We start from the raw sequence: 57671 nt of genomic DNA, 5'->3' as shown, positions 1-57671 counted from the left end.
GAAGGCCACATGCAGAAACCAGAGAGAAAACAGGAGATTGCCAGTTTAGAAGAAATCTGTGGTGCAAGTTTGTCTTCAGGGCAGAAATTGGACTTGGTTCTCTGGGCTCATATCAGTCAACAACGTCTTCGGGTTAATGCCTGTCAGTTCCAAGTGATAGAAGAAAAAATGCGAGGGTATTTTGACAATATTTTCTACCTTCGTTTGCTGAGAAAGGCTCCGTCCTTTTTTGCTGGGCAACACCTTCCTCTAGGAACTGAGGATGGGGAGATGATGATATTCTTCTCTTTCCTCCTATCTCATCGTATTCTTCCTCTTCATACTATGGAGTATATCCTTGGTTTTGGAGGGCAGTTGGCAGATTTGCTAACGCAATTGATTCAAGAAATGAAGAAGGAGGAGTTGCTGGGCGATTATACAGAGGATCATGTTACCTATGAACTCAGCCAGCTTTGTGCTCAAGTCTATCTCTATAAGGGCTATATTTTACAGGATCGCTACAAGTACCAGTTAGAGAATCGTCATCCATATTTACTGATGGAACATGATTTTAGGGGAACGGCAGAGGAGATTTTTCATGCCTTGCCCGCCTTTCAGCAGGGGACGGATTTGGATAAGAAAATTCTCTGGGAATGGCTCCAGTTGATAGAATATATGGCTGAAAATGGTGGTCAGCATATGCGTATTGGTCTGGATTTGACATCTGGTTTTCTTGTCTTTTCAAGGATGGCAGCCATTTTGAAACGGTATTTGGAATACAATCGCTTTATTACCATTGAAGCCTATGATTGTACTCGGCATTATGATTTGCTGGTTACCAATAACCCTATTTATAAGAAGGAGCAGACACCAGTTTATTATTTAAAAAACGACTTGGATATGGAAGATTTGGCAGGGATTCGTCAGTTATTATTCACTTAAAAGGCTTGGTTGTTCCAGGTCCTTTTTTTGTGAAATTCACACAATCTCCTCACATTTTTTTAAAAATTAAAAAAAGTTGATGAACAAGAAAGCGCTTTATTTTGTATACTAGTTAGTGTAAAGAGGAAACATCCTCAAGATCTTTATCAGGAGGACAGCACATGTCACAAGAAAAATTCATTATGGCCATTGACCAGGGAACTACAAGTTCTCGTGCCATTATTTTCAACAAAAAAGGAGAAAAAGTTAGCTCGAGTCAAAAAGAGTTCACTCAGATTTTCCCTCAGGCAGGTTGGGTTGAGCACAATGCCAATGAAATTTGGAATTCCGTCCAGTCTGTTATTGCGGGAGCTTTCATCGAAAGTGGTGTCAAGCCAAATCAAATCGAGGCAATCGGGATTACCAACCAACGTGAAACAACGGTTGTCTGGGATAAGAAAACAGGGCTCCCTATCTACAACGCTATCGTTTGGCAATCACGTCAGACAGCTCCTCTGGCTGAGCAACTAAAAAGCCAAGGTTATGTGGAAAAATTCCATGAAAAGACTGGTTTGATCATCGATGCTTACTTCTCTGCTACCAAGGTTCGTTGGATTTTGGACCATGTAGAAGGCGCTCAAGAGCGAGCAGAAAAAGGAGAATTGCTCTTTGGTACCATCGATACTTGGTTGGTTTGGAAATTGACAGACGGTGCGGCTCACGTGACCGACTACTCAAATGCAGCTCGTACCATGCTTTATAACATTAAAGAACTCAAATGGGATGATGAGATTTTGGAAATTCTCAACATTCCGAAGGCTATGCTGCCAGAAGTTCGTTCTAACTCTGAAATTTACGGTAAGACAGCGCCATTCCATTTCTATGGTGGACAAGTGCCAATCTCAGGTATGGCTGGGGACCAACAAGCAGCCCTCTTTGGACAGTTGGCCTTTGAACCTGGTATGGTCAAGAATACTTATGGAACAGGCTCTTTCATCATCATGAATACTGGTGAAGAAATGCAGTTGTCTGAAAATAACCTCTTGACAACCATTGGTTATGGTATTAACGGCAAGGTTTACTATGCCTTGGAAGGTTCTATCTTCATCGCAGGAAGTGCTATTCAGTGGCTTCGTGACGGTCTTCGAATGGTTGAAAATTCACCAGAATCTGAAAAATACGCTCGTGATTCTCACAACAACGATGAAGTTTATGTTGTTCCAGCCTTTACAGGTCTAGGTGCTCCATACTGGAACCAAAATGCTCGCGGTTCTGTCTTTGGTTTGACTCGTGGAACAAGTAAAGAAGACTTTATTAAGGCAACTTTGCAATCTATCGCTTATCAAGTGCGTGACATCATCGACACCATGCAAGTGGATGCGCAGACAGCTATCCAAGTCTTGAAAGTAGACGGTGGTGCAGCTATGAACAATTTCCTCATGCAGTTCCAAGCTGATATTTTGGGAATCGATATCGCACGCGCCAAAAACTTGGAAACAACAGCTTTGGGGGCAGCTTTCCTAGCAGGTTTGTCAGTAGGCTACTGGAAGGATTTGGATGAGTTGAAACTCTTGAACGAGACAGGAGAACTCTTTGAGCCATCTATGAACGAATCGCGCAAGGAACAACTCTACAAGGGCTGGAAGAAGGCCGTAAAAGCAACCCAAGTCTTTGCGGAAGTAGACGACTAATACTGGCAGAATAAAGCGACTCAGTTAGAAAGTGTGTAAATATGGAATTTTCAAAGAAAACACGTGAATTGTCAATTAAAAAAATGCAGGAACGTACCCTGGACCTCTTGATTATCGGTGGAGGAATCACTGGTGCTGGTGTAGCCTTGCAGGCGGCAGCTAGCGGTCTTGAGACTGGATTGATTGAAATGCAAGACTTTGCAGAAGGAACATCTAGCCGTTCAACAAAATTAGTTCACGGAGGTCTTCGTTACCTTAAGCAATTTGATGTAGAAGTGGTATCAGATACGGTTTCAGAACGTGCAGTAGTTCAACAAATCGCTCCACACATTCCGAAACCAGATCCAATGCTCTTGCCAGTTTACGACGAAGATGGAGCTACTTTTAGCCTTTTCCGTCTTAAAGTAGCTATGGACTTGTATGACCTTTTGGCAGGAGTTAACAACACCCCAGCTGCTAACAAGGTCTTGAGCAAGGAAGAAGTCTTGGAACGCCAGCCAAACTTGAAGAAAGAAGGTTTGGTAGGAGGTGGGGTTTACCTTGACTTCCGTAACAATGATGCGCGTCTCGTGATTGAAAATATCAAACGTGCCAACCAAGACGGTGCCCTCATTGCTAACCACGTGAAGGCAGAAGGCTTCCTCTTTGACGAAAGTGGCAAGATTACAGGTGTTGTAGCTCGTGATCTCTTGACAGATCAAGTCTTTGAAATCAAGGCCCGTCTGGTTATCAATACAACAGGTCCTTGGAGTGATAAGGTACGCAATTTGTCTAATAAGGGAACGCAATTCTCACAAATGCGTCCAACTAAGGGAGTTCACTTGGTAGTGGACTCAAGTAAGATCAAGGTTTCACAGCCAGTTTACTTTGACACAGGTTTGGGTGATGGCCGTATGGTCTTTGTTCTCCCACGTGAAAATAAGACCTACTTTGGTACAACGGATACAGACTACACAGGGGATTTGGAACATCCAAAAGTGACGCAGGAAGATGTAGATCACCTACTTGGTATTGTCAACAACCGCTTCCCAGAAGCAAACATTACCATTGATGATATCGAAAGTAGCTGGGCAGGCCTTCGTCCATTGATCGCAGGCAATAGCGCTTCTGACTACAATGGAGGAAATAACGGAACCATCAGTGATGAAAGCTTTAACAACTTGATTGCGACTGTTGAATCTTATCTCTCTAAAGAAAAAACGCGTGAAGATGTTGAGTCTGCTGTTAGCAAGCTTGAAAGCAGCACATCGGAGAAGCATTTGGATCCATCTGCAGTTTCTCGTGGTTCTAGCTTGGACCGTGATGATAATGGTCTCTTGACTCTTGCTGGTGGTAAAATAACAGACTACCGTAAGATGGCTGAAGGGGCTATGGAGCGCGTGGTTGACATCCTCAAAGCAGAATTTGACCGTAGCTTTAAACTCATCAACTCTAAGACATACCCTGTTTCAGGTGGGGAATTGAACCCAGCAAATGTGGACTCAGAAATCGAAGCCTTTGCGCAACTTGGAGTGTCACGTGGTTTGGATAGCAAGGAAGCTCATTACCTAGCAAATCTTTACGGTTCAAATGTACCGAAGGTCTTTGCCCTTGCTCACAGCTTGGAACAAGCACCAGGACTCAGCTTGGCAGATACCTTGTCCCTTCACTATGCAATGCGCAATGAGTTGGCTCTTAGCCCGGTTGACTTCCTCCTTCGCCGTACCAACCACATGCTCTTTATGCGTGATAGTTTGGATAGCATCGTTGAGCCAGTTTTGGATGAAATGGGACGATTCTATGACTGGACAGAAGAGGAAAAAGCAGCTTACCGTGCAGATGTCGAAGCAGCTCTCGCTAACAACGATTTAGCAGAATTAAAAAATTAAGAAAAAATAAAAGAGGTGGAGGGCAGGACTCCTAGTCTACCCTCTCCTCCTTTTTAATGGAGACAGAAAGATGATGAATGAATTATTTGGAGAATTTTTGGGGACTTTAATCCTGATTCTTCTAGGAAATGGTGTTGTTGCAGGTGTGGTTCTTCCAAAAACCAAGAGCAACAGTTCAGGTTGGATTGTGATTACCATGGGCTGGGGGATTGCAGTTGCGGTTGCAGTATTTGTATCTGGCAAGCTCAGTCCAGCTCATTTAAACCCAGCTGTGACCATTGGTGTGGCCTTGAAAGGTGGTTTGCCTTGGGCTTCCGTTTTCCCTTATATCCTAGCTCAGTTCGCAGGGGCTATGCTGGGTCAGATTTTGGTTTGGTTGCAATTCAAACCGCATTATGAGGCAGAAGAAAATGCAGGAAATATTTTGGCTACTTTCAGCACAGGACCAGCTATCAAAGATACTGTATCAAACTTGATTAGTGAAATCCTTGGAACCTTTGTATTGGTATTGACAATCTTTGCTTTGGGACTTTACGATTTTCAGGCAGGTATCGGAACCTTTGCAGTGGGGACTTTGATTGTCGGTATCGGTCTATCACTAGGTGGGACAACAGGTTATGCCTTGAACCCTGCGCGTGACCTCGGTCCTCGTATCATGCACAGTATCCTTCCAATTTCAAACAAGGGAGACGGAGACTGGTCTTATGCCTGGATTCCTGTTGTGGGACCTGTTATCGGAGCAGCCTTGGCAGTGCTTGTATTTTCACTTTTCTAGTTTAGAAAATAACTATTATTGCTAGAGCTTGGGCGAAAACTCAATTTCAGGAAAAAATGAAGTAAATCTTCTCACAATAAAACGCATAGTATCAAGTTTTCAATACCTGATATTATGCGTTTTTCTGATTTTTAAGACTTTTTCTCCAGTCTCTTTTTTCGATTGAAGATGTAAGTATTTTAGTAACTAATTTCTTAGTACTAGCCAACAACGATAATCATAATTCCTTCAAAAAGTAGGAAGAATAAAGACAATAGTTTTTGCTTTTTCATGTGAAATACCTCACTTTTATTTTCTTCTATTTTATGCTAAAATATTAAAAATCAAAAACTGTTCCCATATATGCTTGTTGGAGAGATATTATGAAAAAATTTGGAGAAATTTTTAAAAAGTTTCGAGAATCTAGAGGGTTTCGCTTAAAAGATGTCGAAAAAGCTGGTATATCAACATCACAGCTCTCACGTTTTGAAAAGGGAGAGACTGATTTAACCATTTCAAAATTTATGGCTATTTTGGATGAAATTAACATGCCTATTGATGAATTTATGTATGCTGTTCATGATTTTCATCGTGATGAACTGAACGAACTCTTATCAAAGGTTAGGCATTTTGTATCAAATTATGATGTTGATGGGTTGAAAAAACTACTTTATTCTCAGATGGAGTCAGATTCTAAACAGGAGAAATTTCATAAGCTTAACATTATTTTATTAAAAATTCGTTTACAAGATTTATCTGGAGAAGCTTATTATTCTGGTGATGATTTATCTTATCTAACTGACTATCTCTTTAGTGTTGAATACTGGGGATACTATGAATTATTGATTTTAGATGTCCTAAAACACGATGTCTTTATGGTTTTGGCTAGAGAGATGTCTAGACGTTCTGATTTTTATAAAGAAATTCCTAATAATAGACGATTGATTTCATCTATGCTATTGAACGGATATATCACATGTATTGAAAGAGGAAAATTTCTTGATGCTTTGTATTTTGAAAAACGACTAAACCAATGCTTTTTCACTGAAACTGAAATTTATGAACGGTTGGTATTCCAGTATGCCCAATATCTATATCGCTATAAAAAAGAGACGGATTGTAAAGCAATTATTGAAATGAGGAAGTGTATTGGAGCAATGAAATTAGCGGGAAGTAGCCATTTGGCAAAGAATTATGAGGGACATTTAGAAAAAATTTTAGCAGATAAAGGGTAGTGTGCAGATATGGGAAAGGAAGTATCTCGAAATAATATTTTGGTAGAATTGTCTTTAGAAATTTCAATTACGGTTGTTTTATCAGTTCATTGTATTTGAGCGATAGGATTTTTCGAAGTTGTCACCATAATTATGAATTTTGAGGTATTTAATATGCAAGTTCTATCTCCATATATTTTAAAAAAGAAAAGTGAAACAGGAGAATTATTTTTCAATAGTAAAAATAATCATTCTTTTTTCATTACAAATGATTTACAAGATGTTGATGAAGATGGAAATGAGTTTTAGATTGATTTTTAAAATATAAATCGAAATTTAGTTAGTCTAGTTCAGGAGGTAACCACTCTTAATAAACAGCATCATATATAGGTTAATTAAATTATTGTATAGTCTCAGTTGGAGTTAATTTGTTTATAACTTTTAGACTGAGGCTTTTATATCTATTCGCTTTCTTTTAGATAGGCTTATTTATGAAATTTCTAAAATACATTAAAACTAATATTTTTATCTATTTTTTAATAGGAGTGCTTTTGAATAGCGGAATGGCTCTAATAAAGCCATTGTTATTGGATAAGCTATTGAATATTCGTGAAGAGCAACTTACAATTGGTACAATTTCATACTTTGTTTTATACGGTCTGTGTTTACACCTGTTTTTTTATAGCACGATGTTGCTAGCAAATTTTGTTAGTAATAATCTGCAACGTCATCTTCAAATTCGTTTAAAAGATCAGCTTATTAAGAAATTATTTTTGAAAGAAAACTTTGTATATGATGAAAAAGTTTCAATTGTTACACAAGATATGGAACTGCTCTATAATCGCTTCTTTTTACCCTTGGATATGATAGTTGGAAGAGTTTTTATACTTTGTACAACGATTGTTTTTATTTTGGTGCAAAATTTTTGGCTTGGTATTGTTTTTATCGTGTTCTCTTTTCTTCGACCATTACCTCAATGGGTAATGAATAATCGTTTAATGAAAAGTGGTGCAAATTTTTCGGAAATGCAAAAAGCTTTTCATCTATCTGTAGGAGATTTTTTCAAGGGAGCAGATACGATATATTTTTATGGCGCTAGTAAAGAAAACTTTGCTAAGATGAGAAAAAACAACGAGTGTTACGAGAATGCTCGTTGGAAAAATGAATGGACTAGCAATGTCGTTTATTTTTTCAATGGTCCTTTAGAATTCCTTAGTCAGGTACTACCTCTTGCACTTGGTCTTTTATTACAAAAGAGTGGTATAGAGTTAACAACAGCTAGTTTGGTCTCTATGTATATAGCTACAATGAATCTTAGCGGACCTATTCAAAGAATTATGTATAGCATATCTGATATACAGCGATCGCAAACAGTGAAAGAAAAAATATTTTCATTATTGGAAGAATCTTGTTTAGAAACATCATATCCGACAGTCGAATCTTTAGCTGAGCTAGTTTTGGAGGGTGTTTCAAAACAGGTTGGAGAGCAAGTGCTCTTTTATGATTTGTCACTTAGATTAACTAAGCCGAGTAAAGTTTTAATAAAGGGAGCTAGTGGTACCGGAAAGTCAACTCTCCTACAGTTGGTAGCAGGAAAGATAAGTCCGAATAGTGGTAGAATTATCGTACGTGATAAATCAGGTCGAGAATTTACTCATTATCAAGGGAATGTCGCTTATATCTCTCAGAATCCATTTTTCAGACATGGGACAATCCGAGAAAATTTAACATTAGGACAGGAGATTTCAGATAAAGAATTACTCTGTTGCCTAGAACAAGTTGGATTAACGAATGAAATCACCAATATCTTGGATTATCAACTGATAAATAATGGAGAAAACATTTCAGGCGGACAACGTTTACGACTTGAATTAGTTCGCTGTCTGCTTCGACAAAAAGACATTGTGTTGGCGGATGAGGTTACATCATCCTTAGACAAGGACAATGCATATCAAGTGCGCCAGTTACTTTTGCAGTTGCCTATCATTTTGATTGAAGTTGCTCATCATATTGATTCAGAAACAGTTTATAATCAAGTAATTGATTTGGGAAAATATAGAATAAAATAAATAGACTTGTTCAGCATCTTGCTAGCAATAATATATATGCCGTATTGTGGGTTATTTTAGCTGATTTAAAGATATGAAAACTAAAAACGATGACTAAGTTGGAATGCTAAAAATTCAATTTCTGACCACCTAATCTTGTGTCAAATAGTTATCAAACAAAGTCTACTATACCATTTATCAGTTAAATATTTTTATGTTATAGGAGCGCTACATGTCTAATTCATTTGTCAAGTTGTTAGTCTCTCAATTGTTTGCAAATTTAGCAGATATTTTCTTTAGAGTAACAATCATTGCTAACATATACATTATTTCAAAATCAGTAATTGCCACATCACTAGTTCCCATTTTAATAGGGATATCCTCTTTTGTTGCGAGTCTTTTAGTTCCTTTAGTTACTAAAAGGATAGCGCTAAATAGAGTTTTATTTTTATCCCAATTTGGAAAGACTATATTATTGGCGATACTGGTAGGAATGTTTACCGTAATGCAATCCGTAGCGCCTTTGGTAACCTATCTATTTGTTGTTGCAATTTCAATATTAGATGGTTTTGCAGCACCTGTTTCCTATGCTATTGTGCCACGCTATGCGACCGATTTGGGCAAGGCTAATTCAGCCTTATCAATGAGTGGTGAAGCTGTTCAATTGGTGGGTTGGGGATTAGGTGGACTCTTGTTTGCAACAATTGGTCTCTTACCTACCACGTTTATCATTTTAATCTTGTATATCATTTCTAGCTTTCTGATGTTATTTCTTCCTAAGGCTGAAGTGGAGGTGCTAGAGTCAGAGACAAATCTTGAAATTTTGCTCAAAGGTTGGAAGTTAGTTGCTAGAGATCCGAGATTAAGACTTTTTGTATCAGCAAATTTATTGGAAATTTTTTCAAATACGATTTGGGTTTCTTCCATTATACTTGTTTTTGTAACTGAGTTATTAAATAAAACGGAAAGTTACTGGGGATATTCTAATACAGCATACTCTATTGGTATTATAATTAGTGGCTTAATTGCTTTTAGGCTTTCTGAAAAGTTCCTTGCTGCTAAATGGGAAAGTATTCTTTTTCCTCTTGTAGCTATGGCAATAGTGACACTGACTATTCTATATTTTCCAAACGCACAGATGTTTTTATTATTTTCAGCTTTAGTTGGTATGTTATCGCAGCTAAAAGAAGTTCCTGAAAGTGTATTTCTTCAGGAAACAGTAGAGGAAAATCATTTGGTTAATGTCTATTCCGTTCTTGAAGTGATTTCGATACTATCATTTTCAGTATTTGTTTTGCTAATGAGCTATATTACTGAGACTTTTGGTATTAGTATCAGTTTTTGGCTATCAGCCATTTGTCTGATGATAGAAGCTATTTTAATTTATATCAGACGAGATTATTTTAAATGAGAGACTGGTTAAAAAGTCTTGAAAAATTAGAAAAGCGCATAGTATCAGGTGTTGAAAAAACTTGATATTGTGCGTTTTATTATGGAAAGATTTACTTCATTTTCTCTTAAAATTGAGTTTTTGCCCAGGATCACTCTATTTGAAATATTCATAGAAAAACCGTATAATTCTTAAAATAAGCTGAAATCTATTGAAAACATACGGTAAACAATTGAAAAAATACTATATAAAGTGGTACAATGGTAGAAAAATAAGCTAGTAAGAATCACTCTTATTTTAGCGAAAAATTACAGAAATGAATGGTTTTTCTTGATGAAACAGAGAAAAGAATTGTACCTCTTTCTTGGTCGGACAGCCTTGTATTTTCTTATCTTTCTAGGGCTGCTTTACTTCTTTAGCTATCTTGGTCAAGGTCAAGGAAGCTTTATCTATAATGAATTTTAACTTGAAGGAGAATTCCTATTGTGTCAAATAAACCAATAGTAGATATGATTGAAACCATTGAGCATTTTGCTCAGACCCAGCCTAGCTATCCTGTTTATAATGTTTTGGGTCAGGAACACACTTATGGAGATTTAAAGGCTAATTCGGATAGTTTAGCTACAGCCATTGACCAACTAGGCTTGCCTGAGAAGTCTCCTGTGGTTGTTTTTGGTGGCCAAGAATATGACATGTTGGCAACTTTTGTAGCGCTGACTAAGTCAGGTCACGCCTACATTCCAATTGATAGCCATTCGGCCTTGGAGCGAGTTTCAGCTATTTTAGAAGTGGCAGAGCCAAGCTTGATTATTGCCATCTCAGACTTTCCATTGGAGCAGGTTTCTACACCGATGATGACTCTAGCTCAGGTTCAAGAAGCCTTTGCTCAGGGGAATAACTATGAGATCACGCATCCAGTCAAGGGAGATGATAATTACTACATCATCTTTACTTCTGGTACGACTGGTAAGCCAAAGGGAGTGCAGATTTCACATGATAATCTCCTCAGCTTTACCAACTGGATGATTACGGACAAGGAATTTGCGACGCCAAGTCGTCCGCAAATGCTGGCTCAGCCACCTTATTCTTTTGACCTGTCTGTCATGTACTGGGCTCCGACCTTGGCACTAGGTGGTACGCTCTTCGCTCTTCCTTCAGCTATTACTCAGGACTTTAAGCAACTCTTTGCGACCATCTTTTCATTGCCAATCGCTATCTGGACATCAACGCCTTCTTTTGCGGATATGGCCATGTTGTCAGAAGACTTTAATAGTGAGAAAATGCCTGGAATCACGCATTTCTACTTTGATGGCGAAGAATTGACGGTCAAAACGGCTCAAAAACTACGTGAGCGTTTCCCGAATGCCCATATTATCAATGCCTACGGCCCAACAGAAGCGACAGTAGCCCTGTCAGCAGTTGCTGTGACAGGCGAGATGCTAGCGACTCTCAAACGCCTACCAATCGGCTATACCAAGGCTGATTCTCCAACCTTTATCATTGACGAGGAAGGCAATAAATTGCCAAATGGCGAACAGGGAGAAATCATTGTGTCAGGACCAGCTGTTTCAAAAGGTTATATGAACAATCCTGAAAAAACAGCAGAAGCCTTCTTTGAGTTTGAAGGTCTGCCAGCCTATCACACAGGAGATGTGGGAACTATGACAGATGAAGGCTTACTTCTCTACGGCGGACGCATGGACTTCCAGATTAAGTTCAACGGTTACCGAATTGAGCTAGAAGATGTCTCTCAAAACCTCAATAAGTCTCGCTTTATCGAGTCTGCTGTAGCTGTGCCACGTTATAATAAAGACCACAAGGTGCAAAATCTATTGGCTTATGTCATCTTGAAAGACGGTGTTCGTGAGCAGTTTGAGCGAGATATTGATATTACCAAGGCTATCAAGGAAGATTTAACAGATATCATGATGTCCTACATGATGCCGTCTAAATTCCTTTATCGAGACAGTTTGCCACTGACTCCAAATGGAAAAATTGACATCAAAGGATTGATTAACGAGGTGAATAAGAGATGATGGAGTTCTTTCAACAGCTTCCTCATTTAGAGCCATACGGCAATCCTCAGTATTTTGTTTATGTGATTGCTGCAACCTTGCCCATCTTTATCGGTCTCTTTTTCAAGAAACGCTTTGCCTGGTATGAAGTGCTGGTTAGTCTTTTCTTTATCGTCACCATGTTGGTAGGTGGGAAGACTAATCAATTGGCTGCTTTAGGTATTTATCTTTGCTGGGAAATATTGCTCGTACTCTTCTACAAGCATTATCGAAAAAGTAAGGATAGTAAGTGGGTCTTCTACCTAGTTAGCTTTCTGTCCCTCCTTCCCATTATCTTTGTCAAGGTGCAGCCAGCTATCAATGGAACACAGTCTTTGCTTGGATTCTTGGGAATTTCTTACCTGACCTTTCGTTCGGTTGGGATCATCATCGAGCTGAGAGATGGAGTGATTAAGGATTTTACCCTCTGGGAATTCCTACGTTTCCTTCTCTTCATGCCGACTTTTTCAAGTGGTCCAATCGATCGCTTTAAGCGTTTTAATGAAAATTATCAGACCATTCCTGAGCGGGATGAGTTGATGGATATGCTGGATGAATCTGTTCGCTATATCATGTGGGGATTTTTGTATAAGTTTATCCTAGCTCATGTTTTAGGAGAGACCTTACTCCCTCCTCTGAAGAATCTAGCCCTGCAGTCAGGTGGCTTCTTTAACCTCTATGCCTTGGCAGTTATGTATACCTTTGGTCTGGAGCTTTTCTTTGACTTTGCAGGTTACTCTATGTTTGCCTTAGCCATTTCAAATTTGATGGGAATTCGTAGCCCTATCAACTTTAATAAGCCCTTTTTATCAAGGGATTTGAAGGAATTTTGGAATCGTTGGCATATGAGTCTGTCCTTCTGGTTCCGTGACTTTGTCTTTATGCGAATGGTCATGGTATTGACCAGAAAGAAGGTCTTTAAAAATCGCAATGTAACCTCAAGCGTAGCTTATATTGTCAATATGCTGATTATGGGATTTTGGCATGGAGTGACTTGGTACTATATCGCCTATGGACTCTTTCATGGACTGGGCTTGGTCATCAATGACGCTTGGATTCGCAAGAAAAAAACGCTCAATAAGGAACGGAAAAAAGCAGGGAAAGCTGCTCTACCTGAGAATCGCTGGATGCAGTTGCTTGGCATGGTTGTCACCTTCCATGTCGTCATGCTGTCATTCTTGATCTTTTCTGGATTTTTGAATGATTTATGGTTTAAAAAATAAAAGGAAGTAAAATATGGATATCAAATCAGAAGTTATCGAAATTATTGATGAGTTATTTATGGAAGATGTTTCTGACATGATGGATGAAGATCTTTTTGATGCAGGTGTCTTGGATAGTATGGGAACGGTTGAGTTGATTGTGGAGATTGAGAACCGTTTTGACATTCGTGTCCCTGTGACAGAGTTTGGTCGCGATGACTGGAATACAGCTAATAAAATCATAGCTGGTATTGTGGAGCTACAAAATGCTTAAACGCTTATGGATGATCTTCGGACCGGTCTTGATAGCTGGTTTGTTGGTTTTTCTGCTCATCTTCTTTTATCCTACTGAGATGCGTCATAATCTAGGAGCTGAAAAGCGTTCAGCAGTGGCTACTACTATCGATAGTTTTAAGGAGCGAAGTCAAAAGGTCAGAGCACTATCTGATCCAAATATGCGTTTTGTTCCCTTCTTTGGTTCTAGTGAATGGCTTCGTTTTGACGGTGCTCATCCTGCGGTATTAGCTGAGAAATACAATCGCTCCTACCGTCCTTATCTTTTAGGACAGAGGGGAGCTGCATCGCTCAATCAGTATTTTGGAATGCAACAGATGTTGCCACAGCTAGAGAATAAACAAGTTGTGTATGTTATCTCGCCCCAGTGGTTCAGTAAAAATGGCTATGAGCCAGCAGCCTTTCAGCAGTATTTTAATGGAGACCAGTTGACCAGTTTTCTGGAACATCAATCTGGAGATCAGGCTAGTCAATATGCAGCGACTCGCTTACTGCAGCAGTTCCCAAACGTAGCTATGAAGGATTTGGTTCAGAAGTTGGCAAGTAAAGAAGAATTGTCGACGGCAGACAATGAAATGATTGAATTATTGGCTCGGTTTAATGAACGCCAAGCTTCCTTTTTTGGTCAGTTTTCGGTTAGAGGCTATATCAACTACGAGAAGCATGTAGCTAAGTATTTAAAGACCTTGCCAGATCAGTTTTCTTATCAAGCCATAGAAGATATTGTTAAAGCAGATGCTGAAAAAAATACTTCCAATAATGATCTGGGAATGGAGAATGATTTCTATAGTAAGCAGATCAAGAAGGATTTGAAGAAATTAAAGGATTCTCAGAAAAACTTCACCTACCTCAAATCGCCAGAATATAATGACCTGCAGTTGGTTTTAACACAGTTTTCTAAATCTAAGGTAAACCCAATTTTTATCATTCCACCTGTTAACAAAAAATGGATGGATTATGCTGGTTTACGAGAGGACATGTACCAACAGACGGTGCAGAAGATTCGCTATCAGTTAGAAAGTCAAGGGTTTAACAATATCGCAGATTTTTCTAAGGACGGCGGGGAGCCATTCTTTATGAAGGACACCATTCACCTTGGTTGGTTGGGTTGGTTGGCTTTTGACAAGGCAGTTGATCCTTTCCTATCCAATCCCACACCAGCTCCGACTTACCATCTGAATGAGCGCTTTTTCAGCAAAGATTGGGCGACATACGATGGAGATATCAAGGACTTTCAATAGATCATAATATAGAAGAGTTCAAGAATGAAGCCGATTTTTACGTTTTTTCTTGACTCTTTTTTTGCTTGTGATATAATTAACTGGTAAATAAAATTCTACAGAATAGTATTTTTCTCTTAAAAAAGAGAAGTTCAAAAGGAAAGGAGTCAGATATGAGACAGCTAGCGAAGGATATCGATGCTTTTTTGAATGAGGTAATTTTGCAGGCGGAAAATCAGCATGAAATTCTAATAGGTCATTGCACTAGCGAGGTGGCTCTTACCAATACCCAGGAGCATATCCTCATGCTCTTGTCAGAGGAATCTTTAACCAATTCAGAATTGGCTCGTCGCCTCAATGTCAGTCAGGCGGCAGTTACCAAAGCTATTAAGTCTTTGGTCAAGGAAGGGATGTTGGAAACATCCAAGGATCCTAAGGATGCGCGTGTGATTTTTTATCAGTTGACTGATTTGGCTCGTCCAATTGCTGAGGAGCACCACCATCACCATGAGCATACACTTTTAACCTATGAACAAGTGGCGACTCAGTTTACTCCAAATGAACAAAAAGTGATTCAGCGGTTTTTGACTGCTTTAGTAGGAGAAATCAAATAATGAGATATATTACGGTAGAGGATTTATCCTTCTATTATGATAAGGAGCCAGTTCTTGAACATATCAATTATAGTGTTGATAGTGGGGAATTTGTTACCTTAACGGGGGAAAATGGGGCAGCTAAGACGACACTCATCAAGGCCAGTCTTGGTATCCTCCAACCACGCATAGGTAAGGTGACCATTTCAAAGACAAATACGCAGGGTAAGAAATTGAGAATAGCTTACCTTCCTCAACAGATTGCCAGTTTTAATGCTGGTTTTCCAAGTACGGTTTATGAATTTGTCAAGTCGGGTCGCTATCCGCGAAAAGGTTGGTTCCGTCGTTTGAATGCTCATGATGAGGAGCATATCAAGGCCAGTCTGGACTCAGTTGGTATGTGGGAACACCGAGACAAACGCTTGGGGTCTCTATCTGGAGGACAAAAGCAGCGAGCGGTGATTGCCCGTATGTTTGCTTCGGATCCAGATGTGTTTATCCTAGATGAGCCGACAACGGGGATGGATGCAGGAAGTAAAAATGAATTTTACGAACTTATGCACCACAGCGCCCATCATCATGGCAAGGCTGTTTTGATGATTACCCATGACCCTGAAGAAGTTAAGGACTATGCGGACCGCAATATTCATCTAGTTCGTAACCAAGATTCGCCATGGCGTTGTTTCAACGTTCATGAGAATGATCAGGAGGTGGGCCATGCTTAGTTTATTATCTTATGACTTTATGCAGCGTGCCTTTCTGGCCGTTATTGCCATGAGTCTTTTCTCGCCGGTATTGGGGACCTTTCTTATCTTGCGCCGTCAGAGTTTGATGAGTGATACCCTCAGCCACGTCTCGCTTTCAGGTGTAGCCTTTGGTCTGGTTCTGGGGATTTCTCCGACTATTTCCACTATTGCCATTGTCTTGATTGCGGCGGTCTTTCTGGAGTATCTCCGTACGGTTTACAAGAGTTTTATGGAAATCGGGACGGCTATCCTCATGTCAACAGGTCTGGCTGTTTCTCTGATTGTCATGAGCAAGGGTAAAAGCTCGAGTTCAATGAGTTTGGACCAGTACCTTTTTGGTTCAATAGTGACTATCAGTGAGGAGCAGGTGCTTTCCCTCTTTGTCATTGCGGCGGTTGTCTTGATTTTGACCTTCCTCTTCCTTCGTCCAATGTATATTCTGACCTTTGATGAGGATACGGCCTTTGTGGATGGCTTGCCAGTTCGTACCATGTCTATTCTTTTTAACATGGTTACAGGAGTGGCTATTGCCCTTATGATTCCAGCTGCAGGAGCTCTTCTGGTATCGACCATTATGGTCTTGCCAGCTAGTATTGCCCTGCGTCTGGGGAAAAACTTTAAATCGGTTATGCTGCTTGCCAGTGCGATTGGATTTTTGGGAATGGTAGCAGGACTTTACATTTCCTACTATGCAGAAACACCTGCAAGTGCAAGTATTACCATTATTTTTGTAACTGTTTTCTTGCTAATTAGTTTAGTAAGACGTTTTATCAAATAGGAGACTAAGATGAAAAAAATTAGCTTATTACTAGCCAGTCTATGTGCCTTGTTTTTAGTGGCTTGTTCCAATCAAAAGCAGGCAGATGGCAAACTCAATATTGTGACAACCTTTTACCCTGTCTATGAATTTACCAAGCAAGTCGCAGGAGATACTGCTAATGTAGAACTCCTCATCGGTGCTGGGACAGAACCCCATGAATATGAACCCTCTGCCAAGGCAGTTGCCAAAATCCAAGACGCAGATACCTTCGTTTATGAAAATGAAAATATGGAAACATGGGTTCCTAAATTGCTAGATACTTTGGATAAGAAAAAAGTGAAAACCATCAAGGCGACAGGCGATATGTTGCTCTTGCCAGGTGGTGAGGAAGAAGAGGGAGACCATGACCATGGAGAAGAAGGCCATCACCATGAGTTTGACCCCCATGTTTGGTTATCACCAGTCCGTGCCATTAAACTTGTAGAGCACATCCGTGATAGCTTGTCAGCAGATTATCCTGATAAAAAAGAGACCTTTGAAAAGAACGCAGCTGCCTATATCGAAAAATTGCAAGCCTTGGATAAGGCTTATGCAGAAGGCTTGTCTCAAGCCAAACAAAAGAGCTTTGTGACTCAGCACGCTGCCTTTAACTATCTTGCTTTGGACTATGGACTCAAACAAGTCGCAATCTCAGGTCTTTCTCCAGATGCAGAACCATCAGCTGCTCGTTTGGCAGAGTTGACAGAGTACGTCAAGAAAAATAAAATTGCCTATATCTACTTTGAAGAAAATGCTTCACAAGCTCTTGCTAACACACTTTCAAAAGAAGCAGGTGTCAAAACAGATGTCCTCAATCCTTTAGAAAGTCTGACAGAAGAGGACACCAAGGCGGGAGAAAATTATATCTCTATCATGGAGAAAAACCTCAAAGCTTTGAAACAAACAACAGACCAAGAAGGCCCAGCAATCGAGCCTGAAAAGGCAGAGGATACCAAAACAGTTCAAAATGGTTACTTCGAGGATGCAGCTGTCAAGGATCGCACCTTGAGTGACTATGCAGGTAACTGGCAATCAGTTTATCCTTTCCTTGAAGATGGTACGTTTGACCAAGTCTTTGACTACAAGGCTAAGTTGACTGGTAAGATGACTCAGGCTGAATACAAGGCTTACTATACAAAAGGCTATCAGACAGATGTCACTAAGATCAACATTACTGATAATACTATGGAATTTGTTCAAGGTGGACAAAGTAAGAAATACACTTACAAGTATGTCGGCAAGAAAATCTTGACTTATAAGAAAGGTAATCGTGGTGTGCGCTTCCTCTTTGAAGCCACAGATGCGGATGCTGGACAGTTCAAGTATGTTCAGTTTAGTGACCACAATATCGCCCCAGTTAAGGCAGAACATTTCCATATTTTCTTTGGAGGCACAAGCCAAGAAGCCCTCTTTGAAGAAATGGATAACTGGCCAACCTATTACCCAGATAACCTATCTGGACAAGAAATCGCCCAAGAAATGTTGGCGCATTGATGAGAAACCGATTAGTTCATAGGAGCTAGTCGGTTTTTTGATACTAGATGGCTAACTTCATTATAGACCTTTCAGAATTTTAAACAATAAATAAAGCTCTTGAAATATCTGGGCTTATATGTTAGAATGATTTTATCGGATAAGGTTCATTAGAATACTACCCCCTAACTACTGCCATAGTTAAGGGGTGTTTTGGTATATTCTACAGGAATAGAAAAAGACCCTCTAAACTTTGTAGAGAGCCTTAAAAAATCAAAATAAAAAGATGACCCCAGGCACATAGGAATGCTCAACCTTTCAGTCTACCCCATTCTGGGATCCAGCGTTTATCCTTCACAAGTTATCTTATTGAGTCCATTATACCACACTTATGGAAAATATAAAGAAATTTGTATAGTATTTTTAAATGAATTGATGAAAAATCAAATACCTTTCAGAACTAAGGAATTTTAAATAATAAATAAAACTCTTGAAATATTTGGACCTGTATGTTAGAATAAAATCGATAGGCAAGGTTCATTAGAACACCAAATCCCTTAACTATTGCAGTAGTTAAGGGATTTTTTGACGTATCTTAGCGATTTAACGGGTGTTTACAGGCTAGTCATTCGGTCTACTTCTTACCATCTAGCCATTTGCAGACGAAATACAAGATAATTCCTGCTATGACGTCCGCTACAATAGTAAGAACGAGCTCTGGGGCAAGGTTCATTAGTTTCACCTCCTCTCACGAACCGTAAGGAACGTAATCGGTAACCGATGACAAAAATAGTATATCACATTAAATTTATATCATCAACATTGCTTAATGCTTGAAATATTAGGACTTATATGCTAGAATGTAGTTAGTGTATAAGGTTCATTAGAACACCAAAGCCCCTAACTAGTGCCATAGTTAAGGGCTTTTTTGACGTATCTTAGCGATTTAACGGGTGTTGATAGGCTAGTCATTCGGTCTACTTCTTACCATCTAGCCATTTGCAGACGAAATACAAGATAATTCCAGCTATAACATCTGCTATAATAGTAAGAGCAAGCTCTGGTATAAGGCTCATTAGTTTCACCTCCTCTCACGAACCCATAGGAACGTAATCGGTAACCGATGACAAAAGTATTATACCACACTAAATTTAGATCATCAAGGTCACTTAATGCTTGAACTATTGTAGATTATATGCTAGAATATAGTTAATTGATAAGGTTCATTAGAACACCAAAGCCCCTAACTATTGCCGTAGTTAAGGGCTTTTTTGACGTATCTTAGCGATTTAACGGGTGTTTATAGGCTAGTCACTCGGTCTACTCCTTACTATCTAGCCATCTGCAGACGAAATATAAGATAATTCCAGCTATAACATCCGCTATAATAGTAAGAGCGAGCTCTATGATAAGGCTCATTAGTTTCACCTCCTCTCACGAACCCATAGGAACGTAATCGGTAACCGATGACAAAGGTATTATACCACACTAAATTTAGATCATCAACATTGCTTAATGCTTGAACTATTGGAGTGCGGTTCACTGTAATGATGTTTTTGTTATCCTATTAAAGGGTTAGCTGTTATTTGTTTTGTTTAGTTAGCCATAGCTTGAAAAGTTCAGATAGTACTTGGATAAATAACGGAGCTAGAAATATTCTGAGCAAGGTTTCTAATATATGTAACTTAAATTGATAGAGATTAGACGATAATGTGACAATTCACCTCTAATTATTGACATTTCAGGAAAAATCGCAGTAAAAACGGCACAGCCTTCTTTAAATGTGCTATAATACTAGAAAAATACTTGTGGAGGTTCCATTATGGCAATATTTTTCATGATTTTTCTGATTGTTTGTGTGCTCCTATTGCTGATAGTCACACTGAGTACAGTTTATGTGGTTCGTCAGCAGTCGGTGGCGATTATTGAACGCTTTGGGAAATACCAAAAGGTTGCCAATAGCGGTATTCATATTCGCTTGCCTTTTGGGATTGACTCGATTGCAGCGCGGATTCAGTTGCGCTTGTTGCAAAGCGATATTGTGGTTGAGACTAAGACCAAGGACAATGTGTTCGTTATGATGAATGTAGCGACTCAGTACCGTGTTAATGAGCAGAGCGTGACAGATGCCTACTATAAACTCATGCGTCCAGAATCTCAGATTAAATCTTATATTGAAGATGCCCTTCGCTCTTCTGTTCCAAAATTAACCTTGGATGAATTGTTTGAGAAAAAAGATGAGATTGCCCTTGAAGTTCAACATCAAGTAGCAGAAGAAATGACTACTTACGGTTATATTATTGTGAAAACCTTGATTACTAAGGTAGAGCCAGATGCAGAAGTCAAGCAATCCATGAATGAAATCAATGCGGCGCAACGTAAGCGGGTCGCAGCGCAAGAATTGGCAGAAGCTGACAAGATTAAAATCGTCACTGCAGCTGAAGCCGAAGCAGAAAAAGACCGCCTTCATGGTGTGGGGATTGCCCAACAACGTAAGGCGATTGTGGATGGATTGGCAGAGTCTATCACCGAACTCAAGGAAGCCAATGTTGGCATGACAGAAGAACAAATCATGTCTATCCTCTTGACCAACCAGTATTTGGATACCTTGAATACCTTTGCCTCTAAAGGAAACCAAACTATCTTTTTACCAAATACTCCAAATGGTGTGGATGATATCCGAACACAAATCTTGTCAGCCCTTCGCGCTGAGAAGAAATAATAGACTAATACTCTTCGAAAATCTCTTCAAACCACGTCAGCGTCGCCTTGCCGTAGATATATGTAACTGACTTCGTCAGTCTTATCTACTACCTCAAAACGGTGTTTTGAGCAACCTGCGGCTAGCTTCCTAGTTTGCTTTTTGATTTTCATTGAGTACAAAGAGCTTGGCAACAGGCTCTTTTTGTATTGCATTTGTTAAGAAAAGCAAAGAACATTGATATACATTTAACTAAACATTATTGTATGTTGTCTCCCTTAACTTGGAATGATAAGGGAATAACTAGAAAGATTTGTGAATACAGACTATTTCTGATATACTAAATATACAGTAATAATGAATGATGGGAGATGGGATGAAAGAATTTCAATTTGAGAGAAAGCAGCGTTTTTCTTTGAGGAAATATGCAATAGGAGCTTGTTCGGTCCTGCTAGGAATGAGTTTATTTTTTGCTGGTATGGGTGCTCAACCTGTACAGGCTACAGAAACGAGTTCAACACTAATTTCAAGTCATTATTTGGATGAGCAGGATTTATCTGAAAAGCTGAAATCTGAGTTGCAATGGTTTGAGGAAAATAAGATTGAGGTAAAAGAGGGAAAAGAATACTACTTTATCTATAGAAAATTGGCTACAAGATTACCAGAAACAGGTCTATTTTCTAATGATGGGATGTTTATCTTGGGAGCAGGATTATTATTGCTTTCCTTCACTTTAATCAAGAGAAAAAAGGGAGCGACTTACTTCCTTGTGACCGTCTTTGCTGTTGGTGGTTGGGGAGTATCCATCTCTGCTATCGAAAATCTGGTAGAATTGCAACCAGCCCTTGTTAAAAGGGTAGAAGGTCAGTTTTTACCAAGTCCTGAAAGAGTTCAAGGATATGAATTTACGGGATATTATTTGGTAAGAGATAATGGTAGCAAAGAACTTACTGTTGATAAGGTAGAGTCTCCAGCATTATCTCAAAAGGAGGACAGTTCAGAACCTCAATCTAAGAAGATTGTACCACAGACTGCATCTCATTTTAGCTCGACTGAAGACCTTGTGCAATCTCCTCAACCATCCTACGCAGTTGAGAAAATTGTTGAAGCTTCTGTAAGCAAACAAGCTCCTGATGAAATTGTGCCCATAGGGACTAAGGAAGAAGTTGCAGGAAATCCCCAAGTAGAACAACCGAAAGCAGAAAATAATAGTGATTATAAAACAAGTCCTGAGGAAGGTGTGTTAAATGTCACAGTAGAGAAACCAGAATTGCTAGTCACTACAGAGGAGGTTGCTTTCCAAACGATAGAACAAGAAGATGCAACCTTAGCTAAAGGGCAAACTAAAGTTGTTCAAGAAGGTGTTGTTGGTGAACGCACCATCTATACAGAAGTCACTATCGTTAACGGGGAAAAATCTAGCAAAGTTATAGAAAATATAATCACAAAAGAACCAGTGAACAAGGTGATTGCAGTTGGGACTAAGGAAGAAGTTGCACCAAAACCAACACAACCTGTAACTCCAGAGCCAGAGGAAGTTAGACCAGTTCAACCTGAAAAAACTCCAATAGTAGAGAATGAGACAGAGACAAAACCAGCTGATGGAATAGGACAACCAAGACCAGGAGCCGAAGCAAGACCGAGCGAGAAACAAACACCTGACAAACCTGAAGCCGAGCCGAAGCAACCAGATCCAGCAACCCCAGCCATGGAATCAGGGGGCGAGGAAAATCAAACTCATGCCCCACAAGGTACTGAGTCCCAGCCACCATCTAAAGAAACTGCTGAGAGAAAAGATTCTGATCCAGCAGCACCAACCGTGGAATCAGGACGCGAAGAAGATCAATCTCCTGCGGAACAAAAGGGTGAGGAGAACCAGCTGGAGAATCCAGTTGAGGGGGTCAAAGATGTTGGTGAGTCTGCCCCACAAGAAACCCAAAAACAACCAGAACAAACGGCTCCATCTCCAGAGGTCAACCCAAGTCAAGGAAACGAACCAGAACCAGCTGTTCAGCCTGAACCCTTAGCTCCCCAAGAGCAACCAACTGTCCCAAGTCCAGTAACTAAAGAAAAAGTATTGGCATATAAAACAACATATAAAGCTTCACCAGCCTTAAATTACAAAGAGCAACGAGTAGAAGTAGTAGGCGAAAATGGTAAGGAAGTGACAACTACTTCTTACAGTTTTGATGAAAGTACTGGGAAAATAGTAGAAAACACTTCAACAAAGATAGAAAAACATCCAGTAGATAGAGTTGTTAAGGTTGGGAATGTAGAAGAAACAAGATCAACAGTCAAAAGAGGTGAACAGTTTGTTGCGGATGAGTCACTTGATAAAGGTGTCAAAGAAGTCAGAAATCAGGGTCAGGACGAAGAAACGACAACAATAAAAGTTTACAAAGTAAATGAACAAACAGGAGACTTAACTAAGCCAGATGTAACGAAAAAAGTCGCTAAGCCAATGCAAGCGAAAATAACGGCAGTAGGAACAAAACCAACAGTTCAATCACAAGAAATTCCTTTTAAGACAGTTTATGAAGCAAATCCAGCGTTAGATTACAATCAGAAAATAGAAGAAACACCAGGGGAAAACGGTCGTACAGTATCAACTACAAAATACACAGTAAATCCTGAAACAGGGGCTATCTCAGAAGAAACTACAACTGAAAATATTCCAGTTAAAGACAAAATAGTAAAAGTTGGAAATGTAGAAAAGATAGTGTCACCTATAGAAATCACTGAGTTGAGAAAAGATAACCTTGAACTTCCGAAAGGAAAAGAAGTAGTTGAGGATGCAGGTGAACAAGGGGAAACAACCGTCACTAAAACTTATGAAGTTAATCCGGAGACAGGAGAGTTATCAAATCCAGTAGAGAAGACTGAAACAACTAAAGCTATGCGCCAAAAAGTAATCTTGGTTGGTACTAAAGAAGACAAACCACATCTGTTGCCAGAAAATAGCGAGTTAGAAAATGCAGTAAACGTAACAGAAGCTACTGCGGAGATGAGAAATGTAGACTTGTTGACAAATGAGAAGTTAAAGGCGCAGTTAGCTCCATCAGATATAGAAATAAATCGAGATCTATTCTTAAAACGAAAAGAATTACAAAAAACTAATCCGCAGATAAGGGATGATGAAGTAAGAGAAATTCTACGAAAAGAATATCTTGAAAAATTATCGATTAAAGAAACACTCGATGCGACTAAAACCGATTTAGAAGCTAGTTTGAAAAAAGTTGCGGCGCATACCTTGAGTATTTTAGGTGACAATCAACAAAATAGAGAAAAAGTAAAAGGTGATATTGAAGCTAATAAAGAGAAAATATTACTAGGGTTATCCTATATCAATCGTTTTTATAATATTGATTTTGGAGATACTAATATCCGTGATATTCTAGCTTATAATCCAAGCTCGTTCGGCAAAAAAGACCTTACTTCTTTAGATTGGTTAACACACCTTGGGTCTATGAGTTATGATGAATTAAGATTAACCAATAGTCCAAAAACATTTGAGAAATACTTTGGTAAAATTACAGATAAACCAACATTATTAGAGTTCCTAGATTACAATAGAACTACATTCACTAATATGGATGGCGATACGTGGTTGAAGAAAGCGACTAAAGCTATCGTAGTTGAAAAAGCTTCGAAAGAAAAACCTGATGAAAAAGTAGACTTATATACAAAATTAACTACGCCTCCTGAGAAATATGGAGCAGAAGAACTTCAAATAAAAAATAGAAGACAACAAAATGTAGCTACATTATTAGGTTTGGTAAATATTAAAGAACCAAGCGTGTATGCTATAACTAACATAGCGACGGTAACCTACGGAAACATCGGAACGTATATGGATACTTCTTTAGAGAAAACGAATCCAGTTAAGTATAAAGAAGAATTAGAAAAAGTTAAAGCATTGATAGAATTAACTGCGACAAGACAGGCTAATTATGTTGACACTTTATACAGAATAACAAAAGAAGAAAATCGTCCGAAACTAATTACAAATAGAGTAATTGTCGATACGATGAAAAAATATACGACGGATACGTCTGCTAGAATAGCGACAACATGGTCTAAAGAATCAGGATCAACAGCAGATAAAGGGGTTAAAGACTTCATGACACCTTTAGGAATGTACTCGCCATCGCAAAATGTAGGTGCAGAAGCGAACGGAGTAGGTGTCCGTTACTTCATAGACAGAGTTCTGGATGATAGAGGTTCAGCGACTTACTCTCACGAAATGACGCATTTATTAGACAGAACAGTACTGTTTAATAATCATGGTCGTCGAGATGGTACAGCGGCAGAGTTTTATGCTAGAGGAATCTTCGAGAATTCTTATACACCAGAGACAGATACATATTTCAACTTAAACTTCGTTTACGATGAAAGTAAGAAAAATGGCTTTTACAACAAAACGCCAGACAGATTCAAGACAGATGCAGATTTAAGAAATTATATGCATGGAAGTTTTGATGTGTTATATAGTTTAGATTATTTAGAAGCGGAAGCAACAAGGGAACTTACAGCAGAAGATAAAACTAAATATTTCAAAAAAATAACACCAATTGCGTCGATAGGACCTAGAGCGACAGTAACATACACAAATCCAGCGGTTAAAGCTACGCACAATAGTGAAAAAATCTCAGAAATTACACTAGATGAAGCGAGAGATCTATCGGATATCAATAGTCTGATTGACAATAACATTTTAGTGAATCGTTACATTATAAAAGGATTTACTGATAAAGGTGTTATTGAAGCTAACGGATATTATTTAGTGGATATGTTTGATACCATTTATGGTGTTAGTCAAAATGACTCTGGTATGAGCGGGGATATCACCTTTAGAAAACAAGCCTTTGAATTGATGGCTGCTTTGGGCTATTATGAAGGATTTGTTCCTTATGTTTCAAATCAATACAAACAAGCAGCAGAGGCTGAGAACAAGCCTTTATCTGATACTTACATTTTCAATAATATTTTGAATGGTAAGAGCTATGCTGAGTTCAAAAAAGCACAGTTCAAGGAAAGAGTAGCTAAGATTGATCAATTGAAACCTTTGACAATCCAATATGAAGGTCAGCAAATAAGTCTGACAAGTCAGAAGTTAAGTGAATTGATGCAGAAAGCTGTTTTAGCTGAACTAGCCCAGATAAAAGCAGGCAATACCACGGCTAAAAAGTTTGAGTTTATAGAAACACCCGTTCAAAAACTGAAAAAAGCGATTTATAAAGCTTATCTCAAAGATTCAGATGACTTTAGACAATCGATTTACAATAGTTAAGACAAAAGGGACATCTCTCTGGAATAAACATTCAGAGGGGTGTTTTTTGCGCTCTTGTCAGATTTGACCTTATTTCTTGAAAATTATAGTTTGCTTGAACATGGAGTGATTTTCAGACTTTTCCACAAATTATAGAATCTTTTCTGAGTATTTAGGGAGTGATGGAGGAAGTCTTGAAAGCGCTTTTGTTTTGTGCTATAGTCAAGTATATCGATTCGTTTAAAGAGGAATGCTTGTATGAGAAGAGAAGAAGTTTTACGAAATCACTGGTTTTTTAGCCAAGAGGTGGGGAAGGAAGAGGCCTTGGCGTCGGATTTTCAGAGGGGAAATTGGCAGGCTATTCAAGTGCCACATGACTGGAGTATTTACAATGATTTTGACCAGTATTCGCCAGCGCAAAATGAGGGTGGTCAGTTAAACGGGGGTCAGGCTTGGTATCGGACACAGTTTTACTTGGAAGAAGATGCCAGTATTGTTTCGGTGCGTTTGCTCTTTGACGGGGTTTACATGAATGCCCAAGTCTATATCAACGGGCAAGTGCTGGGCTATTATCCCAATGGCTATACACCCTTTTCTTATGATATCACCCCTTATCTAAGAAACGATGGGACAGCCAACCAGCTTGCGGTTTTTGTGGAAAATCAGCAACCTAGCAGTCGGTGGTACTCTGGTAGCGGTATTTACCGAGAAGTAAAATTGTTGATGACAGATGCAGTTCATCTGGATTTATATGGGATTAAGATAGAAAGTCCCAAGCTCAAGGAGCAAAGAGATGGATGGGTGGAAACCCAGCTTGAAAGCAAGGTTTCAAATGATGGGCCTCAGTCCGTGTCGGTATATTTGGAGCAGAGTATCTGGTATGATGGACAACAGGTTTCAGACTGGCAGGCGACAGACTCTCTAGTGATTGAGTCTGGGGACAAATATTCTTTCCAACAAGCCATATCAATTTTTCAACCCTTGCTTTGGGATATTGATCATCCTCACCTTTACCAATTGAAGACTCGTCTTTACAAAAATGGCATTTTGGTTGATGAAGAAGAGGAGACTTTTGGTTACCGCTATATGGATTGGAAAGCGGATAAGGGCTTCTTTCTAAATGGCCGCTGGTTGAAGATTCATGGGGTGTGTTTGCACCATGACTACGGAGCGCTGGGAGCTGTGGAAAACAGGTCAGCTGCTGAGAGACGATTGCGCCAGATGAAGGAAATGGGTGTCAATGCAATCCGAATCACCCATAATCCAGCTAGTAGCATTTTGCTGGATCTAGCTGCCAAAATGGGCTTACTCATCCAAGAAGAAGCCTTTGATACCTGGTATGGAGGCAAGAAAGAATATGACTATGGTCGCTTTTTTGATGAAGAAGCGACTCATCCAGAAGCGAAAGCAGGCGATTTCTGGTCAGATTATGATTTGCGCACTATGATTGAACGTGGTAAGAACAATCCAGCGATTTTTATGTGGTCCTTGGGAAATGAAATCAGCGAAGCAAATGGAGATGCTCATTCATTGAAGACGATCAAACGCTTGCTGGGAAGGGTTAAGGAGATTGATGATAGCCGTTTTGTGACTATGGGAATGGATCAGTTCCGCTTTGGAGATGGGTCTGGAGGTCATGAAAAGATAGCCGATTTGCTGGATGTGGTGGGCTTGAATTACTCAGAAGATAATATTGACGGGATTCGCAAAAGACATCCCAAGTGGCGACTTTACGGGTCTGAAACCTCATCGGCTACACGGACGCGTGACAGCTATTTTCGCCCAGATAAGGAATGGGTTGGGGATAATCGCCGTGTGCGGAATTTTGAACAGTCAGACTATGGCAATGATCGGGTTCCTTGGGGGAAGACGGCGACGGCTTCTTGGACAGTAGATAGAAATCGGCTAGACTATGCGGGTCAGTTTATCTGGACAGGAGTGGATTATATCGGTGAGCCGACTCCTTGGCACAATCAAAATGACACGCCTGTAAAGAGTTCCTATTTTGGGATCGTGGATACAGCAGGGATTCCTAAAAATGACTATTATCTCTATCAAAGTCAGTGGGTGGACGTAAATCAGCATCCCATGGTTCATATCCTGCCCCACTGGAATTGGGAAATTCACAAGAGTTATCAACAAGTTGTGGATAAGTATGGGGATATCCCTGTTAGAGTGTATTCAAATGCTAGTTCAGTAGAGCTATTTCTCAATGGAAAATCTCAAGGTAGGAAGACTTTTCAGGAAAAATGGACTTCAGATGGCAGAAAATACCAAGAGGGACAAGGTTATGCCCAGCTCTATCTTGAATGGCGTTTGGCTTATCAACTAGGAGAATTGCATGCTGTGGCCTATGACCGTCAAGGTCAGCTTGTGGCAGAAGATAGGGTGGTGACTGCAGGTAAGCCAGCCAAAATCGGGTTACATGCCGAGAAAACACAACTGGAACCAGATGGGCAAGACCTCCTTTATCTCTATTTTGATGTATTGGACAAGGATGGAAATTGGGTGCCGACTGCTTCCAATCAGCTTCATTTTGAAATTGAAGGCCCTGCTCGTATTGTAGGTGTGGATAATGGCAGGCAGGCCAGTCGTGAACGTTACAAGGCTCAGAAAAATGGTCGGTTTAAGAGGAAAGCCTTTCATGGCAGAGGTGTACTTTTGGTTCAGAGCTTGGAGCAGGTATGTCAAGTGAGAGTAAAGGCTAGTGCCAGAGGGCTAGAGCCAGCAAGTTTTGATCTCTTAGTGGGAGAGGCTTTGGCTACCAACCAGTGAAAAATCAGCGCTTGTTTGAGATTCGAGTGGACAAGCAGGCAGGATTACAAGAAGGGGATTCCCCAGCTATTGGACTTTATCCACAAACTGTGGATAACCCTGTGAACAAGGTGGGGAATAGTGAAGTGATTTGGGAGACGAGTGGTAGTGCCCACGCCATTATCAAGCAGGGAGTGCTTTATTGCTTGTCTGCAGGGGACTTGGTTATCAGTGCTATTTATCAAGGGAAAACCTATCAAACTCACTTGCAGGTGGCAGAAAATACCTCATTAGGAAAGGCAGTTTCTGTACGACCACTTCGCTTGTATACAGATAAGGGGACTTATCCACAGCTTCCGTCTTCGGTCTTGGTAGACTATGAGCCAGGCGGTGCAAAACGAGTCAAGCTTGTCTGGGAGAAAATTCCTAAAGAAGCTTTGGAAAGCTTTCATGAATTTACGGTATCTGGCCAGCTAGAGGGTTTGGATTTAAAGGCTTCTGCTCAGGTTTGTGTCCAAGGGATTTGCGCTATTGAGCCTGAAAGGGTTTGGACGCTTGTCAAGGAAGTCCCACATTTACCAGAACGAGTCAAGCTAGTCTTGTCAGATGGCAGACGAGATACGGCCAAGGTGACTTGGGATGAACTCGAACCTCAAGTCTATGCTCAGGTAGGAGAATATGTTCTTACAGGTCAAGTAGCGGGCTGTGAGTTGCCAGCAACAGTCACCATTCATGTGACAGATGCTAGTGTAGATGGGGAAGTCATTTCCAATCAATGGACAGGGTCCAATCTGCCTCTGGTCTTTGCTTCCTACTCAGAGCCGAATCACCCAGCCTCATATCTCAATGACAAGGTCATTGCTCGGAAGAAATCGACAGCCAATACTTGGATTGCTAAGTCAGATCAAGCCAGCGTGGGTATTCTTTTTGGAGACGCAGGCATTTTGAAACCGCGATTTGTGGATAACCTGACCTTGTATTATGTTGAAAATCAAGAATATGTGGCTGTTGAGCCGACCTTTATTGATTATTACATAGGGAATGAGCCTGCCTTGCCTCGGACTCCCAATCATTTGGACAAGGATTCTCTACTCAAACAAGAGGAGAATTGGCGCCCTGTATCAGCTATCCGAAAAGTGTCAAGTGACAAGGATGAAGAGCTTCGTTTTGAATTTGACAAGGTGGAAACCTATGCCCTTCGTCTTCGATTTGAAAACTTGGTAAATCCACTAGCGTTAACAGAATTGCAAGTGTATGCAAAAAAAGTAAAGAAAAATGTAGATAGGAAGTAGTATGGTAAGAGAAATAAAACCGCATGGTCCCTTGCCTAGTCAGGCCCAGTTAGCTTATTTAGAGGATGAACTAGCAGCCTTTATCCATTTTGGCCCCAATACCTTTTATGACCAGGAATGGGGGACAGGTCAGGAGGATCCTGAACGCTTTAACCCGACAAGGTTAGACGCGCGTGAATGGGTTCGCGTGCTCAAGGAAACGGGCTTTAAGAAGTTGATTTTGGTGGTCAAGCACCATGATGGCTTTGTCCTCTATCCGACGACTTATACGGATTATTCGGTCAAGGCCAGTCCTTGGAGGAATGGAGAAGGGGACTTGCTTCTTGAAGTATCCCAAGCTGCCACAGAGTTTGATATGGATATGGGGGTCTACCTGTCACCCTGGGATGCCCACAGCCCGCTCTATCATGTGGACCGAGAAGCGGACTATAATGCCTATTATCTGGCTCAACTGAAGGAGATTTTATCAAATCCTGCCTATGGAAATGGAGGGAAATTTGCTGAGGTCTGGATGGATGGAGCTAGAGGAGAGGGCGCTCAAAAGGTCAATTATGAATTTGAAAAATGGTTTGAAACCGTTCGTGACCTGCAGGGCGATTGCTTGATTTTTTCAACAGAAGGAACCAGTATCCGCTGGATTGGCAATGAACGAGGATATACAGGTGATCCCCTGTGGCAAAAGGTGAATCCTGATAAACTAGGGACAGAAGCAGAGTTGGACTATCTTCAACATGGGGATCCCTCGGGTACGATTTTTTCAATCGGTGAGGCAGATGTTTCCATTCGGCCAGGCTGGTTCTACCATGAAGAGCAGGATCCTAAGTCACTTGAGGAGTTGGTCGAAATCTACTTTCACTCGGTGGGTCGGGGAACTCCACTCTTGCTTAATATTCCGCCGAATCAAGATGGGCTCTTTGATGCAAAGGATATTGAACGTCTCTATGAATTTGCGGCCTATCGCAATGAGCTCTATAAAGAAGATTTGGCTCTGGGAGCTGAAGTATCTGGTCCAGCTCTTTCCACAGACTTTGCCTGTCATCATCTGACAGATGGCCTTGAGACCAGTTCTTGGGCAAGCGATGTAGACTTGCCCATCCAGCTAGAACTCGACTTAGGTTCTCCTAAAACTTTTGATGTCATTGAGTTAAGAGAAGATTTGAAGCTAGGGCAACGAATCGCTGCTTTTCATGTGCAAATAGAGGTGGACGGCGTCTGGAAGGAATTTGGCAGGGGCTTCACAGTTGGTCATAAGCGTCTCCTGCGAGGTCCGCTAGTAGAGGCACAGAAGGTGCGCGTGATGATTACCGAGGCGCAATCTATGCCTGTATTGACCAAGATTTCACTCTATAAAACTCCTAGCTTATCAAAAAAAGAAGTTGTTCAGGGACTAGCATTTGCAGAAAAAAGTCTAGCTGTAGCAAAGGGAGAGACTCTTCATTTTAGGGTTGAACGTAGCGAAAGTGACACTCCTTTGGAGGCTAAGATTTCGATTCAACCGGGGACAGGTGTCCATGGTGTCGCCTATCAGGATGAGATTGAAGTCCTTCAATTCCAAGCAGGGGAAAGCAAAAAAGACTTGAGCATACCAACCCTGTATTTTGCTGCTGATAAGACCTTAGATTTCTATCTGAATCTGACTGTTGATGGACAACTGATTGATCAAGCTCATATTTTAGTTGAAACGAGATAAAATATCTTTATAATTCATTTCTTTTCCGAATAAATAGATAGTAGCAGTAAATCTAGCAAACCTAGATTTAAAACTGTGGTATAATAAAAGGAGGAAAAGGATGATTCTAAGACATCCGGGCATCAGCCCGACCAATGACTTAGTTGCTAAGAAAATCTTTAGCAACCCAGAAATCACTTGTCAATTTATTCGCGATATGCTGGACTTGCCAGCAAAAAATGTGACCATTTTGGAGGGAAGCAATATTCATGTCTTGCCATCTCTGCCCTACTCGGCTCAGGATTTTTACACTAGTATAGACGTCTTGGCGGAGTTGGATAATGGGACACAGGTTATTATTGAAATCCAAGTCCATCATCAGAATTTTTTCATCAATCGTTTATGGGCTTACCTGTGTAGTCAGGTCAATCAAAACCTCGAAAAAATTCGTCAACGTGAAGGTGATACTCACCAGAGCTATAAACACATCGCACCAGTATACGCTATCGCAATTGTAGATAGCAATTATTTCTCAGATGACCTGGCTTTTCATAGCTTTAGCATGCGAGAGGACACTACAGGTGAGGTTTTAACCATCACCAATAACGGTCAAGAAAACCATCTGGTTAAGATGGCGTTCTTGGAATTAAAAAAATATAGAGAAACCAGCAAAGACAAGGTTCGTAAACCGTGGTTGGAGTTTTTCGGCAACAAGCCTTTTACTCAAGAACCCGAGCGAGTCATCAGCCAAGCAGACCAACTGCTAGACTACAAGAGCTGGTCCGAGGAGGACAGGGAGATGTTTAGTGAACAACGCAGACGCGAAGAACAAGCATTATTAGCACACGACTATGCCTTGGAACGAGCCGAAGAAAAAGGATTGGAACGTGGTCGTGCAGAAGGTATTGAACAGGGACTAGAACGCGGTCGAGCTGAGGGTATCGAAAAAGGTTTAGAGAGAGGTCTTGAGCGTGGGCGAGCAGAAGGAGTTGAACAAGGACTGGAGCTCGGGAAAGCTGAAGGTAGTTTCGCCATGTTAGCAAATTTAGTCCGCCAAGGTCTTCTGACACCTGAGGTTGCTAGCCAGCAGTTGGGTATGACTGTCTCTGAGTTTGAAGAACTATTGAAAGACCATCATAAATAAGATCTAACAAATACAGAGAAACCAGCAAAGACGAGGTTCGCAAGCCGTGATTGGAGTTTTTCGGCAATAAGCCCTTTACCCAGCAACCTGAGCGAGCCATCAGCCAGGCAGACCAACTGCTGGACTACAAGAGCTGGTCCGAGGAGGACAGGAAAATGTTTAGTCAACTACGTATGCGAGAAGAACAGGCCTTGTTAGCGCAGGACTATGCTTTGGAAACAGCTAGGGCGGAAGGTATTGAACAGGGGTTGGAACGTGGTCTTGAACGTGGTCGAGCAGAAGGTATTGAACAAGGTTTAGAGCGCGGGAAAGCTGAAGGTAGTTTCGCCATGTTAGTAAATCTAGTCCGCCAAGGTCTCCTGACTTCTGAGGTTGCCAGCCAGCAGCTAGGCATGACCGTCGCTGAGTTTGAGGCATTGCTGTAAATAGGAACAGATGACATGTTGCCAAAATGAGGTAGCATGTTTTATTTTAGCTTTAGTTGTTAGTTGCAACAGGCAGACCAGCCAGAGAATGCTAATACTTTTAGGTCGTAATTAGGATGTGGGAGTCAGTCATATTTCTACGGTGAGGCGACTCTGGCGTGTTTAGCCTTTGAATTTTAAGAGAATAGTGCATATGAGAGATAGGGTCTGGTTTTGTCGGGCTCTGCTAGAAAGCTATCAGAGAATCTGGGCATTTAACTGACAGGTTCTCTTTTTTGGAAGAAAAAAAGCTAAAAACCTAAAAATTTTTGTATATTTATTTTACGAATGTTTTGTTGAAAAATAGCCGAATAGTTCCTTTTAGGTATCAAAGTTATCTACTTTTCAAAATAGAAAGATTTTATCCAAATTCATTTCCGAATTTTAGTTTTCAAGACAATATAACAATATATAGAAAACCAAAGCATTTTCCTGATTTTAAAGTTAAAAAATTCATAATTTTGGTTATAAAAACGAACGAATTGTAAAAATTGTCTGAAAATGTTTTTTTTTTTTGGTGAACTTGATGAGCATTTAGCTTGCATATATATCACTTATTATGTACAATGAAGAAGTAAAGTATCATATGCAAAACCTCGCCCATGGCGAGGAATCTTTGCATGTAGATATGGACATAAAAAAATATTTTTAAGGAGAACACAATAAGTGGAGAAAAAATCGCCTATGAGTCGTGTTGAACGCTTGCACCGTGAAAAGGTCACACGTTACTCAATCCGTAAATATAGTTTTGGAGCAGCCAGCGTAGCAGTTGCTGCCCTGTTCATGTTCTTGGGAAATGGAGCTGTATCAGCTAATGAGCTAAGCAAACAAGAGACATCTCTAGCAGCTCCAGGGCTAGCCTCTGAACATGAGGGACCACAAGAAGCAGAAAGTGCTTCGGTAGTAGCACCAGCTTCTGATGCCCCATCAACTCCAGCAGCACAACCAGTTGTAGAAGAACCAGCAAAACCAGCTGCACCAGAAGTAACAACTCCAGCTTTGGACAAAAAGCAACTTGAAAACTACATTTCAGAAGTTAAATCAAAACTTTCTGCAGGTAAGTATGCTAATAAAACAGAGGAGAGCCTTGCTCTTTTGAATGGTGAATTGGCTTCTGCTGAGTCTACGCTCGCTTCTGCAACTACTCAAGATGAATTGACAAAGGCTTATCAGAAACTAGTGACGTTTGTTAGTTCAGGGTTAAAAAACAAACCAAAAGACGCTCCGAAAGTAGATACTACTAACGGACAACCAACTGTAGGTAAAAAAGCAGAAAACACTGAATCTAAATCAGAATCTAACGCAATCGAAAACACAGGATCTCATGATTCACGTAATGGGAAAGAGATTGATAAAGAGAATGCTTTCCGTACAGAAGCGACAGCTACAACTCATGCACCTACAACGGTAACTTCAGGGAATTTAAGTTATACTATAGAATTTTCTAATGATAAGACAAAAGAAGTCTATGCTTATAACGAAGAAGATACAGACATTGAGATTTCTGTAAATTCAACAACTGGTAAAAAACTAAAAGAAGTGACAATTAAAAAAGGAAGTGGGCAGTATTTAGATGGAAGATCTATATCTTCGCCTATTAACCCAGTAGAAACAGATGGTTTCGGATGGTCGTACAGCTCAATTACAAGTCCAACAACAGGACCAGTAACAGTACGTGTAACAGGAAAACCAAACGACAAGTTTAAAGCTATTGCAACTTATACTAAACAAGAAAATCAAAATGCAGTATTAGGAGATAGATATTTACATATTGTTGATGAAGATGGAGACAAAATATCAGGTGGTACAAACTCATCTAATCCAGGTTACTTCAAAATGGTTGTTAAATCTCAAACTTATAAATACAGCATCCAGCAACCAGAAAATAACGCTAATAAAATTGCTGTTTCAGATATTAACAATCTAACAGAAACTGATATTCAGAAAATTAAAGACCAAATCAAGATTGGATATTCTACAACTAGCCAAGATGCTAGACTAGAATCTAAAAAAGGTACAACTTTAGATAATAGAGCTGAAGTTGTTGAAAACATTGAAGTAAATGGACAAAACATTGTTGTAACCTATAAAGATGGTTCAGTAGACACTACTCCAGTTGCAGATGTGGCACGTACAAACGAAAAACCAACCGTAGAGTTCCCATACTCTGATGCAGCTAAAAGAGAAATCTATGTCTATGGAGCAGAAGAAAATTCATTCGACATCAAAATCAAAGATGATGCGGATAAGATTTCAAGAGCTACATTACTACAAGGAGGAAATAGAACTTTCTCTCCTGTAGCAGGTGAAACAGATAAAATCAATACCCAATATGGATATACGGCAAATGTGTTTAGTTCTGAAACACCAGCTACAGAAGCTAAGCCAGCGGTTATCACATACTCAGGTACCCCAGCTCCAGAAGGGTCATTTACACAAGCTAAGCTAGAGGCTGCAACCAAAGGAGAGAACCCTCCAGGGGTAGCTTTAGGATGGCGTTATGTGCGAGTTACGGATACTGAAGGAACAGACTTTACCGGTTCCTCCGGGAATGAAGTAGCTAATGACCACGCTTTCCGTGTCATGCTTAAACCTCAAACTCAAAAATACGACATTCAAACACCAGCAGAAGCTGATAAAGTAGCAGTGGATGATGCATCGGAAGTAACTGAAGCAGAATTTAATAAAATTAAAGAAAAGCTTAAGATTGAATACTCTAAAAATAACATCGATGCTCGTCTAGCTGATAAAAAAGGTCAAGCTGTAGAAAATCAAGCAGACCGTATCGCAAGCATTAAAAAAGTTGATAATAATCTAGTTGTAACTTATAAAGATGGTTCAACAGACACTAGACCATTGACTGATTTTGCACGTACAAACAATGCTCCAGAAGTAACAATCCCTTATTCTGTAGACGGTAAAAAAGATGTTTACGTGTATGCGAACGAAGATTTTGAAATTCCTATTAAATTTACAGATGATTCAGGGAAAATAGCATCTGCGACAATTAAACGTGGTGGGAATCAGGATTCGCCAGCTAAAGATGAATCTAATCCTGATGTTTTAGATAATGAGTACAATACAACAGTTGAAAAAATTTCTACTGAAACGGTAGCAACAGCAGAAAATCCTGCTATTGTAAAAATTAAAGGTAATATTTCAAAAGATAACTCTGGAATTGCCGAGAGCAAATTCCCTAAAGAAGCAAATCAAGAACTTAAAATTGTAACTCGTTATGCAACTGCGACAGATGAAGATGGTAAAGAAATCCATAATGTTGCTAAAGGTTCTTCATATGCAACTGACCCAGGGGCATTCACTATCAAACTAAAAGCTCAAACAGCAAAATATGACATTAGAGAATTAGCTGATGCTGATAAGACAGTGGTAACAGATATTGCTCATATTCCAGAGGTTGAATTAGCTAAGCTTAAAGAAAGTCTTCCATTAGAATACTCTAAGAAAAATGAAGATAAGAACTTAGAAGATAAAAAAGGAAAAGCAGTCGAAGCAGAAAATGCTAAGAAGGTTGTAAAAGATCTTGTTCAAGACGGTGAAAACTTAGTAGTAACTTACCAAGATGGTTCTAAAGATACTATCCCTGTAGATAAAGTTGCTAAATTAGACAAGCAACCAGCAATCGATGCAGTAACTAACCAAGCAGATGCGAAAATTGCAGCTATTAAAGGTAATGATAACTTATCAAAAGCTGAGCAAGATAAAGCTATTGCTGATGTAGAAAAAGATAAAGCAGCAGCATTAGAAAAAATCGCTGATGCTACAAATGCAACAGATATAACTGCAGGTAAAGAAGAAGGTACTGGTGCTGTAGCGAAAGTAAATCCAATCGGTAAAGAAAAAGCTAAAGAAGAAATCGCTAAGACTTTGGAAGCTAAGAAGGAGGCTATTGAGAACAATGATAGCTTAACACAAGCCGAGAAGGAAAAAGCTAAAAAAGATGCTGAAGACAAGGCAGCAGCAGCCCTTGATGAAATCGAAAAACAACCAGCAACAGCAGCAACAGCAGATGCGGCAACAGCAGCTCAAACTACTGTAAACGATAAACAAGCTGAAGGAACCAAAGAAGTTGCTAAAATCAACCCAATCGGTAAACAAGCAGCATTAGACAAAATCGATGAAGCCTTAAAAGCTAAAGAAGCAGAAATGGATGCCCGCACTGACCTAACAGAGGAAGAAAAGGCAGAAGCTAAAGAACAAGCTAAACAACTTGCTGATGCTAAGAAAGCTGAAATTAAGGCGAAAAATGATAATGCAGAAACGCCTAAAGCAGCTGAACAAGAGCAAGGTGAAATCGATACAGCAGGCGATACTGGAAAAACAGAAGTAGAGGGTGTTAAGAAACCTGCTGCTAAAAAACCAGAAGCTAAAACAGAGGTAGAAACTACAGCCGCTGCTAAAAAGCAAGAGATTGAGCAAGATGGAGCATTGTCACCAGAAGCTAAGAAGAAACTTCAAGATGAGGTAGATGCTGTTAAGAAAGCTTCGGAAGAGGCAATCGATGGTGCTAAGAAAAATGCCGATGTTGCTAACGCTAAGAAATCAGCAGAAGCAGCGATTAAAGCCATCAACTCTGCTCGTTTACCAGCGAACAAGGTAATTGCTAAAAATCCAACAGATTTAGACGATAAAGAACAAGCAGAACTTAAAAAAGCGATTGAAGCGGTAAACCCTCCAGGAACAAAAGTAGTAGTAAGTCCTGATGGAAGTGCCTTAGTAACCTTACCAGGAAAAACAGTAGCCGAACCATTAAAACAAGAAGATTTAACAAAAGATGTAAATGCATTAGATACTGCAGGCGGTGGTAACGACATCAACCGTCCAACGGATAAAGTGATTGTTGAAAATCCTGAAAGTTTGACAGATGCAGATAAAGAAAACATCAAAAAAGCTGTTCGTGAAGTAAACCCTAATGCTGTTGTGACAATTGATGATAACGGAACAGTAACTGTTTCAACACCAGAAGGAAATACAGCAGGATTTACAGCCAAAGAATTGGTGCGTACTTTAGCTGATGCAGCAAATCCTGATTCAGGTAATGCAGGTGTTCGTAAGCCAGCAGATAAGTTGGTTGGAGATGCAACAAATGCAGATCTTCAAGCAAAAGCAGCTGAAAAACTGAAAAAATTAAATGGTGGCGACGAAAAAGTTAAAGCTGTTAAATATGACACTGAAGGAAATGCAACAGTAGTTCTTAAAGACGGAACAATTGCGACAATTCCAGCAGGTGACTTATTCAAGACAGAAGAAGACGCTAAGAAAGCAAACGGTGGAGATGACATCAACAAACCGAATGCCCAAACAGTTGTAGAAGATATTGCAGCATTAAGCCCAGAAGAACGTACTAAAGTAAAAGACGTGATTAAAGCAAAAGTTGAAGCTGTAAACCCAGGTGCAGTTGTAGTAGTTGACGATCAAGGAAATGCAGTTGTAACAACACCAGCAGGTAAAACAGCAGTTATTGACGCAGATGATTTAATTAAAAAACCTAATGAAACATCAACTGCCAAAGCTGGTAACAACATCAACAACCCAGCGGACAGAGTACGTGTTGATAACAGTAAGCAATTAACAGACCCTGAACTTGCTAGAATTAAAGCAGCAGTTGAAGCAGTGAACCCAGATGCTACAGTAGTAGTGGATGACAACGGAAATGCGACTGTAACAACTAAAGATGGTAAAACTGCGACAATTCCAGTGGCAGATTTAGTCAAATCAGATGCTGATAAAGACAATGTAACTGGTGGAAACCAAGTAAACACTCCAGCTGATAGAGTAGTGGTGGAAAATCCAGCTGCATTAACAGAAGATGATAAAAATGCAATTAAAGCTAAAATTCAAGCAGTAAACCCAGGTGCTGACGTAGTATTTGACGAAAAAGGAAATGCAACAGTAACAACACCAGAAGGAAAAACAGCAACAATTCCAGCGAGCGATTTAGTAAAAGCTAAAACTGACTTAGCGGATCCAGCGAAACAAGATGCTGTAAACAAACCAGCAGATAAAGTTGTAGTTGTCCCAGAATTAGAAGCAGCTGATAAAGATTTACCACAAGAAGCTAAAGACGCTATTAAAGCAGCAGTTGAAGCAGTAAATCCAGATTCTACTGTAGTAGTTGATGACAAAGGAAATGCAACAGTAACAACACCAGAAGGTAAAACTGTAGTAATTCCAAAAGCTGACTTAGTGAAGAAAGAAGCTGACAAAGAAACTGCTAAAGCAGGAAACAACATCAACAAACCAGCAGACAAAGTAGTTGCTAATAAAGATGCCTTAACTCCTGAAAATATCGCAGCAATTAAAGCTAAAGTTCAAGCAGTAAACCCCGATGCAACAGTAGTAGTTGATGCAAAAGGAAATGCAACAGTAGTTACACCAGACGGTAAGACAGCAACAATTCCAGTAACTGACTTAGTGAAATCTCCAGAAGAAGCTAAAGATGAAAAAGCAGGAAACAACGTCAACAAACCAGCCGATAAAGTAGCAGCAACAAAAGCTGATTTAGCTGATGAAGCGAAGAAAGCAGACGTTAAAGCTAAAATCAAAGCGGCTGTAGAAGCAGTGAATCCAGAAGGTTCAAAAGTATTCGTAGACGACCAAGGAAATGCGACTGTAACAACTCCAGATGGTAAAACAGCGACAATCCCTGTTGAAGATCTTATCAAAGATACAACTCAACCAAATGCAGGAAACAAAGTAAACACTCCAGCAACGAAAGTGGTTGTAACAGATCCTGCTAATATCAAGGCTGATGAAGATAAGATTAGAGCAGAAATCCTGAAAGTTAACCCAGGTGCAACAGTTGCATTTGACGAAAAAGGAAACGCAACAGTAACAACGAAAGACGGAGCTGTAGCAACAATTCCAGCATCTGATTTAGCAAAAGATGCAGCTGACTTAAGTAACCCAGACAAGCAAGATGCAGTTAAGAAACCAGCAGACAAAACACTTGTTAAGAAAGCAGGTAAATTAACTCCAGCTGAAAAAGAAGCTATTAAGAAAGAAATCGCTAAGGTAAATAGAGATCCGAAGACAACTATCGTAGTTGATGACGAAGGAAATGCAACAGTCACAACACCAGACGGTAAAACTGTAGTAATCGCCAAAGAAGACTTAGTGAAATCTCCACAAGAAGTTGATGGTGCAAAAGCAGGAAACAACATCAACAAACCAGCAGATAAAGTTTCAGCAACACCAGCAGATTTAACTGGAGATAAGAAAGATGAAGTTAAAGCTAAAATCCAAAAAGCGGTTGAAGCAGTAAACCCAGGTGCTACTGTATTCGTTGACGACAAAGGAAACGCAACAGTCACAACACCAGACGGTAAGACAGCAACAATCCCAGTTGAAGACTTATTGAAAGATCCAGCAGCTAAAGAAACTCCATCAGCAGGAAACAAAGTAAATACTCCAGCTGAAAGAACAGTAGTAGCAAATCCAGCTGAATTAACTGATGCTGAAAAAGCTAAGATTACTGCAGCGATTCAAGCGGTAAACCCTGAAGGAACTAAAGTTGTATTAGACGAAGCAGGAAACGCAACAGTAACAGTACCAAATCAAGACGGTACTACAGCTACAGCGACAATCCCTGTAAGTGACTTAGTGAAATCAAATGCTAAAGAAGACTTGGAAAATGCAGCGAAACAAGATGCGATTAAGAAACCTATCGATCAAACAGTAGTTGCAGATAAAGATGCTTTAACTAAAGCAGATTTAGACGCTATTAAAGCTAAGGTTCAAGAAGTTAACCCAGATGCAACTGTAGTAGTTGATGCAAAAGGAAACGCAACAGTCACAACTCCAGACGGAAAAACAGCAGTAATTCCAGCGGATGATTTAGTGAAAACTGATGATGAAGTATTAAGCGATCCAAAAGCAGGTAACGTTATTAACAAACCAGCAGATCGAGTGTTTGTTAAAGATGGACAAATCACGGATGATGTTAAAGCGAAAATCGCTGCTAAAGTTCAACGTATAAATCCAGGTTCAACAGTATTTGTAGATGAAAATGGAAATGCGACAGTAACAACACCAGAAGGTAAAACTGCAACAATTCCAGTAGCTGATTTAACGAAGACTGACGCTGATAAAGCTAAAGTGAATGCAGGAAATAAAATCAATTCACCAGCAGACAGAGTCTTAGTCAAAGACAGAGATAAATTGACAGCGGAAGATATTCAAGAAATTGAGAAAAACATCTTAGAAGTTAACCCAGGAGCAACAGTAGTATTTGACGCAAAAGGAAATGCGACTGTTAAGAATGCAAATGGAGACATCGCAACAATTCCTGTAGAAGCCTTAGCGAAACCAAAAGCAGATCTATTAAAACCTGAGAAACAAGATTTAATTAAGAAACCTGTTGATAAGGTATTAGTAACAGATCCAGCTAACGTGGATAAAGAAGCTATTAAGAAAGCTGTTGAGGAAGTGAACCCAGGTTCAACGGTTGTTGTTGATGACAATGGAAATGCAACGATAACTACAGAAGATGGTAGAAGCTTTGTAATTCCAGCAAAAGATTTAGTGAAAACTCCAGAAGAAGCTAAAAATGCAAAAGCTGGAAACAACATTAACAAACCAGCTGGTAAAGTAGTAGTAGCTGATCCAACTAAACCATTATCTCAAGAAGAGAAAAAAGCGATTGAAGCTAAGATTAAAGAAGTTAATCCAGATGCAAAAGCGATCTTCGTAGATGATAAAGGAAATGCAACGGTAACTATAGAAGATAAAGATGGTAATACGGAAACAGCAACAATTCCAGCGGCAGATTTAGTAACAAGTCAAGAAGAAGCTAAACAACCAAATGCAGGAAACAAAGTTAACACACCAGCTGATAAAGTATTAGTAACAGATCCAGATCATTTATCAGACGAGGATAAAGCTAAGATTACAGAAGCGATCAAAGCGGTAAATCCAGAAGCTAACGTAGTATTTGACGACAAAGGAAATGCAACGGTAACAACTAAAGATGGAGAAGTTGCAACAATTCCAGCGGCAGATTTAGTGAAAACTGCAGAAGAAGCAGCGAAACCAAAAGCAGGAAACAATGTCAACACACCAGCTGATAAAGTAGCGGTTGATTCTTCTAAACCATTAACAGAAGATGATAAAAAAGCAATCGCAGCTAAAGTAGCAGCAGTTAACCCTGGTGCAACTGTAGCAGTAGATGACAAAGGAAACGCAACAGTAACAGTAAATGGTAAGACAGCGGTCATTCCAGCGGCGGCATTAACTAAGACAGCAGATTCAGCTAAAGAGCCAAACGCAGGTAACGACGTCGTTAAACCAGCTGACAAGACAGTTGTAGAAGATCCAGAATCATTAACAAAAGACGAGCAAGATGCAATCGCAGCTAAAGTTAAAGCTGTGAATCTAGAAGCTAAAACTGTAGTTGTTGATGATCAAGGAAATGCAACAGTAACAACTAAAGATGGTAAGACAGTGGTTATCCCAGCGAAAGATTTGGTGAAAACAGCAGCAGAAGCCGCTAAGCCAAACGCAGGAAACGATGTCAACACACCAGCAGATAAGACAGTCTTGGATCCAAATGACTTAGAAGCATCTAAGAAAGCAATCGAAGACAAAGTTAAAGCTGTAAATCCAGGAGCAACTGTAGTAGTAGACGACCAAGGAAACGCAACAGTAACAACTAAAGATGGTAAAGTAGCAGTAATTCCAGCGAAAGATTTAACTAAGACAGCAGATTCAGCTAAAGAGCCAAACGCAGGAAACGACGTAGTTAAACCAGCAGATAAGACTGTAGTAGCAAATCCAGAATCGTTAACAAAAGACGAAAAAGATGCAATTGCAGCTAAAGTTAAAGCAGTAAATCCAGATGCGACTGTAGTAGTAGACGACCAAGGAAATGCAACAGTTACACCTAAAGATGGAAAACCAGTTGTAATCCCAGCAGCGGACTTAACTAAATCAGCAGCAGACGCAGCTAAACCAAACGCAGGAAACGACATCGTTAAACCAGCAGATAAAACTGTAGTAGCAAATCCAGAATCGTTAACAAAAGACGAAAAAGATGCAATTGTTGCTAAAGTTAAAGCAGTAAATCCAGGTGCTGAAGTTGTAGTGGACGACCAAGGAAACGCAACAGTAACAGTAAATGGTAAGACAGCGGTCATTCCAGCGGCGGACTTAACTAAGTCGTCAGATGCAGAAAAGGCACCAAAAGCAGGAAATGACATTGTTAAACCAGCATCTAAGACAAAAGTTGCAGATCCAGACTCATTAACAAAAGATGAGAAAGATGCAATTGCAGCTAAAGTAGCAGCCGTCAATCCAGGTTCAACTGTAGTCGTAGACGACCAAGGAAATGCGACAGTAACTCTTCCAAACGGAAATACAGCAGTTATCCCAGCATCAGATTTAACAAAATCTGAAAAAGATGTGAACGATGGAAAAGCTAAAGACAATGCAGTTACACCAGCCTCTAAGACAAAAGTCGCAAATCCAAATGCCTTAACTGAAGCTGAGAAGAAAGCAATCGCAGACAAAGTTAAAGCAGCAAATCCAGGCGCAACTGTAGTCGTAGACGACCAAGGAAATGCAACAGTAGTTAAAGATGGTAATGTTTCAGTTATCCCATCAACAGACTTAGTTAAAGTTGAAGATGATGCTAAGAAAGATAATGGTGGTAACGATGCGAACACACCAGCAGCTAAGACTGTAGTAGCAGATTCAACTAAACTTACAGACAAAGAGAAAGAAGCTGTTAAGAAAGCTGTTGAAGCAGTCAACTCAGGTTCAACTGTAGTGGTAGACGACCAAGGAAACGCAACAGTAACCAAAGGTGACGGCACAGTTCTTAACATCCCAGCTTCAGATTTAGTCATCCCAGCGACAAAACTAGCTGATGAAGCTAAGACTGCTAAAGTGAAAACACCAGCTATCCGTACATTAGTTGGAAATAAAGAAAACTTAACAAAAGACGAAAAAGACGCTGTTAAGAAAGCAATTGAAGCAGTAAACCCAGGATCAACTGTAGTAGTGGACGACCAAGGAAACGCAACAGTAACATTACCAGACGGTTCGACAGCAACAATTTCTAAAGAACAACTAGTGAAGAATGCAGAAGAAGCGAAAGCTAAAAACGGTGGTAATAATCTTGATTTCGACTTGAGTAAAGTAACGGTAGCAAACCTTGCTAATATTACTCCAGAAGAAAAAGCGAAATTCCAATTCAAAGTTCTAGGTGCTATCACTAATGTAGAAGAATTCGATCTTGATGCTTACATTAAATCAACAGATAAAGATGGAAACACAGTTTATACTTCAAAAGATCCAAAATCTAACGTAACAATTACAATCGATAAAGATGGTAATATGAAAGTTACGAAAGATGGTAAGACTGATTTAGTGGTTAACATTGACGAAGAAGGAAATGTAACGATTGTAACCAAAGAAGGTAAAGTATTAGCTATTTCAAGAGATGATGCATTCAAACAACGTCCATATGTACCATCAAATGGTGGAGGTAATAACGGAGCTACTAACACTGACGCAAAAGCAGATAAAGCGAAGTTGGAAGGTGCTATCCATCAATTAGATGAATTGTTCATCCAAGAATCAGCTAAGCTTGATGCAGAAACTGCAAAAGAAGCGAATGACTTATTAGCAGACGCTAAGAAAGTATTTGCTAATGCAGACGCAAGTCAAGCAGAAGTGGATGCAATGGTGAAACGTATCGAAGACTTTATGGCGAAAGTTGCTCCAGCAACTGACCCTACAAGCCCATCTAAAGACCAAGCTGCTCAAACATCAGATGTAGCTCCAGTTACTGCTCAAGCAGCAGCTAATGCTAGCCAAGAAGCAGCAACAAACGCGCGTAAAGCAGCTAAAGAATTGCCAAATACAGGTACAGCAGATTCTACTGTAGCTATGGTAGCAGCTGCCGCAAGTGCCTTACTTGGTCTTGGTCTTGCAGGCCGTCGTCGTAAAGAAGACGAAGAAGCTTAATTGGTAGATTGTTTGATAATTATCAGATAATAAATCCGATTTTCAAAGCTTAAACAAGTACCTCTCATAAGAAAATCTCCTAGCAGGAAAGTCTGCTAGGAGATTTTTGCATTTCAGGAAGTGGACGGCTGACTTAGCAACCAGCTAAGTGTAAAGGTTAACTGCTCAGCTTTTAGGAGGTCTTGATGTTGAATAGTTGATACTAGGTTTTTGTCCAGTCGGCATTCTTTGACAAAGTTGAAGTGGCTGTGGTTTTGCTCAGTATGAATATCTAGCCATTTATTTTCTTTAGCTAGGTAAATACGGAGGTGGTCAAAGAGAGGGATTCCGAGATCATAGCTTGATTTTCCTGGACAGGTCGGATAAAATCCGAGAGCCGACCAGATGTACCAAGCAGAGAGGCTACCATTGTCTTCATCTCCAGGATAGGCTTGCCAACTTGGGTGAAAGGCTTTCTGACGTAAGGTTTTGATAAGAAGGGCAGTGTAGTTAGGGTAATTGCTGTAGCGGAAGAGATAAGGAATGTGGAAGCTAGGCTGGTTGGAAATGGCTATTTGTCCAAAAGGAGCAGTAGCCATTTCGCTCATTTCGTGAATCTCGTAACCATAGCCAGTCGTCTCAAAGAGGGGAGCATCTTGACAGGCTTTCAAAAGATAGTTGCTGAAGACTTCTTTTCCATCCATAAGTTGGATTAAGCCAGGGATGTCGTGGAGGACGCCTAAAGTTGCTTGGATGGCAGAGCATTCGGCATAGTCGCGTCCCCAACTATAAGGAGAGAAGTCAGAGCGGAAGTTGCCTTGACTGTCTCGCGCTCGCATGTAACCTGTCTCAGCATCAAATAGATGGCGGTAATTTTGTGAAGCAGTCCTATAGGTTTCCGCGATGTCATTCTGACCAAGTTTTTTGGCACAGCTGGCGATACAAAAGTCGCTATAGGCATAGTCTAGGGTGTGGCTAACACTTTCGTGGTGGTCGGTAGAGAGGTAGCCCAGTTCTTGGTATTGGGCTAGTCCGTGACGACCATTGATGCCGAGAGGGTCGAACTTGCTGGCTGTTTCAAGCATGGCTTGAAGGAGTTCTTCTTCCAAGTCGGGAGCCATGTCCTTGCAGGCGCTATCTGCGATAATGCCGTCTAAAAGGGTACCTGGCATCATACCCCGTTCATCTGGAGCCAGCCATTTTGGAAGGAAACCAGTATCGCGGTAGCTATTGAGAAAGCCTTCTAAAAAGCGGTGGTAGTGTTCCGGTATGACAAGGGCAAAGAGGGGGAAGGTGGTGCGGAAGGTATCCCAGAAACCATTGTTGCTAAAGAGGACACCAGGCTTGGCAGTTCCAGTAGCCAAATCTATGTGGATGGCTTGCCCTGATTCATCAACCTCATAAAAAGTCTGTGGGAAGAGGAATAGTCTGTAGAGGCAATGGTCAAAGAAGGTTCGATCAGCCTCTCCTGTCTCTATAATGTCAAAACGATGGAGGAGATTTTCCCAGTCCGCTTGGGCATTTGCTTTACAGTTATCAAAATCTACTTGAGGTAGATTAAGCAGTGCTTGAGTAGGAGAGATGAAAGAAGTCGCTAGCTGAATTTCAGCATGGCTACTTGCTAAGTCAATTCGCCAGTCTTCACCTTCTTGGCTGACAGCAAGAATATCCGTATTCATTTGCAGGGTAGTGAACAGTATCAGTGGATTTTTGTTGGTCTCAGTTTTTCCTTCTTGTCGTAGGGCAAGAGTCCGCTCATCTACTTGCTCCACGGTCAGTTCATCTGCTACGTGGAGATAGAGGGAGAGGGCTTTGCCTTGCTTTTGATTCAAACGAATAGAAGCACCGTAGCAAGTCGGTGTGAGCTGGGTTTCAATCTGATAGCGCAGGGAGAAAATTTTCAGATAATGGGGTTGGAAAGAGGCCTTATCCATATCATAAGAAGACTGACGATGGAAGAGACTGTCACCACTAATCTGGCCTGTGACAGGTATCAGAAGGAGCCAAGAGTAGTCGCCAATCCAAGGACTGGGCTGGTGGGTTAATCGAATCCCCTGAAAGATAGGCAGATGCGGATCGAAAAACCAAGATCCATCCTGGTCACTGGTCTGGGGTACAAAGTAATTCATCCCAAAAGGAACGCCTGTGTATGGCAGAGTATTTCCCCGAGAAAAGGCATGCTTGCTGGCAGTTCCAAATCGGGTATCGATGGTTTCAAGTAATGGTTTCATAGTCTTTCCTTTAGCTGTTTTTCTACATTATATCAGAAAAATAGAGCCTTTAGATATGGGGTTCAAAAGATAACTATTTTGTAGAAAAATGACTATCATTTGTGTATGTATTTTCTGTCTCAAAAGCTATATACTGAAAATGAAACTTGTTTGAAAGAGGATACTGCACGATGATTTATTCAAAAGAAATTGTTAGAGAATGGCTAGATGAAGTAGCAGAACGGGCTAAGGACCATCCAGAGTGGGTGGATGTTTTCGAGCGTTGCTACACAGACACCTTGGACAATACGGTTGAAATCTTAGAAGATGGTTCAACTTTTGTACTCACAGGAGATATTCCTGCTATGTGGCTTCGGGATTCGACAGCTCAACTCAGACCCTACCTTCATGTGGCTAAAAGAGATGCCCTCCTGCGTCAGACTATTGCAGGTTTAGTCAAACGTCAGATGACCTTGGTACTCAAGGATCCTTATGCCAATTCCTTCAACATTGAGGAAAACTGGAAGGGGCACCATGAGACTGACCACACAGACCTTAATGGCTGGATTTGGGAACGCAAGTATGAGGTGGACTCGCTTTGCTATCCTTTGCAGTTGGCTTATCTCCTCTGGAAAGAGACTGGCGAGACTAGTCAGTTTGATGAGACTTTTGTCGCAGCGACTAAGGAAATTCTCCATCTTTGGACGGTGGAACAAGACCACAAGAACTCACCTTATCGTTTTGTTCGTGATACCGATCGTAAGGAAGATACACTGGTAAATGATGGATTTGGCCCTGATTTTGCAGTGACAGGCATGACCTGGTCAGCTTTTCGTCCAAGTGATGATTGTTGTCAATATAGCTACTTGATTCCGTCAAATATGTTTGCTGTAGTAGTCTTGGGTTATGTCCAAGAAATCTTTGCAGAACTAGTCCTAGCTGATAGCGAGAGTATTATTGCTGATGCCAAGCGCCTCCAGTCTGAAATCCAAGAAGGAATTGAAAACTACGCCTACACAAGCAACAGCAAGGGCGAAAAGATTTATGCCTTTGAAGTGGATGGTCTAGGAAATGCTAGCATCATGGATGACCCAAATGTACCAAGTTTGTTGGCTGCGCCTTATCTGGGCTATTGCGATATTGACGACGAAGTCTATCAAGCAACTCGTCGCACCATTCTGAGCCCTGAAAATCCATACTTCTACCAAGGAGAATACGCTAGCGGCCTCGGAAGTTCTCATACCTTCTATCGCTATATCTGGCCAATCGCTCTGTCTATACAAGGTTTGACAACAAGAGACAAGGCAGAGAAGAAATTCTTGCTGGATCAGCTGGTTGCTTGCGATGGGGGGACAGGTGTCATGCATGAAAGCTTCCACGTGGATGACCCAACTCTTTATTCTCGTGAATGGTTCTCTTGGGCCAACATGATGTTCTGTGAATTGGTCTTGGATTACCTAGATATTCGCTAAGGAGCGTGATTTATATTCTTCGAAAATCTCTTCAAACTACGTCAGCTTTATCTGCAACCTCAAAGCTGTGCTTTGAGCAGCCTATGGCTAGCTTCCTAGTTTGCACTTTGATTTTCATTGAGTATTAGTGCAACCGATTCTTGTCAGAATCACAAATTTACATTTAAAACAATAAAAATTTAAATTTAGAATGAGGTTTTACTTCATGGAAAATGTTGTCGTACATATTATCTCACATAGTCACTGGGATCGTGAGTGGTACTTGCCTTTTGAAAGCCACCGTATGCAGTTGGTGGAATTGTTTGACAATCTCTTTGATCTCTTTGAAAATGACCCTGAGTTCAAGAGTTTCCACTTGGATGGACAAACTATTGTCCTCGACGACTACTTGCAAATTCGCCCTGAAAATCGAGACAAAGTCCAACGCTACATTGACGAAGGAAAATTGAAGATTGGTCCCTTTTATATCTTGCAGGATGACTACTTGATCTCCAGTGAAGCCAACGTCCGCAATACCTTGATTGGTCAAGCAGAATGTGCAAAATGGGGCAAATCAACTCAGGTTGGTTACTTCCCGGATACCTTTGGAAATATGGGGCAAGCGCCTCAAATCCTTCAAAAATCAGGCATTCGCGTGGCAGCCTTTGGCCGTGGTGTGAAGCCGATTGGATTTGACAACCAAGTTCTCGAAGATGAGCAGTTTACATCACAGTTTTCAGAAATGTACTGGCAGGGTGCGGACGGAAGTCGTGTCCTCGGGATTCTCTTTGCCAACTGGTACAGTAACGGGAATGAAATCCCAGTTGATAAAGATGAGGCCTTGACCTTCTGGGAACAAAAATTGTCAGATGTGCGTGCCTACGCTTCGACCAACCAGTGGTTGATGATGAACGGATGTGACCACCAGCCTGTGCAGAAAAATCTGAGTGAAGCCATTCGTGTGGCAAATGAACTCTTCCCAGATGTAACCTTTGTTCATAGTTCTTTTGATGAATATGTCCAAGCCGTGGAAAGTGCCCTACCAGAGCAATTATCAACGGTGACAGGCGAGTTGACCAGTCAGGAAACAGATGGCTGGTACACACTTGCCAACACTTCTTCATCTCGTATTTATCTCAAACAATCCTTCCAAGAAAATAGCAACCTCCTAGAGCAAGTTGTAGAACCCTTGACGATTATCACTGGGGGTCATAACCACAAGGATCAGTTGACCTATGCTTGGAAAACTCTTTTGCAGAATGCGCCACATGATAGCATCTGTGGCTGTAGCGTGGACGAAGTTCACCGAGAGATGGAAACTCGTTTTGCCAAGGTCAATCAAGTAGGAAACTTTGTTAAGGCCAATCTTCTCAACGAGTGGAAGGGTAAAATTGCTACGGCTAAGGCTCAAAGTGACTATCTCTTTACGGTTATTAACACAGGCTTGCATGATAAGGTTGATACTGTCAGCACAGTGATTGATGTGGAGACTTGTGATTTCAAGGAATTACACCCAACAGAGGGATACAAGAAGATGGCTGCTCTTACCTTGCCAAGTTACCGTGTGGAGGACTTGAATGGTCGTCCTGTAGAGGCTAAAATCGAAGACCTTGGGGCTAATTTTGAGTACGATTTACCAAAAGACAAGTTCCGCCAAGCTCGTATCGCTCGACAAGTGCGCGTGACCATTCCAGTTCATCTAGCGCCACTTTCTTGGACAACCTTCCAATTGCTGGAAGGAGAGCAAGAACACCGTGAAGGCATTTACCAAAACGGAGTGATTGATACGCCATTTGTAACGGTGAGTGTGGATGACACTATCACAGTTTATGACAAGACAACTCACGAAGCTTACGAAGATTTTATCCGCTTCGAAGACCGTGGTGACATCGGAAACGAGTATATCTACTTCCAACCAAAAGGAACAGAGCCTATCTATGCAGAGCTTAAGGGCTACGAGGTCTTGGAAAACACAGCTCGCTATGCTAAAATTTTGCTCAAACATGAATTGACTGTGCCTGTCAGTGCGGATGAAAAACTAGAAGAAGAGCAAAAAGGCATCATCGAGTTTATGAAGCGTGATGCTGGACGTTCAGAAGAATTGACAAGCATTCCTCTGGAAACTGAGATGACTGTCTTTGTCGACAATCCACAAATCCGTTGCAAGACTCGCTTTACTAACACTGCCAAAGACCACCGTATCCGTCTCTTGGTCAAGACTCACAACACGCGTCCAAGCAATGATTCTGAAAGCATCTATGAGGTGGTGACACGACCAAACAAACCAGCAGCTTCATGGGAAAATCCTGAAAATCCTCAACACCAACAAGCCTTTGTTAGTCTGTATGACGATGAAAAAGGTGTGACTGTATCCAACAAGGGGTTGAATGAATACGAAATCCTTGGAGACGACACCATTGCAGTGACTATTCTGCGTGCGTCAGGTGAGCTAGGTGACTGGGGTTATTTCCCAACACCAGAAGCACAATGCTTGCGTGAGTTTGAAGTCGAGTTTGCTCTTGAATGCCACCAAGCCCAAGAACGCTTCTCAGCCTATCGTCGCGCCAAAGCCTTGCAGACACCATTTACCAGCCTTCAGCTTGCTAGACAAGAAGGAAGCGTGGCTGCGACTGGTAGCCTCTTGAGCCATTCTGTTCTCAGCATACCGCAAATCTGTCCAACAGCCTTTAAAGTGGCGGAAAATGAAGAAGGCTATGTCCTCCGTTACTATAATATGAGTCAAGAAAATGTGCGCATATCAGAACATCAACAAACCATTCTTGACCTACTTGAACGACCATACCCAGTTCATAGAGGCCTCATTTCACCACAAGAGATTCGTACAGAATTGATTAAAAAAGAAGAAATTTAATTTCAAAAAGTAAACATAAAAAGAAAGGAGGGGCGAAAAGGTAAGAACTAACTGCTGATTTGCCCCTTTTTATGGTAAAAACAATGACTATTGCAACGATTGATATCGGAGGGACTGGAATTAAGTTTGCCAGTCTGACTCCTGATGGGAAAATATTGGATAAGACAAGCATTCCAACGCCTGAAAGTTTGGAGGATTTACTAGCTTGGCTAGACCAGCGCTTGTCAGAGCAGGATTATAGCGGGATTGCTATGAGCGTTCCAGGCGCGGTCAATCAAGAGACAGGTGTGATTGATGGCTTCAGTGCCGTCCCTTATATCCACGGCTTTTCTTGGTATGAGGCGCTTACTAATCATCAACTACCTGTCCATCTGGAAAATGATGCCAACTGCGTTGGACTCAGTGAATTACTGGCTCATCCAGAACTTGAAAATGCAGCCTGTGTCGTGATTGGGACAGGGATTGGCGGAGCTATGATTATCAATGGAAGACTTCATCGAGGTCGCCACGGTCTGGGTGGAGAATTTGGCTACATGACCACCCTTGCCCCTGCTGAAAAGCTCAACAACTGGTCGCAACTAGCGTCAACTGGGAATATGGTACGCTACGTGATTGAAAAATCTGGTCAGACTGATTGGGACGGTCGCAAAATTTACCAAGAGGCCGAAGCAGGAAATGCCCTTTGTCAAGAAGCCATTGAGCGCATGAACCGCAATCTGGCGCAAGGCTTGCTCAATATTCAGTATCTGATCGACCCAGATGTCATTAGCCTGGGAGGCTCTATCAGTCAAAATCCAGATTTTATTCAAGGTGTCAAGAAGGCTGTAGATGACTTTGTCGATACCTACGAAGAATACACGGTCGTACCTGTCATCCAAGCCTGCACCTATCATGCAGATGCCAATCTCTACGGTGCCCTTGTCAACTGGCTACAGGAGGAAAACCAATGGTAAGATTTACAGGACTTAGTTCCAAACAAGCGCAAGCTATTGAAGTATTAAAAAATCACATTTCTCTGCCAGATGTTGAAGTGGCTGTCACTCAGTCTGACCAAGCCTCTATCTCTATCAAGGGTGAGGGTGGCCACTATCAATTGACCTACCGCAAGCCTCACCAACTTTATCGTTCCTTGTCCCTGTTGGTAACAGCTCTTGCAGAAGCTGATAAAGTAGAGATTGAGGAACAGGCAGCTTATGAAGATTTAGCCTACATGGCAGACTGTTCTCGAAATGCGGTGCTGAATGTGGCTTCTGCCAAGCAGATGATAGAGGTCTTGGCTCTCATGGGCTACTCAATCTTTGAGCTCTACATGGAAGACACTTACCAGATTGAAGGGCAGCCTTACTTTGGCTATTTCCGCGGGGCTTATTCGGCTGAGGAGTTGCAGGAAATCGAAGCCTATGCCCAGCAGTTTGACATGACCTTTGTGCCATGTATCCAGACCTTGGCCCACTTGTCAGCCTTCGTCAAATGGGGTGTCAAGGAAGTGCAGGAGCTCCGTGATGTGGAGGATATTCTCCTCATTGGCGAAGAAAAAGTTTATGACCTGATTGATGGCATGTTTGCTACTCTATCTAAACTACAAACTCGCAAGGTTAATATTGGGATGGACGAAGCCCACTTGGTTGGTTTGGGACGCTACCTGATCCTCAACGGTGTTGTGGATCGTAGTCTCCTCATGTGCCAACACTTGGAGCGCGTGCTGGATATTGCTGACAAATATGGTTTCCACTGCCAAATGTGGAGCGATATGTTCTTTAAACTTATGTCAGCAGATGGCCAGTACGACCGTGATGTGGAAATTCCAGAGGAAACGCGTGTCTGCCTAGACCGCCTCAAAGACCGTGTGACCTTAGTTTACTGGGATTATTATCAGGATAGCGAGGAAAAATACAATCGCAATTTCCGCAACCATCACAAGATTAGCCATGACCTTGCCTTTGCAGGTGGAGCTTGGAAGTGGATTGGCTTTACACCTCACAACCATTTCAGCCGTCTAGTAGCTATTGAGGCTAATAAAGCCTGCCGTGCTAATCAGATTAAAGAAGTCATTGTGACGGGTTGGGGGGACAATGGTGGGGAAACAGCCCAGTTTTCTATCCTACCAAGTCTGCAAAGCTGGGCAGAACTCAGCTATCGCAATGACCTAGACCGTTTGTCTGCACACTTCCAGACCAATACAGGTTTATCGGTTGAAGATTTTATGCAGATTGACCTTGCCAACCTCTTGCCAGATTTGCCGGACAATCTCAGTGGCATCAATCCCAACCGCTATGTCTTTTATCAGGATGTTCTCTGTCCGATTCTTGACCGACACATGACACCTGAACAGGACAAATCGCACTTCGCTCAGGCTGCTGAGACGCTTACTAACATTAAAGAAAAAGCTGGTAATTATGCTTACCTCTTTGAAACTCAGGCTCAGTTGAATGCTATTTTAAGTAGCAAAGTCGATGTGGGACGGCGCATTCGTCAGGCTTACAAAGAAGCTGATAAAGAAAGCCTGCAAGAAATCGCAAGACAAGAATTACCAGAACTCAGAAGCCAAATCGAACACTTCCATGCTCTCTTTAGCTACCAATGGCTAAAAGAAAACAAGGTCTTTGGTTTGGATACAGTTGATATCCGTATGGGCGGACTCTTGCAACGCATCAAACGAGCAGAAAGCCGTATCGAGGCTTATCTGGCTGGCCAGCTTGATCGCATCGATGAGCTGGAAGTAGAAATTCTGCCATTTAACGACTTCTACGCAGACAAGGGCTTCGCAGCCACAACAGCCAACCAATGGCATACCATTGCGACAGCTTCAACGATTTATACAACTTAAAAACAAGAACACCTTGCCTGGCGCAGGGTGTTTCGCGTGAAACAGAAGAATTGGCTAAGATGCATCATACCAAGCTTAGTTCATAACATTTGATTTATAAAACAAAAAAGAGTATAATAAATTATGCCAGTCTAAAATATGCATAAATATTTTAGGGGGGGGGCTTTTTATTTGTCCTTCCATTATATATTAACCGATAATTATCGGAAAAGGAGCAAAATGATATATGTTTTATAAAGGTAATGAAGATAGAGAAAAACGCTTGCGGTTTTCGATTCGCAAGGTTAGTTTTGGTGCTGCTAGTGTTGCAGTAGCAGCCTTGTTCATGTTTCCAGGAAATGGGACAGTGTCTGCCACAGAGCAAGGTGTAACCCCAACTAATGAGGAAACACAAGGCTCACCTCTGAAAGACCCAGATGTCCAGAATGGAACCTACGGGGCGACTCCAGTAGTCAGTCAGTTGGATGGAAATTCTGGTAGCAGTGAGACTACTGCTCCGAAAGGTCAAGAAGAAACAACTACTCCAACATCTACTGATGCAAGCGCACCATCAGTCGAATCACCTACTGTTTCAAAAGAGAAAGAAGAGACATCTACTACTGCCACTCCAGCGCCAGTAGTATCATCGACTGCTTCAGCAACAGAAAAAGCAGAAGAAAAAGCTACATCTGACTTGGATAAAAAACAGCTGGAAGATTACGTAGCAGAAATTGATGCTAAATTAGCCTCAGGTAGCTATGCGACTAAGACAGATGAAAGTGTTGCAACCCTTAAAGAACATTTAGAATTAGCAAAACTTGCCCTAACAACAGCCACAAGTCAAGAGGAGTTGACAAAAGCTTATAGAAGACTCTTTATGACAGCGAGCAGCGGTTTACGTAGTAAGCCTAAAGCGCAAGTGGAAAGTCCTAAACTAGATACCACAGAAGGAAAAGCGACTGTCGGTAAGAAAGCTAGCAATACTGAGAAAGCTACAGGAAGCAACTCTATCGCAAACTCAGGACAACATGATCCACGTAATAGACAAGCCCTAGATAGAAATAATCCATTCCGAACAGGTGAGACAACGACTGATACTGATCCATCGGCACACCAGACTTACACAGCACCTGCAGAGAATGCGGATTTAAAAACGTTAGCAACTACGTTACAAAGTTTGCCGGATACCATTCAAAATAATAAAAAAATCCAAAGTATGGATGAGTTAGGAAAAGCTAAAAATGTAGCTAAAGGTAGCGTTACTGAAATTGACGAGTTTGGTGGTTGGAGAGCTGTATCTTCTGATGGACAGCAAGGTAAATTTGCAATTGCAAGAAAGACAGACCGAGGCGTATTCCCTGTTGAAACACTTAATACGACAAATAATCAATATGACACCAACAGAAAGGTTTGGCTACGAGAACAGTCATTTGATAGAACTAGTGAGTATATGCTTTTTCTAACGAAAGTTAGATCTTATAAAAATCATACAGAAACAGCTTATGATGACTCTACCTATGTAAGAGTTGGGGAAGGGGGAGCTTCTACTGCAAAAGCTGTCAAAGGCTTTCAAGGTATTGAGAAAACATTTCGTGCATATTCTTCAAACGATGGGTCTAGAATAAAAGTTGCTTTCAAAACAGGATACTCTGGAGATATTAACAATACTAAAGCAGGATATAAGGTCGAAGTTTATTCGATTGGACAAGATGGGACAGAAAGTAGTATTTATACAACTACATTTTATCCTCAAAAGGCTGTGCAAGATAAAGATAAAACGGTTGTTGCAGCTAAAGATGGTACTACGAGAAATGAAGTGCTAAATGCTAATGGATTGACAGAAAATCAAGTGAATGAAAAATTAGCAGAGGAGAACAATAAACCTAATGGTACAGGAGGTTCTTTTACTAGCCGTGATATAGAACTTCCAAAGGGTGCAGTTTCATATAAAGTACGAATTAGTAATGCAACAGATAAAGAAGTAGGGCTTTCTTATCAATCTCCGTATTTAGGTTATGCACTTCCGGTTACTGGTTTAGATTTTTCAATTGAACAAGATACTAGCAGTGTTGCCAAAAACCTCTTGCAAAGAATTTATGATAAATTACTTGAAACAGAAACAGAGGATAAAGCGGGAAAAACAGATGCTACTAAAACAGCATACACAGAGGAACTTGAAAAAGTAAAAACGCTTCTTGAGGGAGAGTTAAAAACAACAGCAGATTATAAACGGGCATTTTCAACACTTTTAGCAAAACAAGAAGCTTTAGTTCCAGCAGCGACAAGTGATGAAAAGACTAATTTATCTGCACAAGTTGAAGGGTTAAAAAAGGTAGCAACAGATACCAAAACACCTAAGAGCATTGCTGAATACAATAAAGAATTTGAGAAGTATAATCAAGAAATTGAATCAATAAAACAAGAAGTAACGACTATCATCAATAAACAGGGAAATGCAACTAAAGATGAAGTCAGTGCCGCATTAGAAAAAGTAGCAGTTATAAAAGGGAAATTAGATACTGCTGCTGGACTGTTAGTTGAACAAGGAAATAAGACGGAGTTAAGACAAGTAGTAGGTCAAGAGGCTGACGTTAAAGGAAACTTTAAATATTATAATGCAGATAAAACAACAAGGGATGCGTATGATGAAGCGATAAAAAATGGACAAACAGTAATAGCTGATGCTAATGCGGATCAAACTCAAGTAGATGCAGCAAAACAAGCTATAGAAGATGCCAAAGGCAAATTAGATGGAGCAGAAACCAATAAAGAAGCTCTAACAACAGCAACATCTACAGATGCGGAAAGCACAAAAGCTAATGATGCGAA

The 57671-nt window shown here is 40.7% G+C and carries 28 protein-coding genes and 3 pseudogenes (1 of these 31 cut by a window edge); 29 read left to right on the top strand and 2 right to left on the bottom strand.

Annotated elements, in window-relative coordinates; all coding sequences use genetic code 11:
• The 18 genes from HWX15_RS04490 to HWX15_RS04410 all read left to right on the top strand — a co-directional run.
• Nucleotides 1–921, top strand: partial view of an AcpB/EbpR/MafR family transcriptional regulator gene (locus HWX15_RS04490; RefSeq protein ID WP_175880396.1) — the 3' portion only. It extends 507 nt beyond the left edge of the window; the window shows 921 of its 1428 coding nt (coding positions 508–1428); its start codon lies beyond the left edge, outside the window; it ends in the stop codon at nucleotides 919–921.
• A gap of 161 nt (nucleotides 922–1082) precedes the next feature.
• Complete coding sequence (glpK, locus tag HWX15_RS04485) at nucleotides 1083–2591, top strand: glycerol kinase GlpK (RefSeq protein WP_175880395.1); 1509 nt, start codon at nucleotides 1083–1085, stop codon at nucleotides 2589–2591.
• A gap of 41 nt (nucleotides 2592–2632) precedes the next feature.
• Entirely contained in the window at nucleotides 2633–4459 is a 1827-nt protein-coding gene (gene glpO, locus HWX15_RS04480) for a type 1 glycerol-3-phosphate oxidase (protein ID WP_175880394.1), read from the top strand.
• 70 nt (nucleotides 4460–4529) lie between these two features.
• Nucleotides 4530–5234, top strand: a complete 705-nt coding sequence (locus HWX15_RS04475) for an MIP/aquaporin family protein (protein ID WP_000980823.1) — start codon at nucleotides 4530–4532, stop codon at nucleotides 5232–5234.
• Nucleotides 5235–5596: 362 nt separating this feature from the next.
• Nucleotides 5597–6448, top strand: a complete 852-nt coding sequence (locus HWX15_RS04470; protein WP_175880393.1) for a helix-turn-helix domain-containing protein — start codon at nucleotides 5597–5599, stop codon at nucleotides 6446–6448.
• A gap of 153 nt (nucleotides 6449–6601) precedes the next feature.
• Entirely contained in the window at nucleotides 6602–6736 is a 135-nt protein-coding gene (locus tag HWX15_RS10155) for a hypothetical protein (protein ID WP_263595855.1), read from the top strand.
• Between the two features lie 182 nt (nucleotides 6737–6918).
• Complete coding sequence (locus tag HWX15_RS04465) at nucleotides 6919–8496, top strand: ATP-binding cassette domain-containing protein (protein ID WP_050073592.1); 1578 nt, start codon at nucleotides 6919–6921, stop codon at nucleotides 8494–8496.
• A 211-nt stretch (nucleotides 8497–8707) separates the two neighbouring features.
• Complete coding sequence (locus HWX15_RS04460) at nucleotides 8708–9886, top strand: ryptide export MFS transporter (protein ID WP_050073591.1); 1179 nt, start codon at nucleotides 8708–8710, stop codon at nucleotides 9884–9886.
• 312 nt (nucleotides 9887–10198) lie between these two features.
• Nucleotides 10199–10330, top strand: coding sequence for a teichoic acid D-Ala incorporation-associated protein DltX (locus HWX15_RS04455; RefSeq protein ID WP_000813667.1), 132 nt, complete (start codon nucleotides 10199–10201; stop codon nucleotides 10328–10330).
• Between the two features lie 20 nt (nucleotides 10331–10350).
• Nucleotides 10351–11901 carry a D-alanine--poly(phosphoribitol) ligase subunit DltA gene (gene dltA / locus HWX15_RS04450; protein ID WP_175880392.1) on the top strand — a complete coding sequence of 517 codons (1551 nt, stop codon included), beginning with the start codon at nucleotides 10351–10353 and terminating at the stop codon, nucleotides 11899–11901.
• Nucleotides 11898–13142 (top strand): D-alanyl-lipoteichoic acid biosynthesis protein DltB, encoded by a 1245-nt coding sequence (gene dltB / locus HWX15_RS04445; RefSeq protein ID WP_175880391.1) that lies wholly within the window; start codon nucleotides 11898–11900, stop codon nucleotides 13140–13142. The genes dltA and dltB overlap by 4 nt, the downstream gene beginning before the upstream one ends.
• 13 nt (nucleotides 13143–13155) lie before the next feature.
• A complete protein-coding gene (dltC, locus tag HWX15_RS04440; protein WP_000351967.1) occupies nucleotides 13156–13395 on the top strand; it encodes a D-alanine--poly(phosphoribitol) ligase subunit DltC in 240 nt (79 codons plus the stop codon).
• Nucleotides 13388–14656 (top strand): D-alanyl-lipoteichoic acid biosynthesis protein DltD, encoded by a 1269-nt coding sequence (gene dltD / locus HWX15_RS04435; protein WP_175880390.1) that lies wholly within the window; start codon nucleotides 13388–13390, stop codon nucleotides 14654–14656. The genes dltC and dltD overlap by 8 nt, the downstream gene beginning before the upstream one ends.
• Before the next feature lie 152 nt (nucleotides 14657–14808).
• Nucleotides 14809–15249, top strand: a complete 441-nt coding sequence (gene adcR, locus HWX15_RS04430; RefSeq protein WP_001249308.1) for a zinc-dependent transcriptional regulator AdcR — start codon at nucleotides 14809–14811, stop codon at nucleotides 15247–15249.
• Nucleotides 15249–15953, top strand: coding sequence for a metal ABC transporter ATP-binding protein (locus HWX15_RS04425; RefSeq protein ID WP_001269496.1), 705 nt, complete (start codon nucleotides 15249–15251; stop codon nucleotides 15951–15953). Before adcR ends, HWX15_RS04425 begins: the two co-directional genes overlap by 1 nt.
• Nucleotides 15946–16752 carry a metal ABC transporter permease gene (locus tag HWX15_RS04420; protein WP_049539418.1) on the top strand — a complete coding sequence of 269 codons (807 nt, stop codon included), beginning with the start codon at nucleotides 15946–15948 and terminating at the stop codon, nucleotides 16750–16752. The genes HWX15_RS04425 and HWX15_RS04420 overlap by 8 nt, the downstream gene beginning before the upstream one ends.
• 9 nt (nucleotides 16753–16761) lie before the next feature.
• The gene (gene adcA / locus HWX15_RS04415; protein ID WP_000724050.1) at nucleotides 16762–18267 is read left to right on the top strand and encodes a zinc ABC transporter substrate-binding lipoprotein AdcA; all 1506 of its coding nucleotides are present in this window, start codon (nucleotides 16762–16764) and stop codon (nucleotides 18265–18267) included.
• Between the two features lie 1816 nt (nucleotides 18268–20083).
• A complete protein-coding gene (locus HWX15_RS04410) occupies nucleotides 20084–20968 on the top strand; it encodes an SPFH domain-containing protein (RefSeq protein WP_050104214.1) in 885 nt (294 codons plus the stop codon).
• A 26-nt stretch (nucleotides 20969–20994) separates the two neighbouring features.
• On the opposite strand, the gene HWX15_RS10150 is transcribed toward HWX15_RS04410, so the two are convergent.
• Nucleotides 20995–21120: a hypothetical protein gene (locus HWX15_RS10150; RefSeq protein ID WP_303048045.1), complete on the bottom strand. Its 126-nt coding sequence runs from the start codon at nucleotides 21118–21120 to the stop codon at nucleotides 20995–20997.
• A 203-nt stretch (nucleotides 21121–21323) separates the two neighbouring features.
• On the opposite strand from HWX15_RS10150, the gene HWX15_RS04405 reads away from it, so the two are divergent.
• From HWX15_RS04405 to HWX15_RS04380, 6 genes and pseudogenes are all read left to right on the top strand, one after another.
• Nucleotides 21324–26237, top strand: coding sequence for a ZmpA/ZmpB/ZmpC family metallo-endopeptidase (locus HWX15_RS04405; RefSeq protein WP_175880389.1), 4914 nt, complete (start codon nucleotides 21324–21326; stop codon nucleotides 26235–26237).
• A gap of 237 nt (nucleotides 26238–26474) precedes the next feature.
• Nucleotides 26475–30262 (top strand): annotated as a pseudogene (locus HWX15_RS04400) (glycoside hydrolase family 2 TIM barrel-domain containing protein).
• 1 nt (nucleotide 30263) lies between these two features.
• The gene (locus HWX15_RS04395; protein WP_175880388.1) at nucleotides 30264–31952 is read left to right on the top strand and encodes an alpha-L-fucosidase; all 1689 of its coding nucleotides are present in this window, start codon (nucleotides 30264–30266) and stop codon (nucleotides 31950–31952) included.
• Nucleotides 31953–32052: 100 nt separating this feature from the next.
• Nucleotides 32053–33075 carry an Rpn family recombination-promoting nuclease/putative transposase gene (locus HWX15_RS04390; protein WP_175880387.1) on the top strand — a complete coding sequence of 341 codons (1023 nt, stop codon included), beginning with the start codon at nucleotides 32053–32055 and terminating at the stop codon, nucleotides 33073–33075.
• 8 nt (nucleotides 33076–33083) lie between these two features.
• Nucleotides 33084–33500: pseudogene (locus HWX15_RS04385) on the top strand (Rpn family recombination-promoting nuclease/putative transposase); the annotation flags it as partial.
• 705 nt (nucleotides 33501–34205) lie between these two features.
• Nucleotides 34206–45524 (top strand): MiiA motif-containing surface protein, encoded by an 11319-nt coding sequence (locus HWX15_RS04380; protein ID WP_175880385.1) that lies wholly within the window; start codon nucleotides 34206–34208, stop codon nucleotides 45522–45524.
• 113 nt (nucleotides 45525–45637) lie between these two features.
• On the opposite strand, the gene HWX15_RS04375 is transcribed toward HWX15_RS04380, so the two are convergent.
• Nucleotides 45638–47734, bottom strand: a complete 2097-nt coding sequence (locus HWX15_RS04375; RefSeq protein ID WP_175880384.1) for a GH92 family glycosyl hydrolase — start codon at nucleotides 47732–47734, stop codon at nucleotides 45638–45640.
• Nucleotides 47735–47904: 170 nt separating this feature from the next.
• Here HWX15_RS04375 and HWX15_RS04370 point away from each other — a divergent pair, with 170 nt between their 5' ends.
• The 5 genes and pseudogenes from HWX15_RS04370 to HWX15_RS04350 all read left to right on the top strand — a co-directional run.
• Entirely contained in the window at nucleotides 47905–49185 is a 1281-nt protein-coding gene (locus HWX15_RS04370) for a glycoside hydrolase family 125 protein (RefSeq protein WP_175880383.1), read from the top strand.
• A 205-nt stretch (nucleotides 49186–49390) separates the two neighbouring features.
• Nucleotides 49391–52036: an alpha-mannosidase gene (locus HWX15_RS04365; RefSeq protein ID WP_175880382.1), complete on the top strand. Its 2646-nt coding sequence runs from the start codon at nucleotides 49391–49393 to the stop codon at nucleotides 52034–52036.
• Nucleotides 52037–52119: 83 nt separating this feature from the next.
• Nucleotides 52120–52989 carry an ROK family protein gene (locus tag HWX15_RS04360; RefSeq protein ID WP_175880381.1) on the top strand — a complete coding sequence of 290 codons (870 nt, stop codon included), beginning with the start codon at nucleotides 52120–52122 and terminating at the stop codon, nucleotides 52987–52989.
• Nucleotides 52983–54863 carry a beta-N-acetylhexosaminidase gene (locus HWX15_RS04355; RefSeq protein WP_175880380.1) on the top strand — a complete coding sequence of 627 codons (1881 nt, stop codon included), beginning with the start codon at nucleotides 52983–52985 and terminating at the stop codon, nucleotides 54861–54863. Before HWX15_RS04360 ends, HWX15_RS04355 begins: the two co-directional genes overlap by 7 nt.
• Nucleotides 54864–55089: 226 nt before the next feature.
• Nucleotides 55090–57671, top strand: a pseudogene (locus HWX15_RS04350) (YSIRK-type signal peptide-containing protein); the annotation flags it as partial.

This window comes from Streptococcus thalassemiae (assembly GCF_903645285.1).
Classification (GTDB): domain Bacteria; phylum Bacillota; class Bacilli; order Lactobacillales; family Streptococcaceae; genus Streptococcus; species Streptococcus thalassemiae.
Note: the sequence above shows the minus strand (reverse complement) of the source record. Positions and strands in the feature narration are given on the sequence as shown.

What these genes read in the sequence shown, in the direction of transcription:
- dltB (WP_175880391.1), top strand. Translation starts at nt 11,898, where the DNA reads ATGATGGAGTTCTTTCAACAGCTTCCTCATTTAGAGCCATACGGCAAT.
- glpO (WP_175880394.1), top strand. Translation starts at nt 2,633, where the DNA reads ATGGAATTTTCAAAGAAAACACGTGAATTGTCAATTAAAAAAATGCAG.
- HWX15_RS04410 (WP_050104214.1), top strand. Translation starts at nt 20,084, where the DNA reads ATGATTTTTCTGATTGTTTGTGTGCTCCTATTGCTGATAGTCACACTG.
- HWX15_RS04455 (WP_000813667.1), top strand. Translation starts at nt 10,199, where the DNA reads ATGAAACAGAGAAAAGAATTGTACCTCTTTCTTGGTCGGACAGCCTTG.
- HWX15_RS04475 (WP_000980823.1), top strand. Translation starts at nt 4,530, where the DNA reads ATGATGAATGAATTATTTGGAGAATTTTTGGGGACTTTAATCCTGATT.
- HWX15_RS04405 (WP_175880389.1), top strand. Translation starts at nt 21,324, where the DNA reads ATGAAAGAATTTCAATTTGAGAGAAAGCAGCGTTTTTCTTTGAGGAAA.
- dltC (WP_000351967.1), top strand. Translation starts at nt 13,156, where the DNA reads ATGGATATCAAATCAGAAGTTATCGAAATTATTGATGAGTTATTTATG.
- HWX15_RS04360 (WP_175880381.1), top strand. Translation starts at nt 52,120, where the DNA reads ATGACTATTGCAACGATTGATATCGGAGGGACTGGAATTAAGTTTGCC.
- HWX15_RS10150 (WP_303048045.1), bottom strand. Translation starts at nt 21,120, where the DNA reads ATGAAAATCAAAAAGCAAACTAGGAAGCTAGCCGCAGGTTGCTCAAAA.
- HWX15_RS04425 (WP_001269496.1), top strand. Translation starts at nt 15,249, where the DNA reads ATGAGATATATTACGGTAGAGGATTTATCCTTCTATTATGATAAGGAG.
- adcA (WP_000724050.1), top strand. Translation starts at nt 16,762, where the DNA reads ATGAAAAAAATTAGCTTATTACTAGCCAGTCTATGTGCCTTGTTTTTA.
- HWX15_RS04355 (WP_175880380.1), top strand. Translation starts at nt 52,983, where the DNA reads ATGGTAAGATTTACAGGACTTAGTTCCAAACAAGCGCAAGCTATTGAA.
- HWX15_RS04420 (WP_049539418.1), top strand. Translation starts at nt 15,946, where the DNA reads ATGCTTAGTTTATTATCTTATGACTTTATGCAGCGTGCCTTTCTGGCC.
- HWX15_RS04465 (WP_050073592.1), top strand. Translation starts at nt 6,919, where the DNA reads ATGAAATTTCTAAAATACATTAAAACTAATATTTTTATCTATTTTTTA.
- HWX15_RS04470 (WP_175880393.1), top strand. Translation starts at nt 5,597, where the DNA reads ATGAAAAAATTTGGAGAAATTTTTAAAAAGTTTCGAGAATCTAGAGGG.
- HWX15_RS04460 (WP_050073591.1), top strand. Translation starts at nt 8,708, where the DNA reads ATGTCTAATTCATTTGTCAAGTTGTTAGTCTCTCAATTGTTTGCAAAT.
- HWX15_RS04390 (WP_175880387.1), top strand. Translation starts at nt 32,053, where the DNA reads ATGATTCTAAGACATCCGGGCATCAGCCCGACCAATGACTTAGTTGCT.
- adcR (WP_001249308.1), top strand. Translation starts at nt 14,809, where the DNA reads ATGAGACAGCTAGCGAAGGATATCGATGCTTTTTTGAATGAGGTAATT.
- dltD (WP_175880390.1), top strand. Translation starts at nt 13,388, where the DNA reads ATGCTTAAACGCTTATGGATGATCTTCGGACCGGTCTTGATAGCTGGT.
- HWX15_RS04375 (WP_175880384.1), bottom strand. Translation starts at nt 47,734, where the DNA reads ATGAAACCATTACTTGAAACCATCGATACCCGATTTGGAACTGCCAGC.
- HWX15_RS04365 (WP_175880382.1), top strand. Translation starts at nt 49,391, where the DNA reads ATGGAAAATGTTGTCGTACATATTATCTCACATAGTCACTGGGATCGT.
- glpK (WP_175880395.1), top strand. Translation starts at nt 1,083, where the DNA reads ATGTCACAAGAAAAATTCATTATGGCCATTGACCAGGGAACTACAAGT.
- HWX15_RS04395 (WP_175880388.1), top strand. Translation starts at nt 30,264, where the DNA reads ATGGTAAGAGAAATAAAACCGCATGGTCCCTTGCCTAGTCAGGCCCAG.
- HWX15_RS10155 (WP_263595855.1), top strand. Translation starts at nt 6,602, where the DNA reads ATGCAAGTTCTATCTCCATATATTTTAAAAAAGAAAAGTGAAACAGGA.
- HWX15_RS04370 (WP_175880383.1), top strand. Translation starts at nt 47,905, where the DNA reads ATGATTTATTCAAAAGAAATTGTTAGAGAATGGCTAGATGAAGTAGCA.